This window comes from Sphingobacterium sp. SGR-19 (assembly GCF_011043555.1).
GTDB lineage: Bacteria > Bacteroidota > Bacteroidia > Sphingobacteriales > Sphingobacteriaceae > Sphingobacterium.
The window spans coordinates 173,014-230,684 of record NZ_JAAKGS010000003.1; the positions used below are offsets into that span (position 1 = coordinate 173,014).

Below are 57,671 nucleotides of genomic sequence, written 5' to 3' on the forward strand. Positions count from 1 at the left end.
CAAAATTGTACCAATATGCCATCACGTCATCCATAAACGGTATTTTGTTAAAAATATGCGCCATACCTACGGCCAGCGAAACCGCTCCTCCTGTTCTACCCTGCAAGTCAACCCCTATTTTCTCGCTGAAATGTGCTAAATCTACAGGTTGCAAATGTGGATGGGCGGCAATAAAGGATTCATACATTTCTTTGGGCGTATTGATCGCAAAATAGTCTCCCGGAACCAACGTACAAGCAGCAATCAACGCCATTAATGCTACAAATCCCTCTACTAGCATCGCACCATAACCTACGAAAAGAATTTCCTTTTCATTGTTCAACATCTTCGGTGTCGTACCTGTCGCAATGACGGCATGAAAACCAGAAATCGCTCCACAAGCGATCACAATAAAGATAAACGGTAACACGGGACCGCCGATGACCGGACCTCCACCATGGATAAAGGATGTAAGGGCCGGCATCTCTATCGTCGGTTGCACAAAAATAATCCCGATGGCCAACATCAGAATCGTACCGATTTTCAAATAGGTTGATAAATAATCACGCGGAACCAAGAGCAACCATACGGGCAACACCGACGCTAAAAATCCATATACGGTGATGGCAATGGATATCGTCTCTACCCGCCAATGAAACAGGCTGCTGATGGCCGCAATCTGCATCAATTCGTGGCCGCCAATAATACTCGCAATTAACAATATTCCACCGATAATACTTGCCAATGTGACACTATTCTTCCGATAGCGCATAATCAATCCCATGAGAACTGCAATGGGCATAGTTGCAATAACGGTAAATAGAGACCAAGAAGCTTCGTGCATCGCGCTTATGCACGCCAAAGACAAGCCCGCTAATGTTAAAATGAGAATAAACAACACGGCAAACCCGGTGATTAAGCCCGTACCTTTACCAATTTCCTTACCCGCTATTGTCGCCAGGCTTTCCCCTTTATGTCTTACAGAGGCAAAAAGCACGACCATATCGTGTATCCCTCCGGCAAGCACACAGCCGATCAAAATCCACAATGTTCCGGGAAGATAGCCAAATTGAGCGGCCAAAACTGGTCCCACGAGCGGACCCGCTGCTGCGATCGCGGCAAAGTGATGTCCGAATAGGACATTCTTGTTGGTGGCCACATAATCTTTACCATCAGCAAACTCCACTGCCGGCGTGACATTCTTTTCATTCAACCGCAGCACTTTATTCGCCATAAAAATACCATAAAAGCGGTAAGCGATTGCAAATAATAATAGTGCTACAAACACTAAGGTAAGGGCATTAACACCATTTAAATATTCCATGTATATCCAAATATATTTATTTTTTGTTATCCAAGATTTGCAATTCCAATTCCAATTGTTCTCTCAATACGCTATACTCTACACCCTGCACAGTAGTGCCCTTATCAATAGCCAATACGGCAGCCAATGCCGCGCTCTGCCCTAAGATCATGAACACGGGTTCCATTCGGATACTACCGAAAGCAATGTGAGAGCTCGAAACACAAACCGGAACCAGCAGGTTCGTGCATTCTCCCTGTTTTGGAACTAGGGAACCGTACGATATCCGGTAAGGACCTTTCTTCGGTTTCACTCCAATGTCTCCCTCATTCTGCACATATCCATCTGGTTTGATGTAACGCTGGACGTTATGTGAGTCAAGTGTATAGGAGCCCATGCCTACCGGGTCAATAATCTCTTGATCGCTACACACATCATGCTCCGTCATCACATGTTGCCCAATCATACGCCTTGCTTCGCGGATATACAGCTGGCGTGGCCAGTTCCCGTTATCCGTGAACTCATCTTTCGCTAACCCCCATTGCGACATCTCCTCCCTTACATCTTTCGGTACCCGTTCATCGTTAGCCAGAAAGTACATCAGCCCTTTCTGGTAATCCTCATGTTCCTTAATGATTTCCTTCCGCCGCTCATACGAAGCTATGGGGTAATCGTAGTTCATCCCGATGAAGTCGGTACTGAACGGACCATGATTGTTTGTATCTGTTTTTCTATTTGGGATTGGATCGAACTTATAAAATGTTTCACGCCAACCCGCGGCAAACACACGAGCTAATAGCTCGTAATTATCTGGTTTGTAGCCATCTGGTTTCGAAAATTCAACTCGATTTTCAGGATGATTGCTCAAGCACATTCGGAAGCAGTATGCCTGTAACCGGTGGTCACCCTGCCCATATTCTCCCGGGTGCTCTTCCGATACCCCATATAGTAACCCGCTAGTACTGTCTTCCGGAACCACATATGGACTGATGTCTGAAGCGAACCAGTGTTTGTGGTGCAACACCCCCGTCTGCACACCGTTCCATTGCTCTCCGTATACACTGTTTGCCTCACGTCCTACATGGTAGCTTACCCCAGCCGCAGCCATCAGATCTCCCTCGTAGGTAGCGTCTATAAACATCTTACCGATATAGGTCTTCCCACTTAGCGTGGTGATCGACACAATCCTTCCATCCTTCATCGCGACACCCAAATCCCGGTCAAGCCATTCGTCACGACGTACGTCAATATCATATTCTTCTACGTAATCTTCAAAAACCTTTTCGGCTGCATGTGGCTCGAAGATCCACATCGTACGGGCATCGCCGTCGATTGCAGCCGTGCCCTGTCCCTTGTTGCCGTATTCATTCCAATTCTGCCAACGCCAAGAAGCACTGTCCTGATAATGCAAGTATAGACGGTGATAGAAATCACGCGCCAGCCCCCCGATCACTGATTTGTCGCCTGTGTCGGTGAACCCTAATCCACCAGATGATAGTCCTCCTAGATGTTTGTCTGGAGAAACGACGATCACCGATTTGCCCGATTTAATTGCTTGCACAGCCGATATAACTGCTGCCGATGTGCCACCATAGATTACGATATCTACTTCCTCGGTATTCGAATCGAAATTACTACAACCGACATGGAGGTACAAGGTAATAAGCAATAGAAAAGAAATGTACTTCATTATCAAATTTATTTAGTTGTTTGGTCGTCTACAGGCACAAATAACACAGCATTGGCAGCTACACTTCCGTCTGCACCTTTAGTACTCAGCTCAACAAACGTCTCATTTCCCTCTGCTTTTACGTGAAGTTCGCCCAATGACACCCAAGTGCTTGACGTTTGCCCTTTAATTTCGATTTCAGACAAATTTAATATTTTTTCTGATACCTGCTCGCCACTTGCTAACATATATGGAAACTGGGAGGCACTTTCACTGGTTTTTGGAAAATAGGTATATACGTGATAACTGCCCGGTTTCAAATCGCTCGCTACAAATCTAGCCGTACTCACGCCGACGTCGCTGTTAGCTTCCACATAGGTAGGTCCGTAGCCCTTTCTATTACTTTCCTTCCAAGTTCCAGTAAAGTGTACCGCATTTTTGTCTGTACTGCTGATTATCATGTCCGGCTGACGTCCGTCGGCCTTCGGGTTTGCCGCTAGCTCGGCCTTGATACTATTCACATCAACCTGCTGTACAGGAATACGTCCATCAATAGCCAAGCATGCAGCCACGGCAGCCGATTGCCCCAGTACCATAAAGACTGGCTCCATACGGATGGAGCCGAAAGCAATGTGACTTGCAGAAAGACATACCGGCACCAGTAGATTAGTCACCTCTTCCCGTTTCGGAACGATCGAACGGTAGGCGATCGGAAACGGCGGGAATCCGCCAACCTCCACATTCCCTTCATTTTTAACCATCCCGTTTACAACCAGGCGATCGCAGTTGTGTGAATCCATCGTGTAAGCTGCCCATCCCACTTCATCATCTACTATCTCCCTGCCCTGGCAGTGATGTTGAGTCATCACCAGTTCGCCGACCATACGCCGTGCCTCGCGTATATACAACTGAGGGCTCCAATGGCCATTGTCCACGTATTCGTCCTTCGGATAGCCCCACTCTTTCATCTGTTTACGAATGAATTCCGGAACCGACAGATCGTTTCCTACGAAATAAAGCAGCCCCTTGGTATAATCTTCGTGTGCTTTTATGATCTCTTGCCGACGTTTGTAATCTGCCTCCGGATAGTCCCAGTTCGCTCCGATCATATCCGTAGAAAATCCGTTTCGGTTGTTAATGTCGGTCTTTCCGTTCGGCATCAAACTCCAGATGAACACATCGGTAAGTGCCTTCCAGGGCTGGATTTCTTTTTGTCTACGGAGTAACTCGTAACGCGAAGGATCATAATTATCTGGTTGGGTAATGGGGACTCGGTTTTCCGGCACGTTAGTTAGCGCGATGCGGAAATTGTAAGCCTGCACCTTTTTGTCTCCTGTACCATCGGGCTGCAATTCACCATCGCGTATTCCCCATAGCAACCCACTAGCCGCATTACCCCGCTCCACGTACGGATCCACACCATCCGGAAACTGGTGTCCTTTCATCAGCTGTACTCCATTTATTGTTTCTCCATATACGTTGTTGGCTTCTCTCCCTATATGATAGGATACTCCCGCCGCAGCAAACAGATCTCCTTCATACGTGCAGTCCATATATACTTTGGCTTTAACTACCATAACAGGTTTTTCAAGCCCATCTACGGATTGAAAACGAACTAATTTAATGTCTGTTCCATTTTTCTCTACGTCCAACAATAACTGTCCGTGATGCATCTCCGCTTCGCAGTTCTCCATGTACTGCTTGAATAATCCTTCGGCGACTTTCGGTTCAAATATCCATTGTTCAAATCCGCCATAGTGTTTGCCAATTTTACGGTAGAAGTCCAGCGCTAAGCCACGTACCACGTATTTATTACCGATATCGGTCTGCCCTAGCCCACCGGAGCTCAAACCACCAAGCATTTGACCCGGATCAACTAAGATAACCGATTTGCCGGCCTTAGATGCCGTATAGGCAGCCACCACACCGGCAGACGTACCACCGTAAATACAAAGATCATATTCTTTTGTCTGGGATTGGCTAGTGACAACCATTCCCACACATAGTAATGTAAACAAATAACTTTTAAAATGTTTCATATCAATAATTTGGATTTTGTTCAAGATTCGGATTCGTTACGGTCTCGATATTCGGAATAGGCCATAGGTAATCACGCTCTGCATTGAATTTACGATTTTCGATTACCCTCATCTCGCTTCGATTCGAAACAGCTGAATAATCGACAAACCCGTCCACATCGATTTTAGGTGCAGTTGCTAACAAGCCTCTGGGAATACGACCGTAAAGCGTACTGTTCATTATTTTTTCAGCCAATTCCCAACGTCGTAGATCAACCATTCTAAACCCTTCGTTTGCCAATTCATATGCTCGTTCTTTGCGAACGAGCTCACGAAGTTCAGCTTGCGTTTTGCCTAAAGCAATTGGTGGCATTTCTACCGATGGGCGCTGCCGTACTTCGTTTAATGCGTCATAGACTGAGTGGTCGATTTCACCGGCCTCAATCTTAGCTTCTGCATAAATCAAAAGTATTTCGGCATACCGCGATTGGATGATGTTCAATTCTGAACTACCGACGAAATCCTTGTCTTCAAAATCGACGTATTTTTTCCAACAATAACCAGAAAAGGTTGCATACGCATTAGTCGCTTCCTGATTCCCGATACGGATTGGAACCGATGTATTGTATGAATAGTTCCAACACTGTGTACTGTCCTTATGGGTCTCAAACTGGAACCCAAAGAACTCCGTACCGGGAAGAGCAACAGTGTAGCCCAAACGTGGATCGCGATTTTGAAATGGTTTTGCCGGATCAAAAAGTGGACTTTCATCAATTTCCTGTCCATCGGTACAGGTATATAAATCTATCAATGCCTGAGAAGGGATTTTATTGGAATGGCCCTGTCCATTCCGGGAAAGAAAAGCCCGCGGAGCTACGTGGGTTCTTGTACCCTGATCTCTTAAATATTGAAAGGCGAATATAATCTCCGGAGAAGATTCACCCGCATAAGAAAACAGTTCACCAAAATTCGGATGAAGCGAATAGATACCCATATCTATCACCGCTTTGGCAGATTTCGCAGCCTCATCCCATCTCCCATTGTTCAACGCTGCCCGAGCACGTATTGCGAGCGCTGCGCCCTTTGTAGCGCGTCCTATGTCGGCTGCTCCGTAGCTCTCTGGCAGCACCGCAGCTGCTTCATCTAATTCTTGAAGCACGAAATTTACGACTTCTTCCTTCGGAGCTTTCGGTATCAACGCACTATCCAACGTCAGTCGACCTTTAGCCAGTGGCACGCCGCCAAAGAAGTCAGCCAAGTACTGATAGGTGAACGCACGGACAAACCGGGCTTCTGCTTGATAGCGTTCATACAATGCCATATCCATCTGTCCTTCCAACTTATGCATGTTATCCAAAATAAAATTACATTTGCCAATTACCTTATACGCTTCCCGCCAGATATTGATTACGTACCCGTTGTTACTATCATGATCGCCACGTCCAAGGGATTGCAAAGGCGACGTATTCCGATCCCAACCGAAATCAGAAATGGCATCCTGGGTAAGGTTTACTGGTATATCATCTGATGCATGATATACCATGGCACTGTACAATCCGTTAACAACCAATGTCAACTCGTCGGCATTATTGAAATAATCTTCATCCGACGGACCAAAAAGCGGCTTTCGGTCTAAGTAACTTTCGCACGACTGAAACGCGATAAAAAACATGAGCGCCGTCGAAACAAATATATAACGTATCCTTTTCATGATTTACTAAAATTTAACTGAGTCAAAAAGTGATATCCAATCCGAAGGTGTATACCTTTACCTGTGGGTAAAAATTACCAGTTCCCACAGGCGCTTCTACATCGTATCCATCCCAAAAATCGTCTACACTGAACAAATTCGTGCCGTTAGCAAAAATACGCAGCCTTTGAATACGGGTTCTTGATAACCATTCCTGTGGAAATGTGTACCCAATTTGCGCATTTTTAAGCCTTAGGTAAGCTGCATTCCGCATCCAAAACTGGGAAGCCTGCGCATTATTATTCTGCCCAAAGGCCAATCGTGGATAAGCTGCGTCCCGGTTTTCTGGTGTCCAACGATCCTTATTATCCTCCCGAATAGTTCCACCGATGGCCCCAGTTGTGGTGAAAGGTTGGATACCAGCTCCATAGAGATAGCCATCCGCTTTTCCAACACCTTGTAGCAATACGCTTGCATCAAAACCTTTATAGGAAGCTGAACCATTCAGTGAAAATGTATAACGCGGAACTGTACTTCCGATAACCACTTTATCACTTTCATTTATGATACCATCTCCGTTTTGGTTTTTATATTTGATATCGCCCGGAGCAAGTGTTCCGAATTGTGTGGGATGATCAGCTATTTCTTCGTCAGACTGGAAATAACCCTCGACTTCATAACCAAAAATCGATCCGATGGGATAGCCTTCCCGGTTCACGGTCAATCCCGTGTTATTCACCCCACGCATATCCAATACTTTGTTTTTTACATCAGAAAGATTGGCCGTTATACTATAACGGAACTCACGCTGAAAATCGCTGCGGTATGTAGCTGCAAATTCCCATCCTTTATTCTCCACCACACCAACATTTTGGTACGGTGCAGATAACCCTATGATCATTGGGATATCCAATAAAAGCAGAATATCGTTCGTTTTCCGATAATAGTAATCGGCTGTTAGATTCAACCGGTTAAATAAAGTCAAATCTAACCCTATATTCTTTTCTTCCGTACTTTCCCAGGTGATGTTAGGATTGGATAGATTGTTCAATGCGGCCGTACCGATAATAGCTCCTCCGAGTGTATAGGAACCGAGATCCAGTGCAGCGACAGCCGGATACGTGCCTATGTTTTGATTGCCCAATCGCCCCCACGATACACGCACTTTACCTTCGTTTAACCAATGTTTAGTATTCTCCATAAAAGGCTCTTCTGAAAACCGCCATCCTGCTGACGCTGACGGAAAGAATCCGTAGCGATTTCCTTTTAAAAACCGTGAAGAGCCATCATAACGTGCATTAACTTCCAGCAAGTATTTCTCTTTATAATCATAGTTTAAGCGTGAAAAAAAAGATTGCAATGCCCATTCGGATGCACTACCGGTTGCCTGTTGATTTATAGCCTGACCAGCGTCTAAAACCGGAAATTCTGGTAACACGTATGTATCACGGAATCCCTGTATCCATTCTTCCGTGAAATCCTCACGCGATGCACCGACCAGCCAACGAAAGGTATGATCGGAAAACGACTTGTCAACCGTCAGCGTAGCGCGCATATTGTTGTACAACTGCTGGGCATTCCGTTGCGTAAGTGCAGATCGCTGAGGAACGGCATACGCCGGCGAACCATCAGCATAATAGGATTGTACGACTTCCCGAAAATTTTTATTCACATCAGTGGAGTATTTCGGCGCATAGTTCACTTCTGCGGTTAGCCAGTCGACAGGCTTATAGGTAAGCGAGGCATTGATGCTTCCAAATGGAGACTTGTTTATTGCCGTGCCACCATCTTGCGCCGCAGAGACTGGGTTATTCCCATTCCACCCTAAGCCCCATGTGCCATCGGAGTTTCGAAAAGACTGATTGGCCGGAATACTGTTCATCCATTGGAAAATATTTGCAATTCCTGCTGATGGAGAAGTTAAAACCGGATTTACATATTGTAAATCTACTTTGGCCAATAGTTTATCTGAAAAGGTAATGTCCACATTGTTCCGGATGGTATACCGCTTAAAATTACTGTTCGCCGTCAATCCGTTTTGATCGAAATACCCAAATGAAGCTAACATTTTCACCTTGTTCGTTCCACCGTTGATAGTCAGGAAATGACTCTGTTGAAATCCAGACCCTGTTAACGATTCTTTTTGCCAATCCGTGTTGGTATATTCGTCGCTACTACCATTGCCCTGCGCACGATAAGCCTCCACCAATTCCTCTGAATAGAGTGGCGAGCTGCCCACATTGGTATAAGCTTCATTTGTCAATAACATATGATCCAAAGCATTCACAATCTCCGGCATATTGGTAGGCGACTGCCATCCAAAATAATTATTGTATGAGATCGATACTTTATCTCCAACACCTCTTTTTGTCGTAACCAAAATTACACCGTTTGCCGCACGAGATCCGTAAATGGAGGCAGATGCTGCATCTTTTAATATCGAAACCGATTCAATTAGGTTTGGGTCAATGTTGTTTATCGAACCTTCTATCCCATCAATCAATACCATCGGATTAGCGTCTCCAGTTGTACCTATACCACGGATCCGAATATTTCCCCCGTCAGATCCCGGTTGTCCGGAGCGTTGCGTAACAGTTACTCCTGGAGCCAGCCCCTGGAGGGCCGCAGATGTTTGACCAGCGGGACGCGCTGCGATATCTTCCCCAGATACCGATGATACCGCACCTGTCAAATTCACCTTCTTCTGCGTGCCATATCCTACTACCACTACTTCATCCAAATCCTGCTCCGCATTAGCCATACGTACCGTATAGCTCGTCTGTCCGGTTAAGTCCACCTGCGACGCACGATAACCAAGTAAGCTAAAAATAAGTTGATGGTCTTCAGTCGCGACAGCGATATTAAAATTACCGCGATCGTCTGTCACCGTTTGATGAGAATTAGTATTCGTCTTTACCGTGACATTTCCCAAGGGTTGCCCGTGTTCGTCAAGAACCTGTCCCGTAATAGATCGCTGCTGTACAGGCTGCCGCTTGCTTTGCGCTACTTTACGGATGATAATCGTATTATCTTTGACAGAATACGTCACGTTCTGTCCCGAAAGTAGGAAATCAATAACAGATGCTGTTGATTTGTTAACAAACTTTCCCGACACCTTTTTGTTCTCGTCCAAATCTTTGGGCGAATAAACAAATTTAACGCCAGCTAAACTATTGAGTTCCTTAAAAGCATCTTTAATAGCCGTATTTTTAAACTCAACGTTAATTAGTTGACGCAAAGCCTGTCCCAGTCCCAGTACAGGCGATATTATTAATAAATTTGAAACAATAATTAGGCATAATAATCTTCCATTACACCTTTTTAGTGTATTAATTCTCGTTAGTAATTTATACATTTGAATGTTGATTTAAACATGATCAATACATGGGGTCGCTAAAAAGCGTCCTCTTATTAGAGGTGTTCGCCGCACCTCTAATTTTTTCTTCCCTGTAGGTTTAGTCATTTGCTGTTACATAGATAACTCCTTTCTTTTCCACAAATGATATATTATTCGTCATTTCCATAATTTCCAATACATCCATTAGCTGTTCATACCGGCTTATCATCCCGGTAATAGGTAATTCCTGTACTGTTTGATCTACTTGAATAGGTTGTTCGTACCATTGTGCAAGTTCCTTCATAACATCTGCAACCTGCTCTCCTTCAAAATAAAAGAGTCCTTTGCGCCAGGCACGAACCTTGTTGTTCTCATCCGCGGATGCCACGAGTATACGATTATTGCTCGGGCTCAAAAATGCTTTTTGATTAGGCGTGAGCACTACAGAAGTATTATATTTATTATGCTTTAATCTTATTTTTCCTTCCAGCAAGACTACGCTTTCTTCACCAGCCTCCTGCGTATTCACACTAAACTGTGTTCCCAACACCTCCACCGTTTGCAAAGGCGTTTTGACAAAAAAGGGCATCGGTTTCCCGTCCTGCTCACGCTTGGCAACATCTAAACTTACTTCGCCTGATACATGCACCATACGTTCGGTTTTATTGAAGCTCGACTTAAATTCGATCGAAGAATGAGCATTCAACCAAACCTGACTCCCATCATCCAATAAAAACGTGAAAACTTTTTTGGTGGGATTTGTAATTTTCCGTGGAGCATCATCTGCTATCTCTTCCGCCAAAGCGGACAACAAAAACACCTTTTGATCGTCGATAAAACGATAAGCCGAACTATCCTGGATATCTTCATCCAGATCATATGATTTTTCTGCACCAATAGACAAAATCGGATTTTCTTTCATTACCTGGACAGTTTGCAAACTCTCGGAAGTACCATCCGATCCGCTCATCCGAAAAATGATAAAAGCTGCCGTGCAGACAAGCAACAAACAGGCGGCAAGTGGGATGTATGGGTTGTGACCGAGCTTTATAACCTTGTTTTTTGACGATATCTGGTTATCAATGGTCTGTTTAATTTCTTGCTCCAGAAGGTCAAAATCGACATCTGCACCTTCCTTTTCCTTACCAATCTGTTGGTAAAAACGCTCTACGAAACGTTCTTCTTCAGCCGATGCCTCGCCTTTGACATATCTTTTAAAGATAGTCGAAAGTTTATTTTTTATCCTATTGGAATTTCTAGACATACAAGAAATGGTTTACAATCGTTTCTTTCTTATATGTCGTAGAAAGCAGTGTTAACTCCCAAAAAAAAATAAAAAAAATAAAAATAAAATTTTATGCATCAAGCTACGCAGAAATGTAGTAGCATTAAGAATTTGATTTTGAACAGTTTTGGTAGATATGTTCAGCAGTTTACCTATCTCTTCCGTACTAAGCCCTTCCTCGTATCTCAACAAGAAAATCTCCTTTCGCTTGTTCGGAAGCCGGCTTATCCAATAGTTCAGCAGCGTATTCAATTCGTCATCCAACAATTTGCTGTCTGAAAATTCACTGTTCGCCAGCACCTCTGCAAAATCCTCGATCTCTTCTACGATAAAATCCTTTTTCCGGAATCTGTCAATCACCTTGAATTTAACTGCTCGCATTAAATAAGCTTCTACACGCTGGATATCCCGTAATTGTCTTTTGTTCCAAAAATCGACAAAAACTTCCTGAACAATATCTTTGGCTAAATCTTCATCTCGTAATTTTTGGAAAGCATGAACATATAATTTCTTCCAGGTGCGGCGATACAGATCGTCGAAAGCAAGGCTGTCCGACTCTCTTATAAGCTGCAAAAGTTCGTCTAAACTATAGGCTGTATATATATGTCTTGACCGATTCAATGGAACAATGGATTATAATTGTAACCGCAATATTAAATATTTTTATTTACAAATCAAATTTGAGTTTGATTATCAAAACGGCTACATCATCTGCTTTAAAACCATTTACTGCCTATCGTGTTTTATAGTTAATCCTTAAACAGTTAACGCTCTTTATCGAAAGAATATGGCAAAAATTATAGCAGAACAATTAGTAGAGACCATAGCGCAGGCAGGCATTAAGCGGATTTATGCCGTTGCGGGAGATAGTCTAAATGAGGTCAACGATGCCGTGCGACGGTCTGGCGATATACAATGGATACACGTGAGGCACGAAGAAACAGGTGCATTTGCCGCCGCCGCCGAAGCCGAACTCAACGGGATCGCCTGTTGTGCGGGGAGCAGCGGCCCCGGACATGTACATCTTATCAACGGGCTATATGAGGCACAGCGCAATAATGTTCCGGTACTGGCGATTGCTTCCACTTGTGCAACGGACGAATTTGGTACGGGCTTTTTTCAAGAGACCAACACTATAAAACTTTTTTCAGATTGCAGTGGCTATAACGAAATTGCGACCACCCCGAAGCAACTTCCCCGCATGTTGCAAGCCGCATTACAGCATGCGCACACCAAAGGAGAGGTAGCTGTTCTTGGACTTCCGGGAGATCTGACGAAGGAAAAAGCCGAAGAAGGTAGCACGGCTCCTTATCTGCTGAAACAACGACCTATTTTCCGACCTTCGGATAATGAGCTTCGAGAACTTGCCCAACGGTTAAATAAAGCGTCCAAAATCACTATTTTTTGTGGATTTGGTGCAACAGAAGCACATCAAGAAATAATTGCATTGGCAGGCTTGCTAAAATCACCGGTGGCTTATTCCTTTCGAGGTAAGATGGGCATACAGTATGACAATCCGTTTGAGGTAGGCATGACCGGCTTACTTGGGTTACCTTCCGCTTTTTATGCCATGCATCATTCCGAGCTGTTGTTGCTGTTAGGAACAGACTTCCCCTATAAGGAATTTATGCCTGACGATCTCGAAATCATACAAATAGATAAGCGCGCGGAGCGTCTCGGACGGAAGGCAAAGGTATCATTAGGTTTAGCAGGAAACATAAAAGACACGTTGGATGCGTTACTCCCCCTCATTGAAGAAAAAAAAGACGATGCATTCCTGCAAAAACAATTGGATAAATATGAAGATGTTAAGAAATCACTTCGTACCTATGTGGAAGATACAGGGAAGCAACATGCCATATCTCCCGAATTTTTAACGGATACCATCAATAGATTGGCAAATGACGACGCTATTTTTACTGTGGATACCGGCATGTGCTGTGTGTGGGGAGCCCGATACTTACACGCAACCGGAAAACGGATATTATTAGGCTCGTTTAGTCACGGATCAATGGCGAATGCGCTACCGCATGCGATAGGAGCTGCTTTAGCCAGGCCCGCCCAACAGGTTATCGCACTTTGTGGCGACGGTGGGCTATCCATGATGATGGGCGATCTGGCTACCGTCGTGCAATATAAACTGCCGATAAAAATTGTCGTTTTCGACAATCGTTCATTAGGCATGGTAAGATTGGAAATGCAAGTAGAAGGACTGCCCGATGGCGAAACCGATATGTTCAACCCTGATTTTGCCAAAATAGGTGATGCGATGGGCATGAATAGCTTTACGATAGATTCCCCAGATGACGTGGAGAGAACATTGCAAAATGCGTTCGCTGCCAACGGGCCGGCTTTGATCCATGTATATACCAATCCCGATTCACTCGCAATGCCTCCAAAAATAGAATTTGGACAGTTGAAAGGGATGGCATCAGCGATGGGCAAGATGATGCTCCATGGTGATTTTAAAGATGTTGCCAACATCATTAAAAGTAATTATAAGCACATCAAGGATGTATTTTAGCTAGCGCGCCTATCACCTATTTCGGTACAGGCGCATTTTCTTCAATCAATTTCTCCTGCTTCAACTCTTCCCAAAAAGCGGCAGGTATCTTTTCTTTAAAAGATGCCGCATTTTCTTCTGCTTGCTGAATCGTATGTGCCCCCGGAATAACGGCAGAGACCACCTCTGGAGCGGCGGCAAACTGTAATGCTGCTGTACGTAAATCTACCCGATGACTATCTGATACGCGTTGCAAAGCAGCAAGCTTTTCTTTTACCCCAGCCGGAAAATCACCGCCATATAGGTAACGATCTTTACCGGCTAGAAATCCCGCACACAGCGGAGCGCCTACTACAATTGAAATATCGCGCTCTGCGGCTTTCGGAAATACTTGGTTTAAATCATCTCGATGATGAATAAGAGAATATTGGCAAGCTGAAAGAAAGATATCGGGATCGGCAACTTCGATTGTTTTCAAAATAGGCTCAATCGTATTGACTCCCAATCCCCAGCCTTTAATTAGTCCTTCTTCCCGCATCTTTGTCAGTTCTGGCATTGCGCCTTGGGCGGCTATGTCAAAATATTTTAACCAATCATCTTTCATATCGCCATTGTCGGGAGACAGATCATGGATAAAGACAATATCCAAAGAGCCGATACCTAAGCGTTGCAGGCTATCTTCCACACTTCTGCGGACACCTTCCGCGGTATAGTCATATTCATAGGAAAAATTCAATTGACCTTTCCAGTTCTCTTCCAATTTAAAGTCATCATGCGGATGAAGGATTCGTCCGATTTTGGTTGAAATGACGTAGTCTTCCCGTTGTTGATCCTTTAAGAACAAACCCATTCTGCGTTCACTTATACCTAAACCATACCACGGCGACGTGTCGAAATAACGAACGCCTGCGTTCCAAGCCGCTTCTACGGATTGCAAACATGCAATATCGGGGTTGACATTAAAGCCGTTTCCCAATGCTACGCCACCAAATCCCACTTTATTCTTCGGTCTAAATCGCCTATGTGTTGCTGAATTCTGAAATTGTTCCATTGTCTTATTATTACTGTTATCCGATAAATCTGTTACAAATGCAGGTAGTGCCACGGAAGCTGCCATTCCTGCCGTTGCCAAACCTGTATGCTTTAAAAATGTCCGTCTTTGCATCCTATCGTCTTTTCGTTACCAAACTTCTTCACACCGCATCGTGATTAAAGAACAAACACGGGAAAAGGTTGTTTTGATAATTTCTACACGCTAGATCACAAAGACTAAATATTCAGTAAAGCATGTTGTGAAGCCGTAAAAATATGACGAAAAACAATATTCAGTTCGTTATCACGCTGTGCACCGGCAATACCCGTGTAAGGGAACAATTCCACTGTTTCTGTTCGAATAGTGCGCACCAGCTCCCGGCTTAGTGTAGCGATTTCCGCCAAATATTCGTCTTTGGGGGCTATCTTATTCCAAGTTGCATCTATGAGCTCATAAAGACGCGCACGTTTCTCCTCAAAAGCGCCTCTTACCCCATCAATTTTTTTAAATAATGTTTTTCCTTTCTCCGCAGCCCATTCCGGGCTGGACGATTTAACAATAAGCTGTTTTTCGAACAGGTCAAGAAAGCGCCGGAACATACCGATATAATTAACGGCTAATGTGCATTCCGCAAAAGTCATAAACGGATAATAAAAAACTGGCTCGTCGCTTGTGCGCCTTTCGGGGCGTAGATCAAATGCACGTTCTTTCGGAACGTTCAATTTGTCGATAGAGAAACTATGGCTTGCCGTACATTCTAATCCAAAAGTATCCCAGTCGTAATGTATAAGTACATCCTCCCGGTCTACAAAGAAAGAATGATAGATCGGATTTCCATCGACATCGGAGACCGGCTCTCCCTCCTCGTATACCCAAGCGTTTAAGGTAAAATGCGTTAAATGTGGAGCGCCCGTAGCATATTTCCATGCTCCACTGATGATAAAGCTGTCTCCCTTTTTATCTGCTCTTCCAGACGGCTTACCACTTCCGCCCCAGCAAACCTTATTTTTTTTAAAAACTATTTCTGCGAGTGCAGGATCAATAAATCCGGCAAACATATTGGCACCGGCACAGAGGGTTACCGTCCAGCCAAAACCACCATCAATGTATGCCAATTCCTCCAACAGTTGGCAGCCCACTTCCAACTCCGCATTTAGGCCTCCATACATGTCAGGCACCCATAAATTAAACCAATTTTGCTGATATATTAATGCCAACAATTCGGGCGTCAATGTCTTTCGCTCGATGCTGGCCAGCACGTTATCTCTAATAGTGTATCGGATGTCGGTATGGAGCATGATGATATTAAAATTGAGTGGACATTATTTTCTTCCATTTGATATAGCCGGATATAGCGACGATAAACAGGAATACGGTTAAACAGGCAAAAAGATATAATTCTTTGTGAAACAACAAAGGTATAGCGACGAAGTTACTAATATTCAACAATATCCAGTTTTCGATTTTACGTTTGGCAAGCAGCCACATCCCCGCCCAAGCAGTACTGGAGACAAAGGCATCCATTATCGGCACATCAGAATCGGTAAAGTATGTCAAAAAAACAAACAATAGAAAATAGCCACCTACAACAATGCCGGCGACAACTGACCAATCCTGTCTACTACACCGGGTGATATACGCCTGTTGCTGACTTTGGTTTCGAAATTTCCAATACCATAAACCATAGATACTCATGATCAGATAATACGCGTGCAGTAAGATTTCAGCGTAGAGCTTCGCATTATATAGTACGGAAATGGTCAGGCAAATGCCTATGATACCAAAGAAATAATTGGATATTTTATTTTTACGGGATAGCAGCACCTGCACGATGCCAAAGAGCACAGCTAATCGCTCCAACCAGGAGGTTTGAAGAAATCCGTTTTGTATTTGCTCGATAAATTCAGATATATGCATATTCTATCATTCCTACGCCAGCATTACCTGGATCAGGTTCCTCCCGCTATACGACGGGATTGGGTATATTCTCAGCCTTGTTAAGTCAAGCGATTCACGAATCACTCGAAAGCACCCCCATAAAGTATGTTTTTAGCTTACGCTAATTGCAAAGCTTCCTTTGAACGATGTCTAACCTCTTCGCACAAGGCAGGGTCATCATTTAAGCTCTTACCCCACGATGGGATCAATTCACGAAGCTTTTTGCGATATTCATCCGATTTGGCTCTTTCCGGGAAACAACGTTTCAACAGATTGATCATGATAGGCACAGACGTAGATGCTCCCGGAGACGCGCCCAATAAAGCTGCTATGGAACCGTCGGCGCTTGATACCACTTCCGTACCAAATTCTAAGATACCGCCATGTTTCGGATCTTTTTTAATCACCTGCACACGTTGCCCCGCCACCTCAACTTTCCAATCGTCTAATTTTGCGGTTGGCATAAATTGTTTCAAGGAATCTAATTTATCTGAAGGACTTTTCATAACCTCTGTAATTAGATATTTTGTTAAATCCAAATTATGCAGACCAGCAGAAATCATCGGTTTAATATTCGACAGCTTAATCGATGCCGGAAGATCAAAATAAGAACCTTTCTTTAAGAACTTCGTCGAAAAACCTGCATACGGACCAAACAGGAGCGCTTGTTCACCATCTATATAACGGGTATCCAAATGAGGAACCGACATTGGAGGCGCACCTACCGATGCCTTTCCGTATACTTTAGCATGATGGTTTTCAATAATTTCTTTGTTTGTACAACGCAACCATTGTCCGCCTACCGGAAATCCACCATATCCTTTTGCTTCGGGGATACCGGATTTCTCTAAGAGAAGTAAAGAACGCCCTCCTGCACCGATAAACACAAACCTTGCCTTTATCTTACGCTTTTCGCCTGTATTTAAATCTTTGGTTTCCACCTCCCAACGTCCATCATCTTCACGATCAATATCGCGTACTTCCTGATTGAGCGACAGCTTAATATTATCTTTCGTCTGTAAGTGGCGAATCAAATCGCGCGTCAACGAACCGAAATTCACGTCGGTTCCTATCTCCATACGTGTAGCTGCCATCACTTCATCTTCCGGACGGCCATCCATCATGAGTGGTATCCACTCTTGCAAGACTGCCTTATCTTCGGTATATACCATGCCTTTGAACAGGTTTTCTTTTTCCATCGCAGCATAGCGGGTGCGCAGAAACTGAACGTCCTTTTCGCCAAACACGGCGCTCATGTGGGGTACTTGACGGATAAACTCCGTTGGATTTTTTAAAATCCCCTTTTCCACCAAATAAGCCCAAAATTGCTTAGAGATTTCAAACTGTTCTGCAATATTAATTGCTTTATCTATTTTAACACTACCATCGGGTTGTTCTGGCGTATAATTTAATTCGCATAAAGCAGAATGCCCTGTACCGGCATTATTCCAGGCATCTGAACTTTCGGCGGCGACAACGTCCAGCCGCTCGATGATTTCGATATTGATGTCAGGACTTAGCTCATTGATTAAAGTTCCCAACGTAGCGCTCATAATACCTGCACCAATCAATACGACATCGACTTCAGATTTTTTAGCTTTTTTACCCATAGTTTCAAAATTGCGTACAAAATTAACATTCAAATTGGTTATAACCGAATGAAAGTGTCAAAATTCTTTCATTATTGTTGTTATTTTTTTAATGGGGACGTTGTACTGAAAATGAAAAGTACGCTTTTATAAAAAATTGTGATATTTTAGGATATTTAACATCTTTGTTGGATATTGGATGTTTAAAAAGAAAAACAAACGGATGAAATTATTAGAAGGCAAAACAGCTCTAGTTACAGGAGCATCAAAAGGTATCGGCAGGAAAATTGCCGAAGTTTTTGCTCAGCATGGAGCGAACGTTGCGTTTACCTATTTATCTTCTGTAGAAAAGGGAGAAGCATTAGAAAAGGAATTACAGGCTTTTGGTGCACGTGTAAAAGGTTTCCGTTCCGATGCATCAAAATTTGACGAGGCAGAAAAACTAATAGAAGATATCGTTGCTGAATTTGGGACAATCGATGTCGTCGTCAACAACGCGGGGATTACAAAAGACGGCCTGTTGATGCGCATGACGGAAGAAAATTGGGATGATGTCATGAACGTCAACCTAAAATCCATTTTCAATGTGACCAAAGCAGCTTCGAAAATTATGATGAAAAACCGTAAAGGTTCGTTTATCAATATGAGTTCGGTTGTGGGCGTACAGGGTAATGCCGGACAAGCGAATTATGCTGCTTCTAAAGCAGGGATTATTGGTTTCTCTAAATCTGTAGCAAAAGAATTGGGTTCCCGCAATATCCGTACGAATGTAATCGCTCCTGGATTTATCCGCACGGAGATGACAGACGTACTTGATCCGAAAGTCGTCGCCGGATGGGAAGCAAATATTCCATTGAAACGTGCCGGAGAAGCAGAAGACGTGGCCAATGCCTGTCTATTCCTAGCATCTGATCTATCCTCTTATATCAACGGACAGGTTATTCCGGTAGATGGTGGTATGTTATAGGTGTGCAGAATGTAAAAAAATGTTAAAGCCCTTGACAGGAATGTCGAGGGCTTTTTAATTTTATGCCAATAATTAATAAAACCAACTCTTTTTAAAATTTTTGCTTTATGCTAAAAAGTCGAATAATCTATTTATTGGGCATGATTTTGGCATCAAACGTTGCCTTTGCTCAAAATTTGCAGTTGTACACGACCTATCCGAAGATTTCGGTGTCACCAGGAGAGGTCATTGATTACAATGTGGAACTGATCAACAACAGTTCGGTTACACGAAACGGAAGAATCAGCTTGCAGAATCTCCCAAAAAATTGGGATTATGAAATGAAGTCGGGGAATTATAGTGCGGAAGAAATCTCCGTTTTACCCAAAGAACGTAAATCCCTTAACCTCAAAGTGATCGTACCCTCTAAAATAGAGAAGGGGCAGTACCGATTCCAGCTGGTCGCGCAAGGCGAATCATCTTTACCCCTAACCGTTGATGTCACCACTGATGGGAAATCATCGTCAGAATTCAACAGTCCGCAAACCAATATGGAGGGCTCGGCAAAATCAACCTTTACGTTCAACGCCTCCTTGTTAAATCGTTCTTCAGAAGCACAGGTATATCGCTTGGGCGCCAATCTTCAACCTGGGTGGGGCGCAACGTTTAAGGTAGATGGAAAGCAAGTTTCATCTGTTAATATAGAAGGAAATCAACGGAAGGATATCTTAGTTGAAATCCTTCCTCCGGAAAGTGTCAAAAAGGGGAAATACACGATCCCGCTATTTGCCCAAAGTCCGCTAAATCAATCCGATCTTTCTTTGGAAGTCGTGATTACGGGTTCCTATGGATTACAGCTCACCACACCCGAGGGATTATTGAGTACAACCGCCACGGCCAACCGAGATAAATCGATTCAATTTTTGGTTAAAAACACCGGTAGCTCGGACTTGAGCCAAATCAATCTCAATGCTTCTGCCCCTTCACAGTGGGAAGCCCACTTCGAGCCCAGCCGGATCAGCACGCTCAAAGCTGGCGAGAGCCAAACCGTTACAGCCATCATTAAACCCGCTAAAAAGGCTATTGCAGGGGACTATCAAATTACATTAGATGCAAAAAATAACGAAACGAGCGATAGTGTTAAATTTCGCGTGACCGTCGAAACTTCTCTATTATGGGGTTGGGTGGGAATTTTGATTATAGCCATCGCTGTTGCACTTGTTTATTTTTTGATCCGCAAATATGGAAGGAGATAAAATGGACAACCCTATTATTCGCGTACGGCAATTGACGAAAATGTATGGGGATTTCACCGCTGTAGATCAGCTGGATCTTGACATTGCAACTGGCGAGATTTTCGGTCTGTTGGGACCAAACGGCGCTGGAAAATCGACAACCATTTTGATGCTTCTTGGTTTAAGCGAACCGACGTCGGGCGAAATAGAAGTTTGTGGCACCGATCCCGTCCGGTCACCCATCGCCGTCAAGCGTTTGGTAGGATATCTACCCGACAACATCGGCTTTTATGAGAGTTGGTCTGCGCTCGAAAATCTGATATTGACAGCACAATTGAACGGGGTTTCTTACACGGAAGCGAAAGGTCGTTCCCTTTCTTTACTGGAAAAAGTAGGCCTGCAGGATGTGGCCGAAAAAAAAGTAGGTAAATTTTCGAGAGGGATGCGGCAACGACTTGGCTTAGCAGACAGTTTGATCAAAGAACCCAAAGTTTTGATCTTGGATGAACCCACATTGGGATTGGACCCGATGGGTGTCAAAGATTTCACGTCACTTATATTACGTCTGAGCCGGGAGGAAAAACTAACTGTCATCCTATCCAGTCACCAGCTCTATCAAGTACAGCAAATCTGTGATCGGGTGGGTTTGTTTATTAAAGGCAAGTTGGTCGCCGATGGCCCTATTCAAGGTTTGGCATCACGTCTATTCCAAGACAAGCCTCGTCATATTCAACTCAAAGTGCACCAAACAGATACGCAGCGAACCCACCGTATCTTGGAAGAGATGCAAAATATGAAGTCAATCGAACAAAAAGACGATCTTTTTCTCATCGATGCAGATGAAATTATCGTACACCATGTGGCAAAAAAGCTGGTGGAGCACGATATTCATATAATACAGCTGCAACAACGCACGTATGGTATCGAAGATATTTATGCTCATTATTTTGAAGGAGGATCTACCGATGACGCTAAATAAAAATAATAACCTATATGCTTTCTCCATTTTAGTGAAGAAAGAAATTGCCGATCATATCCGTAGCTGGAAATTCATTATCCTGTTGGCTATCATTCTGTTGACATGTATAGCCTCTTTATACACAGCTTTACAGGCATTGAAAAATACCGCACCAGTACCGAACGATCCTGACGCGGCATTTTTCTTCCTTAAGATTTTTACCACATCCGATGGCACGATGCCTTCATTTCACCTATTCGTTGGCTTTTTAGGTCCGTTGCTCGGCATTTGTTTGGGGTTTGATGCTGTCAACTCCGAATTTAACGGACGTATGTTGGGCCGTATCCTGTCCCAGCCTATCCACCGGGATTATTTCCTCAATGCTAAATTCATTGGCGCACTAACTGTGATAGGCGTTTTATTTACGTCCCTTATTCTCCTAACCATCGGAGCCGCGACTTTATTGGTAGGTTTTCCGCCAACCTTTATGGAATGCAACAGGCTTTTCCTGTTCACGCTGTTAACCATCGTGTATGTTGCTTTTTGGCTCAATTTATCCATCCTGTTTTCGGTTCGTTTTAGGCATACGGCGACGTCTGCTTTGGTAGCCATTGCCATTTGGTTATTCTTCACGGTATTCTACCCTATTATTATCAATATCGTAGCAAAAGCCGTACAACCGAACCCGTACGCTTCGGACGCAGAAATCATGCAATACCAACATTTTATGCTGACACTCATGCGCTTTGCTCCGAGCCAGCTCTATAGTGATGGAACGAATATGTTACTCATGCCGTCCATCAGAAGTCTAGGGCCTTTACACATGGAGCAATTGCAGGGAGCAATACCGTCACCTTTGCCTATTTGGGAAAGTATCAAAGTAGCCTGGTCACAGATGGTGGCATTGATCGCCTGTACTATTGTGTGTTTTGCGGCTTCTTATTATTTTTTTATGCGTAAGGAAATCCGTTGCTAAAGAAAGGGGGATAGATTTCCCCCTTTTAATTTACATTCCTATATTTGTTTTTAACAATATAAGCATGCAAGAACGTATTTTTTCGATCGACAGCGAGGAGAAATTTAATGAGGTTTGTTTAGAGGTATACCATTATCAAAAGGTCAAGTGTCCCGTTTATGGAAAATACGTAGACTTATTAGGCAAAGCGAAAACCGATATCAATCATTATACACAGATTCCTTTTTTACCGATCGATTTTTTTAAAACCCAACAGATACTTGCTGAAGGGCATCAAGCGGAAATTACTTTTACCAGTTCGGGCACGACCGGTATGGTTACGAGCCAGCACCAGGTAGCGGACCTTTCATGGTACGAAAAGAGCTTTCGCTCTTGCTTTCAACGGTTTTACGGCGAGGTTGAAAATATCGCAGTGTTGGCACTCCTTCCCTCCTATCTGGAACGTTCGGGTTCTTCGTTAATCTATATGGTTGATGATCTGATCGAAGGAAGCCAGCATCCGTCATCGGGCTATTTCTTATATAACCACGAAGATTTATGCAGCACGCTCCTTGAACTGAAAAAAAGCGGCACGAAAACGCTGTTAATTGGCGTGACATATGCGCTGCTGGATTTCTGCGAACAGTACCAAGTTGATTTTTCCAATCTTATGGTTATGGAAACGGGCGGTATGAAAGGTAAACGGAAAGAAATGATCCGGGAAGAGCTTCACCGGATCCTAACTAAAGGTTTTGGTGTAGAAAAGATACACTCGGAGTATGGTATGACGGAACTGCTCTCACAGGGGTATTCGTTTGGAGACGGAATTTTCCGGACGCCTCCCTGGATGCAAGTTTTAATGCGTGACACCAATGATCCATTAACTCTTATTGAACACGGAAAAACAGGCGCTATCAATGTTATTGATCTAGCCAATTATTATTCCTGTTCGTTTATTGCTACTCAAGATCTGGGAAAACTACACGAAGAAGGTAGTTTCGAAATTTTGGGTCGCTTCGACAATAGTGATATCCGGGGATGCAATTTATTGGTGCAGTGATTAAAATCACTGTAAACTCGGATCACTAAATGTATTTCCTGCATTGATGTCTCCCGTATCATAACCTTTTTTAAACCAATAAGCACGTTGTTCAGAAGTGCCGTGGGTAAACGATTCGGGATTACTGTGTCCATGTGCCTGCTCCTGTAAATGGTCATCACCTACCGCAGCTGCAGCACGCATACCATCGACAATATCGTCATAGGTCAGTTCGATATCGGAGTAATTTTTGACATGATGGGCCCAGACACCGGCATAAAAATCCGCCTGTAATTCGGTCATGACCGATACTTTATTGTATTCACGCTCGCTCATTTTTGCACGCATAGCATTGGTTTGCTGCAGTACACCCAGTACATTTTGTATATGATGTCCCACCTCATGGGCAATAACATAAGCTAAAGCGAATTCACCCTTTGCCCCAAACTTTTTTGACAACTCTTCGTTAAAGCTAAGATCCAGATAGATCTTTTGGTCACCTGGGCAGTAAAATGGTCCAAAGGCCGATTGTCCTACACCACATCCTGCGGTTTCTATCGCACCATTATATACAGTTAATTTGGTGACCGGATACTCCGATCCATTGGTTGCAAAAATGTTTTTCCAGACGTCCTCTGTGCTTCCCAAAACGATATCAGCAAAATCTATCAATCGATCTTCCTCAGGTGTTGACCGGTATTCGCCCTGTTCCGTCGGAGCGGTTTGCTGCATCTGGTTCAGTAACTGCTCCGGATCTCCGCCCAATAAAAAGCCGATAATCAGGACGATAACGCCACCAATCCCACCTAATGTTAGCTTCTGCCCTCCGCTCATTCCTCGTTTGTCTTCGATATTGCCGCTTCTACGGCCGCCTTGCCACTTCATAATTTTATCTGTTTATATTCCAATACTACAAAATATTTGCCAAGAATGTATATCCATATTTTTTCGTATTTTCGCAGTTCAACCCGGTTATTATGTCTTTAGAACAACAATTGATAGAAAGAAGCAACAATATATGTGAATTGTGTAATAATACAACAACGTTATCCTTATATACAGTTCCTCCTTTCGATCAGCAAACAATAGACAATGTTATTTATGTATGCAACACCTGTCTGGATCAAATCGAGAAAAGAGAACAATTGGATGCCGAACATTGGAAAGTACTTTCCGAAACGATGTGGTCAGCGTACCCTGCTGTGCAGATAGTAGCATGGCGTATGTTAAGCAGACTACGGCATGAAGGCTGGGCGTCCGATAACCTTGATATTTTGTATCTCGATGATGAAAATTTAGAATGGGCGAAAAAAACAGGTGACCATGAACAGGAAGGAACTGTACAATTTCATATAGATAGCAACGGTACCCGCCTCTATGAGGGAGATACCGTGGTGCTTGTTAAAACATTGGATGTAAAAGGATCTTCTCTTTCTGCGAAGTTAGGTACTGTCGTCAAAAACATCCGTCTAGTACCAGACAACCCTGAACAAATCGAGGGTAAAATAGAAGGACAGACAATTGTTATTTTGACTAAGTACCTGCGGAAAGGATAATAAGTGCCGATTTTTTTAAAGTTTGAGATTAATTAATAAATCAGCGTATCCATCTTGTTCTTTTCCACTGAATCTGTTGTTCCTGTTCCTATTCCGGCCGAATCCTGCATTTCGTGCAGCATTTCATCAGGTTCGTTGAGGTTGTAGCGGGATCTATCCATCTCGCTTACTGGCCCGGGAGAAACGGTATCTGTATCCACATCAGAAGAATTGCTATTTCCGCCCGAGCAAGAAAAAAACAGTGCAGTGGCCATTAAAGCTATGATATATTTTATTTTATTCATCATGACTTGTTTTTTTGTTTAAAAAAATATCCCGTGTTATCAGATCGTTGCTCTTCCTCCAGTTGCGGGGATAGTAGCCCCGGATACATAAGAAGCCGCATCTGATGCCAAGAAAATATATACTGGAGCTATCTCGGCGGGTTGTCCGGGCCGCCCCATGGGTGTATCCTCTCCAAAATTCTCATGGTCGGGAATTGTACTTGGAATTAATGGTGTCCATACCGGTCCCGGAGCCACGGCGTTTACCCGAATCCCTGATCCATCTTGCAAAAACATTTGTGCTAAACTGGACGTAAAATTTTGGATTGCCCCTTTGGTAGCGGCATAAGGCAACAGACTGGGGTTCGGATTATAGGCATTGACGGATGTGGTGTTAATGATAGACGAGCCTGGAGGCATGTGTTTCTTTGCATATTTTACAAAATAGAACATCGCACTCATATTTACCTGAAAGGTCTTATTCCATTCCTCTTCAGAAATATCCTCTACACTATCATAACTCATTTGATAAGCGGCGTTATTGACCAAGATGTCAATTTTCCCAAACTTTGCTACTGTTTCATTCACAATCCGTTTGCATAGTAATTCGTTTCGGATATTTCCTTTAAAGAGTAACGCAGTACGTCCTGAACGCTCCACCCAATCGCGCGTATCAAATGCATCTTCATCTTCGATATCATCTTTATACGAAATCACAACATCCGCTCCCTCCCGCGCCATTGCTATAGCAACAGCTTTGCCAATCCCTGAATCTCCTCCTGTGATAACAGCTACCTTGCCTATTAATGTGTCACATCCGATATAGCTTTCTTCACCGTGATCTGGTCGGGGCTGCATAGCCGACGTTACTCCCGGTGGATCTTGGCTTTGCTTGGGGAAAGGAGGTTTAGGATACAAATCCTTAGGATTACCTTTTTTATATGTATTCATATATCAATATATTAGATAATTATTATTTTAATAATATTACTCATTTAACGGAGGTGTTGGCATCATCTGTTCAACAGTATCCAAACTATCACGTTCGAGTGAGTCAATTGGTACGATACCTTCATCTAAGGGCATATCCTGCCCAATCGGAGTATCCTGTATGTTCTCTCTTTGATTACTACCGCAAGCGTATAAAAAACCCGCGGCTGCAACCAATTGTGTATATAAAATAAGCTTCTTCATCTGTATAAATGTTTATGTTTTATAGTATTGTATTCTCTATTCGAATAAAAACAGACTAATAGAGAAATACAAAGTAAATAATGGCGAGGATAACGACAGCAATTATGATCGTCCATTGAATTGTTCGAGCTGCTGGCTTATCATCAGGTTCCTCTTTTGCAACTTCCGGTACCTCTTTACGTGGTACACCGTGCATGGATTCGTCCTTTTCCATATCATTTTGTTCTCTGTTATCTTCCATAACTTTATTTTTTAGTTTAAACCTTCTTACAAGTCTTACACTCGTTGACATAAAAACAAACAGTTTAACATTTAGGTTTGAAAAGTGCCAGATAACAAGTATTTATACGTAAAAAAATCAATACGCAACCTAACAAACCAGTATTTTAATCAAATTAAACCGTATAAAAACCTAAAACATATTCAGGTTTACTGCGGTTCACTCTAAAAAGATTTTTAGAGAGAACTAAATTTTAATATCATGGCAAAAGATCACGGAAAGAATATCAAAGATGATAAGAAGTATGAAGCATTACGTGACAAAGGAATGAGCAAAGAAAAAGCCGCACGTATATCCAATACTCCCAATGCTAGTAAAAAGGGTGGAAAAGCAGACCCATTGGACGACCGCACAAAGGAAGAACTACTGCAGGAAGCAAAAAAGATTGGCATTACAGGCCGTCACAAAATGAGTAAGTCGGAACTTCTTAATGCAATCCGGAACCATTGATAGAGCTGCAATGGACATAAAACAGGAGGCTCTATTGGAATTGGAGGAATCCGGTCTTCGCTATTCTTCTCCCCAAGAGAAAGGATATAGTCGAAAAGCTAAGGGGGATTCTTTTATATACTTGGATAAACAAGGCCGTCAGATTACCAACGAACAAATATTATCCCGTATCCGTTCATTGGTATTACCGCCTGCTTGGCGAGAGGTTTGGATCTGTGCTTCTCCTAATGGGCATTTACAGGCTACCGGACTCGATATCAACAACCGGAAGCAATACAAATATCATCCAAAATGGTTATCCTTACGAAGTGAAAAAAAATTTGCTGATCTTTTCACATTTGGGAATAAACTCCCCGTTTTAAAAAAAAGGGTATTGCAAGATTTGAGAAAAAGGAAATTATCCCGTGAAAAAGTTTGTGCACTGGCAATTGCCATTATGGGTAAAACTTCTTTTCGAACAGGGAATAGATACTATGAAAAAAATTATGGTTCCTATGGACTGACGACGTTACGGAATAAACATATCAAACAGATTTCCAGCAATAAAATATTCTTTAAATTCGTTGGCAAAAAAGGTGTTGTGCAACAATGTTACTTACGTGAAAAAGCTTTGGTAAAAACCTTAACAAAAGTTAAAGATATCCCCGGGCAGGTGCTTTTTCAATATTATGATGAGGAAGGAAATGTAAAACCACTCGACTCAGGAACCATTAACGCTTATCTGAAAGAAACAATGCGAACAGAAGTGAGCTGCAAAACATTCCGAACTTGGAACGGCTGCTTATTGGCGTTGTCTTACATGACAACATTACCTCTTCCTAGTACGATCACGGAGAGAAAAAAGAACTTGGTAAATATTATTGATTACGTTGCACATGAACTGGGCAATACGAGAACGGTTACGCGTAATTATTATATCCACCCTGAAATTCTCTCTGCCTATGAAAGTACGGCATTAGATAAATGGATAAAGACAATCCAAAACAAACAGAAGTTCAGCGACAAAATGATACAAAATCAGCTGATGAAATTGTTAAAACAAACGAGTGGTTGACATATATGTTGTTCCAACCACTCGTAAACTAAGATTCATCATTTCCTTTTGGATTCGATCCTGCAATTATTTAAATAATTAACGTTTAATCATTTTGAACACTACGATACCCACTGCAGCACCGATTAAAGCATTGCGTAACAAACTTTTTTTCTCATATTGCCAACGCGCCTTCCACCCTTTTTCGGCAAAGATGTTGGGGAATCTACCTTTTTTTATATCCTCTACAACACCTTCCAATTCATTAATCCGGTCAGCAACTAAAAGAGGTAGCCAATGCCGATAACGAGATTCACTATGTCGAAAGGCATACCTTCGAAGGGTGCCGCTTATGAATTGAGGAGGGAGAGTCTCTCCGACTACCGCTGGCAAATCAGGCCGCTCGTTAGAATATAATACTTCTACGTCTACTTGTTGTTTTTCGGGTCGCTCCCAGTCAACGTCACTTTTTTCGACTCCCTCATCTTTCATCGGATATGTAGGTTCATTAAGAGGATTTGCATCGATTCCCCAACCTATAATATGTTTATATTTTTCTTTTAGCTCTTCCATAATCCTATGGTTTTAGTGAACAGGATGCGGAACCAAAACAGGTTTGATACACTCATCTAGCTTAGCAGAGAATACATGGTAAGCCTCCGCAACATCTTCTAAAGCGAATCGATGGGTTATAATATCTCGCGGTCGGAGTATGCCGTTTTGTACATAATCTATCAATTTCGGTAACAGACGTTTAACAGAGGTTTGGCCAGCTCTTATTGTAATGCCCTTGTTGACAACATTGCCAATAGGCACGAGATTGTCTGTCGGTCCATACACCCCTACAATAGACACAATCCCTCCCTTTTTAACTGAATTAATGGCCCAATGAAGTGCTGTGGCGGATCCAGCCTGCAACATCAGCTTTTTTCCGGTAATAGTCTGCATCGCATTTCCGCAAGCGTCAGAGCCGACGGCATCAATACAGACATCTGCTCCTAAGAAGTCCGTAATCCGTTTTACGAACAACACTGGATCATCCATAGATTTGAAGTTATAAGCTTCACAAGACGCGTATCTCCTAGCAAACTCTAAGCGATATTCCAAATGGTCAATGACAATAACCCTTCCGGCGCCGAAAAGCCATGCACAACGCGCCGCCATAATACCGACAGGACCGGCGCCAAACACAACTACAGTATCTCCTATTTTAATACCGCCCATTTCTGCCGCCTGATAGCCTGTTGGTAAAACGTCCGTTAACATTAATGCGTCCTCTTCGTCAAGTCCATCGGGAATCACCGTTGGGCCTACATCTGCGTAAGGTACACGAACGTATTCTGCCTGTCCGCCATCAAATCCTCCGGCGATATGTGAATAACCAAATACACCACCTATCGCTGTAGACATGGCATTTGATTCATGACAACAGGAATAAAGACCTTGTTTACAAAAAACACATTGACCGCAGGCGATATTAAATGGAACCAACACCCGGTCGCCTACCTTGAGGTTACGGAGGGACGAACCCACTTCCCGTACCACACCTATAAATTCATGGCCAAAAGTGGTACCTATCCGTGTGTCGGGAACCATTCCATGGTAAAGGTGGAGGTCAGATCCGCAGATACACGCTCTCGTTACCTGAAGGATGGCATCTTGAGGATGCTGTATTTCGGGCATTGGTTTGTTCTCCGCCCTCACCCGAAACGGCCCTCGATAATTCATTGCTAGCATCGCATTATTTTTTAAATTTTCATTTCGTTATTGACGCTGTTTAATTAGTGCTTTTGTCGTATGGAATAAAAAAAGCCAGTGTTTACTGGCTTTCTTATGATCTAAGCGGTCTCTCCCACATTAGCTTCTTCCATCGCTATTTTCGTCAATAATTCATCTGTTTCCTTTTCCTCCGCTAAGGTCTGCCCAAGCAAATCTTTAATCTCGGTATGCCCCATCAATTTAGCATAAGTAACAACACATCCATAACTCGCGATTTCGTAGTGTTCTACCTTTTGCGCTGCGGCAATCAATGCAGCGTCTACTACCTCTGGGCTGTCTTCAAACTCTTCAATGATCTCCTCAGCTTCTTTTAGTAGACCTTCCATAGCTTTACATTTTTTGCCACGACCGTTGAGACCTAGATTGGAAAACGCTGATTTTAGACGCTCTATATGATTTTCCGTCTGTTCGTAGTGTTCTTCAAATGCTTTCTTAAGCGTGGGGCTGTTAGCCGCGTTAGCTAGTTTTTTTAACCCTTTCAACAGCTGACGTTCAGCGCCCAAAATGTCCTTCATTTCATCTACCATTAATTCGTGTAAATGTGCATTTGGCATATTGCCTTTTTCATTCATCTGTGCCATAACCTATTTTATGTTTGTTTGTAAATAGAACATCTTATTTGCCTTATTAGTTCGAAGTTTTTTCCAATTTAAGTAGTAATACCTAATCACTACAGTAGAAAGAAATAAGCAAACCGTATAAAGCGTAATCCATTCATTTTAAATAGTAAAATATACAAAAAAATAGGCTGCCTTAAAAAGGCAGCCTATTTTTCATCCAACATACTTGTCAGTTTAATTACAAACAGGATTTATAGTTTAATCCAGACTATTCAACCAATCTTCTACTTCTTCTTTAGTCTTTCCTGTTTTCTTTTGTAATCTCCCCAACAATTCGTCTTCCTTACCTTCAGCATATAACAAGTCGTCGTCTGTTAAATCCGCATATTGCTGTTTAACTTTTCCTTTTACTTCGTTCCAACGACCTTTCCATGTTAATTTATTCATTGTTTCCTCCTTTTAATGTATTGTCTACTTAAAGAACCAACAGATTCCGTTTTTGTTCTACATTTTTTAAAAAAATAACTTTTTCCTATCCAATTTTTGCTATGTCATTTGTTTGTTTTTTCTCTACCATAGTTATCATGGGGAGCCAATTAATCAAGTCCGTAAATATACTATTACAGGTCTGAATAAGTATGGCACCGGAGTTTCCGGAAAATTGCTTTTTATAGATTCGTTTTTCCTTTTTATACCGAAAGGCATAATAAACCGTGCCTATTTCCCTTTTTTGTTTTGGGTTGTTGGTTTTAAAGGCCAATCCTGTTACACTGATCAACACATCGGCTTTGGGAATAGATTCCCCCGTTAACCCATCTAACATACGTAAGGTTACTACTGCGGATTCTGCACAATATTTTTCGATTTTACTTTTTGGAACAGAAAGCAGTTGGGTTTTGCATTGATCATCATAACAGACCAACGAACCTAAAAAATAATCACCACTGTGAAATTCCAGCGACCATAGCGAACTTAGATATCCTGCGGTCATACTCTCGGCACACAACAATTTTAAGCCATGGGCTTTGAGAAATTCTCCACAAGCCGCTAGAGCTCCTTCATCTATTTGCATAACAGGCTTTATCATTGTATTTTCCATAAACCTATTTCAGTAACCCATTTTGGATAGCAAATTTGATTAACGCAGGTGTATTTTTTGATTTTGTTTTATCAATTAAGCTTTGTCTATGTCCCTCCACAGTCCGTTTGCTTAAAAACAATTTCTTAGATATTTCTAGATTAGTAAGTCCTTCTCCAAGCAGCTCCAACACCTCCATTTCCCGCGAGGACAGTGACAACTCCGACGGATCTATTTTACAAGATCGGGTCTCTTCTTTATTAATGAGTTTATCCACTAGTTTCATCGTAAGCTCTTCACACAGATAACGTCCGCCTTTGGCCACGTGATTTATACAAAAAAGCATTTCATCTGCTGTCACATTTTTAACGAGATACGCCCTGGCTCCATATTGAAAACATTGTGCAACATATTGTTCTTCATCCAACATGGTTAATACAATAACACGTATCGCTATGTTTTTTTGGTTAAATTCTTTAATCAACTGTAATCCATCGACGTTATCCATGGTTAAATCCGTAATTAAAATATCCGCTTCCACCCCAGCTCCCACCAAATCCAATATTTCCTTGCCACTGCCTACATCTGCTACGACTTCAAAATTATCCTGAGCGTCCAAAAGCAGCTTGATGCCGTTTCTGACTACTAGATGATCTTCCGCTAATAATATTTTTGTCTTTTCCATTTTAACTTCGATCCTTTACTTCCTTTTTGTTTCTCATGTTCAACAATTAAATCCATTGAATAGTTTATTTATTTATCCAGTTACGCTAAAAAATCGCTTAGTATAAATCCTTCAAATCTTCTCAGCTACTATTTTCAACCTATCGCTACACTATCCGTCGTGTGTTCAGCGCCTTAGCCCACTTACCATGTCTACAACGCGGACACGTAGAATTCTTCAATATGTGATCGCGCTGCTGTATACAACCACAATTCATACAAGCCAGTACGCTATCAGAAGCAGATAAATCAGCTTCCTTGTAAACATCGGGGAACAACGGTAAACCAAACTTCACTTCTTCATCAGTATAAAATAGTACACTGATGGTACCATCTGTTTCCAATACGGCCGTTCTTACCTGGCCCAGATGCTCGACAGACTGATTACGCAACTCCGCAAAAAATTCTACGGTAGAAAAATCATTGTCTTTCTCATTTTTTACACTGAACACCCCGTTTTCGACCACAGTCATCTCTTTGCCCTCTAGGATTCGGTGGATGGAAAGTGATTTAGACGCTATCCACGTTAATGTTTTGTATATCGTCATAACGACGGCAAAGACGACTAAAGCGTGAAAAACAGGTATATCCTCTTGGAACATCGGGTCGCCGGCAGCAGAGCCTAACCCCAGTATAATTGCCACTTCAAACAATGTAAGCTGACGTACTCCTCTCTTTCCTGATAGGCGGAGTACCAATAAAATCATCAAAAACATGATGGCGGTACGCAAAATTATTTCTGTAATAAAATGCCACTCAATGCTTTCTATTAGTAAGTTTTTGATATCAACATCAAACATATTTTTCAATCATTATATGAATAGTACAAGGCAAAGACAAAATAGTTTGCATTAAAAAAGGAGCTGCTTAAAATGCAACTCCTTTTTGCTATACTGACAACACATTCACTAAAGACTCTTCACCCGTATATTTCTGAAGAAAACTTCTGAACCATGTCCTAGAAAACCAATATGCCCCGATTTTTTGCTTAACCCAGGATGTTTCTTGCCATCCAAGGTTCCATTTTTTGAAGCTTCCGCAAGATCACCATCTAGAATAACCACACCGTTAAGTGTTACTTTGATCTTATCGCCTTGCACACGGATCTCTTGTTCATTCCATTCGCCGATCGGCTTCATACCTTCGCGTTTCGCAGGAATAATACCATAGGCGGAACCATGATATTGATATTCTTTCAGATTTTTGTAAATCTCTGCATCATTATCTAAAATCTGTATTTCCGTACCTGCATAGGCTGCATCTCCTTCTAATGGCGTACGGATACCTACCCCATTATTGGCACCAGGCGTCAATTTAAATTCAAAACGGTACACAAAATCGTCGTATTCATTTTTCGTATAAAGGTTCTTACCAAACTTGGCATCCGGATTTGCTCTGATATAACCTTCCGGTGTTACTTCGTAAGCCGGCGTTTCTGTCCACTTATCGAGATCATTACCATCGAATAACATCTCAAAGCCCTCTTTCTTTTCTTCCTCACTCAACGTATATGTTTCTTTACGCGCGAGCTCTTTTACATATATATCCCGGTACCACACTTGTGATCCATGTGCTTGGAGTTCGATCTGTTCAACTGGAAAAATAGATTGGTTGCGATCCCAATAGTTTTCAAGTGTTACATTGTCTACAACTAATTCACCGTTTAACCATACCCATACTTTCTCACCCACCATGCGGATTTTAAATGTGTTCCATTCGCCCAGCGCATTATCGACAACTTTCAATGGTGTGGATGGATATTTTTTATTGTTGTATAGACCACCGGATCCGACTTGCGCACCTACATTCGTACGTGCGATATCCCATATCTGCACCTGTGGAGTACCGCGAAGATAAACGCCTGCATCCGGCTCTTTCCCGTTAGGATCCAGTTTCCAATCCACCAGCATCTCAAAATCACCATATTGCTTTACCGTCGCGATATTATCACCCTCTCCCGAGAAAACGAGTTCACCCTTAACCGCTCTCCAACTATCACGCATTTTCTTATCGGCTACAGCTTGCTTTTGCTCCAATTCTTTTGGAGACATTGCTGCACGCTTGATAGGATTCTCAACAAGACCTTTCCAACCTGTAAGATCCGTACCATTAAAGATAGACCGATAGCCTTCTCCTGCCGGCATTTCCGTTAGGTGACGGACGATGGCTTCCCGTAAGTAAGAACTCTCACTGCCAGACAGATTCTCCATTGCTTTATTCAAGATATTACGGACATCTGTTCCAATAAAATTATAACTGTCCGTAGCAATATTGATTGCCGTATTTGTCGCAGCACCCGTCAAGTCCTTATCATCCATATACCTTGCAGCAAACATCAGCGCCTGATAAGTACCTGTTGCCTGCAAGCTACTTAATACGGTGCGCTTTTGTGCGGTGCTTTCTGCCAGCTCAAACGCATCTTTTAACAGCAACGTTTTCTGCACATTGGTATGTTCACTCGCGTTAATATGCTTAACCAAACCGTTGAAAATTGCACCAAAATGTTCGTTGACGCGTTCAGACCTAGATAATTCGATCAGCATAGGCAAAGCCTCTGGGTCAGACCAATTCGCAAGCGCGAGAACAGCTGAATTTTTGAGTTCATTATTTTTCAAGAAGCCTTTGACTGTTTTCAAGGATTCCTTGCCGCCCACACCTGCAAATACAGGGAAAAGTTTTGCAGAAGCCGGTGTAGGGTTTCTTGAAGTTTCCACCGCTAACTGATTTATTTTCGCGTCCTTGTCACTACGCGCGTTTAAGGCAATGACCAATGCCTCTTGTACATAACGGGCATCACTTTCTGACATACTAGCCAATACATTAACCAATGCATCTACATGGTCGGGATTTACCACATTTGGCAGCGCTTTCAATGCCGCTACTTTCACATGGTTATCACTAGCCGTTAATAATGGTAGAACGACTTTCGACGAGTTCGCATTCGTGCGCGTGGCCAGAACTTTCAGCAACGCCAACTTCGTTTTTGTATCTGCGCCTGCAATGGCGTTGTTAATTTTTTCAACGACTTCTGTATCTTTTGAAGATAGTAGCAATGCTTCGATAGCTTGCGTCGTCGTCTCATCAGCATTTGGTAACTCCGAAATCAGGTAATCTGTACTACCATCACTGGATAGTTTAGAAAGCGTATTTAAGCCGGCAATTTTTGCCCTTGTATACTTTAAATTGCCCAGTGATTTTTTGATATCTGGCACGAGTGCCTCCGTACCTTCCGCTGCCAGGTAGTTGAGGATACTCTCCTGCACCTCTGGCGAAGATTTCCGCAATGTCCCGATCAGCTTTTTGGTATCTGCATCTGTTCCATTTTCCGCCAAAAGATCCGATGCCGCCGCACGATACAACGGATCGTTGCTCAACGCCGCTTTCATCAATTGCTTACGCGTTTTTGCCGGGTTTGCTTTTGTCAATAGCGTCAACGCGCCGACCTGTAATGTTGGCGCTTCCGCTTTTGCAGCCTCTTTAGCAATAATATTGGCGATAGCAATAGCTTGCTTTTGCTGTCCTTCATCCAATAAGTTATTGGCATAATCCAATGTCAGCCCGCCAATATTGGTTTTATCAAATTGATAATTAACTCCTTTTAGCTTTGCCAAAAACACCGGAGCCGATTTCGTACCGGCAATTTTACTCAATGCAGTATAAGCGTTGCGTTGGTAATTCTCAGACGTATATTTTGCTAATGTAGCAATGATAGCCTCTTCGTCACTTTTTGAGCGCAGATCGCCCAAGGCGCCTACGATAGCTGTTGTCGTTTTTTCAGAAGCCGACGACGCTAAGGCATTCGACAACGCCTGCGCTGCTTCCGGCGTACGGATACCGTTTAATGCCATCGCCGCTTTATCGACAAGATATTCATCTTTCAAGTACGGAACGAGCACATCGATTGCTTCATTTTTCGAAGCCTGTCTCATCAATTGTAACACAAAGCCTTTATTGTCCTTGTCTTGCAATCTTTCCAACGCCAATATCAATCCTTTAGAAAAGATTTCGCGTTGCGCCTCCATACCCGGCTGCATCACGTAAAAGGAATAGGAATTAGCCGCATATTCTGTTGCGGCATTATTTCCGCCTTGCGGTTTTAGCCCTGTAAGCAGATTCGCCACATCCTCTGCCGTGAAGTTTTGGAGTTCCTTCATGGCAGCTGTAAATTTGTTTATTTCTTCAGCCGGTTGCTGCGCCAACACGTCCGCAATTTTCGTTGCTGAAGTCCTGTTTGCCGGTTGCTGTGCATACGCCGCAACCTGTATAAGCAAAAGTGCTGATAATGTATTAAATACTTTCTTCATTTTTCAATAGGTTAATTTAGATAATCCAAGGACCACGCATAGGTTGATCAATTAATCTGTTTGCTGCTTCATCATCCACAAACGCTTGTTTCGCGGAATCGAATTTCAGCGTCCGGTTTAAGCGTAGGGCTGCCAATCCTAAATTAACCAATGTGGCTGAATAATAACCGTTTTGTTCATTCAACGCGAATTTTTGTCTTGTCCGGCAGGCTTCTACAAAATCAGTCATCTGCGGAGCAGGATCTGGGTATTGCGCCAATTTTCGCTCCATATCGGGGATATCGGATACGAATCCTTTATACAATTTTCCCTTCGGTCCTTCAATATAGGCCAATCCTTCCTCCGTACCTGCGCCATCCAATACAATCTGGCATCCGTCAGCATAAGTATAGGTAATTTTTCGCCAGGTTCCCACAGCATCCGAATGCTGTTGTGGTGCATCCACTTCAATCGTTATAGGACTTTCTTCGTCTTTGCCCAGAAAATATTGAACAGGATCGAGATAGTGCTGCCCCATATCACCTAATCCACCCCCGTCGTAATCCCAATATCCACGGAATGTCGTATGCACACGGTGCGTACTATAAGGTTTATGCGGAGCCGGTCCTAACCACATTTCGTAATCCAATTCTTTGGGAACCTGTTCTACGGGCAGATTCTCGCGTCCAACCCAATAAAACTTCCAGTCAAACCCCGTGTGCTTGCTGATCGTGACTTTTAACGGCCATCCCAGCATACCAGTATCGACTAATTTTTTGATTTTTTTGACGGGCACATTCATCCCATAGAAGTTAGCATCAAAGCGGAACCAGGTATTTAATCTAAAAATATTCCCATGTTGTGCTACCGCTTCTTTTACTTTTTTGCCTTCCCCAATCGTACGCGTCATCGGCTTTTCACACCAGATATCCTTACCTGAGCGGGCAGCTTCTACCGCCATGATACCATGCCAATGTGGCGGTGTCGCAATATGTACAATATCTACTTCGGGGTTTTGGATCAATTCGCGGAAGTCGTGATGTTCTGTCACTCCTCCACCAAGGGCTTTTTGTGCTATTGCTAAGTGTCTGGTATCTACATCACAAATGGCTACTGTTTTTGTACCAGCATATTTGAAATGCCCTCTTCCCATGGATCCGACACCGATTACTCCTTTGGTTAAATGGTCACTGGGTGCAAGAAAACCTTTACCGCCGAGCACGTGTCTGGGCACAATGGTAAAAGCTGCCGCACCAATCAACGTCTTCTTCAGAAAATTACGTCTTGATGTTTTATTTTCACTCATGCTTGTTTATTGATTAAATTAGGTTTTAAATATTCTTTATGATTTGAGATTCTACTATTATATTTTGGATTCTCCAATTTCATTACGTCGATATTAACGATAACTCCTTGTCACCTTTTATTCTCCCAACCTATTCTTAAAAGCCAAATTATACTATTTTTCCCACTAAAACAAAAACATAAATTATATTTTTCAAAAAAATTACTTGATTAATATAAAATTTAGAAATAAAAATTATCTTTATTAAAAATTTCAAAGAATAGCAGTTTTAATTATATCAGATGTCATTAGCCGATCCTATACTTGGTACCATTCATCAAAGCATTGTTGACATGGGGAATGTCGACCGAAAAAAATATGCTCAAAAAATCAATTTAATAAAACAGTTATATGAAAATGGCCCGTCCTCTATACTAGAATTATTTACAAAACTTGGTATAAGCCATCCCACGTGCCAAAATCTGATGACGGAACTTACCGATCTCGATCTGATAGAAAAAAAAGGGAAGGGTGTATCTGTCGGCGGAAGAAAACCGGATCTCTATGGATTGAAGGATAGCGCTTACTATGTCGTGAGCATAGACATGGAGCGATTTCACGTACGAGCCGCTATTTTTGACAACAACAACAATAATGTTAGCGGCATTAGACAACTACCGCTTTCCATTTCCAAAGATATATCCGTCCTCCATACGATTCGAGATTTTATTGATGCGCTGATCCAGGATTCGGACATTGATACCAACAAAATACTTGGAATCGGAATGAGTATGCCTGGCCTGATCAGTAGTGAGGAATACATCAACTATACCTATCTCTCGGAAGGAAATTTTAACTTGAGAGAGAACCTCGAACAAGTGTTTCCTTATCCGGTATTTATTGAAAACGACGTTAAATCGGCTACCATTGCCGAATCTCGTCACGGATTGGCCAAAGACCGGAAAGACGCACTGGTCGTCTTGTTGGATTGGGGAATTGGTTTGGGCATTATTATGGATGGAAAAGTTAGAAAGGGAGCCAAAGGATTTTCCGGTGAGATCGGCCACATGCCTTTTGTGGAAGACGGCGCTTTATGCTACTGCGGCAAGCGAGGATGCCTGGAGACCGTAGCTTCCGGAATCGCCCTTGCCAGAATGGTAAAAGAAGGCATCAAGTCGGGACAACACTCTTTACTAAACCGCTTATCCGGGCAGGAAATCAATGAGATAGAGCCGCATATCGTTATCGAAGCCGCTAATCAGGGTGACCAATTTGCGATAAGCATGTTGTCCAAACTAGGAAACAGCTTGGGCAAAGGTATTGCCACCCTTATACAGCTGTTCAATCCGGAAGTAATCATACTCGGCGGGAAAATTGCAGAGGCCAAGCAATACATTACTATTCCCATTATCCAGTCGATCAACACATATAGTATGGCAAAGATTCGAGAAGACACGAAAGTCACACTCTCGGAATTACGGCGCGATGCAAGTCTAATGGGAAACATCAGCATTGTCATCGACGGCATACTGGAAGCACAGATACGGAAAGCAAATAGCTAAGCTTATCCTCCACATGTTTTATGTTCAATCCCTAGATTGTCACATAATTGTTGGTATTTGGCAGGTATACTATCGCTGATAATCATATCTACTTTGGACAATGAAGAAATCTTGCCCAAACTCTTTCTATCAAACTTAGAAGCGTCTGCCAAAACAATAACCTTATGCGCAGATTCCATCATTCTGCGATTCAAAAGGGCTTCTTGCGCATTTGTTGTGGTAATCCCGAACTCTGCATCAATACCATCCACACCAAGGAACAACTTAGAGCAAAAAAAGTCACCTAATAAATCTTCCGCGTAACGTCCAGTAATAGACGAAGATGTCTTTCTTACCGGTCCTCCCAATTGTATGATATCCACACTTTCGTGTTTGATAAGCTCCATCGTTACATTAATCGCAGATGTGATCACCGTTAGTCGTTCTTGCGGTACAATCTCCTTTGCAAAATACTGCATAGTGGTACCCGAGGCAATAATAATGGAATCGTTAGGTTCCACGAACCTAGCTGCCGCTACTCCAATGCATTTCTTAGCTTCTGAATGTAAAAGCGCCTTTTCATTTATAGAACGATCTTTTTGATACGGGTTCACATTGGTTGCTCCACCGTGGGTGCGAAAGACCATGCCTTCATCTTCTAAAAATTGTAAATCCTTACGGATAGTAACGGAAGAGACTTTCAGTTCTTCACATAGATCAACTACAGAAACATGGCCATTTTTTTCAATCTGTTTGATTATAAACTGATGGCGTTCGACGTTATTCATAGCTCCAAGATACGCATTCCATTCGAATAGCAAATCAAAATTCAAAAAAATTTCAAAAAGTTTCGTTTGTTTACGTTTTTTACTAATTTTACAACACACAAAGAAATCAACGAAACGAATCAAAATGATTTTCACACGAACCGAAGCTATAAAAACAATAAAAAACGATAGCGCATGGGATATTGCCATCATTGGTGGCGGAGCAACGGGATTGGGTATTGCGTTAGATGCCGCCGCTCGAGGCTACAAAACGCTTTTAATAGAAAAGTATGACTTTGCTAAAGGCACGTCAAGTAAAAGCACGAAGTTGGTTCATGGCGGTGTACGTTATTTAGCGAATGGAGATATCAAGCTCGTGTATTCAGCCTTGAAAGAACGTGGTTTGATTTTTCAGAACGCACCCCACGTTTCTTTCGTACAGAGCTTCGTCATTCCCTCCTACAGCATATTCAACAAATTAAAGTTCCTTATCGGTCTTAAATTATACGATTGGATGGCGGGTAGCTTACGAATTGGTAAATCCTCCCTGTTAAGCAAAAAGGAAGTAGTAGAAAAGCTTCCTAAAGTAAAGACCAGAGGCTTACGTGGTGGGATACAATATTTTGATGGGCAATTTGATGACGCCCGCCTAGCCATAAATCTTGCTCAAACAGCTACCGAATACGGCGCCGTAACACTCAATTATGCAGAGGCAACAGCTATCCGAAAAGATGCCAGCGGAAAAGTAAACGGGCTTTCTTTCCTAGATAGAGAAAGCGGAACAGTATATGAGGTACAGGCTAAGGCAGTTATCAACGCTACGGGAATTTTCGTAGATGATATTCTTAAATTGGATACGCCCACACATAAAAATCTTGTACGCCCAAGCCAGGGTGCGCATATTGTCATTGACCAAAAGTTTTTAGGTAACCAAGATGCGCTTATGATACCGGAGACAAGTGATGGACGTGTTCTCTTCGGCGTTCCGTGGCATGGAAAAGTTTTATTGGGGACAACCGATACCCCGCTAAACGAGCACCAAATTGAACCCCGACCACTGGAAGAAGAAATAGAATTTATCCTTACGACAGCCGACGAATATTTGGAAAATGCTCCTACCCGGGCAGACATACGAAGTGTCTTTGCTGGACTAAGGCCACTGGCTGCACCTACAAACGGCGATAGCAACAGTACGAAAGAAATTTCCAGAGATCATAAGCTCATCAAAAGCGAATCGGGGCTCATCACCATCACGGGGGGTAAATGGACAACCTATCGGAAAATGGGAGAAGAAACCGTCGATTTAGCGATTAAAACGGGAAAACTTCCTGATAATCCCTGCAAGACCAACCATCTTCCATTACACGGATATACGAAAGACAAACATCCGGGACACTGGCAAGTGTACGGTTCCGATATGATCGCTATCCAAAAATTGATGGATAATAATCCCTCCCTTGCGGAAAAAATACATAAGGATCATGATTTTACAGTTGCCGAGGTTATCTGGGCGTGTAAAAATGAGATGATTGTAAAAGTGGAAGATTTTCTTGCCAGACGGATTCGACTGTTGTTATTGGATGCACAGGCTTCCTTAGAAGCTGCTCCGCTGGTCGCTAAAATCATGGCAGAACAATTGGACAAAGACAACGAATGGATAAATAGAGAGCTCACAGATTATGAACTCTTAGTAAAAAATTATACATTGTATCCCGAAATAAGCAACCATAGTAATCCCACGTTGGGATAAGCCTTAAACATGTTATTCGAATGAAGAAAGAATTTATTTTAGCGCTAGACCAAGGTACTACAAGTTCCAGGGCAATCCTTTTCAATAAGAAGGGTGAAATTGAAAACATCGCCCAAAAGGAGTTTACACAGATATTTCCCCAGTCGGGGTGGGTTGAACATGATGCGCGGGAAATATGGTCATCACAGCTTAGTGTATTAACGGAAGTTATTGCGAAAGCCAAAATAAAATTAGAGTCTATCAAAGCCATAGGTATTACGAATCAGCGCGAGACCACGGTTGTTTGGAACCGAAAAACCGGCGAACCGATACACAACGCTATTGTTTGGCAAGACAGACGTACTGCAGCCTATTGCCAATCGATTGTAAAAAAAGGCTTGGCCCAAACCATACAAGAGAAAACCGGTCTTTTGATTGATGCTTATTTCTCAGCGTCGAAAATCAATTGGATCCTTACTCATGTTAAAGGAGCACGTAAATTAGCCGAAAAGGGCGAATTGGCTTTTGGCACAATAGATTCCTGGCTTGTTTATAACTTAACCGATGGTGGAAAACATATTACAGATGTCACCAACGCATCGCGTACGCTGCTCTTCAATATCCATACGTTAGCGTGGGACGAGGAACTGTTAGATATTTTTGATATTCCCGCATCCATGTTGCCTACCGTATGTGATAGTTCTGAAATATATGGAGAAACCAGCACAACGTTAGGTGCCCGGCCGATTCCTATTGCCGGTATTGCCGGCGATCAACAAGCTGCTTTGTTTGGCCAATTGTGCACGCAAAAGGGCATGGCAAAAAACACCTACGGAACGGGCTGCTTCTTGCTGATGAATATCGGCAAAAAACCGGTGATCTCCACGCATAAATTGGTAACAACAGTCGCGTGGAAAATTGGCAAAGAGGTCAACTATGCATTAGAGGGCAGTATTTTCATCGGAGGAGCTGTTGTTCAATGGTTACGCGACGAATTGGGAATTATCAAAAAAGCAAGTGACGTTGAGCAATTAGCCATGAGTGTAGAGAGTACGGACGGCGTTTACCTCGTTCCGGCATTTTCGGGGTTGGGCGCACCACACTGGAATCCAGACGCTAGAGGAACACTTCTTGGATTATCTCGTGGTTCGAATGATGCTCATATTGCACGAGCTGCATTGGAAAGCATTGCTTATCAAACCTATGATATACTAAAAGCGATGGAATTGGATGCTAAGTCAAAAATCCGTGAGCTTCGGGTAGATGGCGGTGCCACACAAAACAGTTTCCTCATGCAGTTTCAAGCTGACATTTTAAAGACCAATGTCATTCGTCCGGCCATCACAGAAACTACAGCTATGGGTGCCGCATTTCTGGCAGGTTTAGCGGTCGGTTTCTGGAAAGATATTGACCAGCTGCAAACTTTATGGCAAGAAGAAAGGACATTTGTTGCCGATACGAAAAAGAAATACCAACAGCTGCTCCGCCAGTGGAAAAGAGCTACAGATACCGTAAAATTCTGGGCAGACAATAAATAAGATAGCTAATTTTAATCGCATTATTATGACACCTTTTTTGGCAGAATTAATTGGTACAGCTTCCATGATTTTATTGGGGGGAGGCGTTGTGGCAAATGTCGTGTTGAAAGACACAAAAGGCAATAACGGCGGATGGATAGTTATCACAACCGCCTGGGCGATGGCCGTATTTGTAGGAGTGACTATAGCGGGCCCGTATAGTGGCGCACACCTGAATTGGGCCGTTACCGTCGCGAACCTTGCCCTTGGCAAACTGGATTTAATAACTTCTTTATCTTATATGGCAGCGCAGCTCCTCGGGGCGATGGTAGGCGCTTTTATCGTATGGGTAGTATATAAAGACCATTTCTCCCGAACAGACGATGCAGGGACGAAGCAGGCGGTATTCTGTACCGCCCCGGCAATCCGAAATCTGCCTATTAACCTTATCAGTGAAATTGTCGGTACGTTCGTTCTTATATTCACGATTTTGCATTTCACGGATGCATCGCTCGGAGGGACAGATGAGAGCACTCCTATCGGTTTAGGTTCTATAGGCGCTATCCCAGTTGCTTTTCTGGTATGGGTTATTGGTCTCTCATTAGGTGGAACAACGGGCTATGCCATAAATCCAGCCCGCGATTTGGGCCCACGTATCATGCATGCTGCATTACCTATCCGAAATAAAGCATCTTTTGATGCAGCTTACGCTTGGGTACCTATAGTAGGTCCTATTATAGGGGCGCTCATAGCCACTACCATGTATGTTGCCATTTATTAGTACACAACATACCAGCATCCATCTAATGATTTATCAGAATGACTATAAAAAAACGATATTTCAAGACAACCCTAACTATAGGTACACTTATTTTACTTAACGCTTGCGGTTCTTTGTCTTCATTAAATAAACAAAAACTCGATATCGATACTTTTCCTACGTTCTCTTATGAGGGACATCGGGGCGCACGTGGTCTTTATCCGGAAAATTCTATTGGTGCCATGAAAACAGCGATAGACTTACCAAAGGTTACGACACTGGAAATGGATTGCCACATCACGAAAGATAATAAAGTGGTCGTGTATCACGACCATTATTTAAATCCCAAATTTGTCCAATACACAGATGGAAGACCTCTATCAGGGAAAGATAATAAGGGAATCATATACGATTATAATTATGCTGAATTGGCAAAATTTGATATTGGCAGTAAGTTTTACGAAGATTTCCCAGAACAAAAGAAAATCCCTACTTCCATTGCATTATTATCCGACCTTATCGATGAGGCAGAAATCTACGCGAAAGATAAGAGAAACACGCCGATCTTTTACAACATCGAGACGAAAAGCAAAGAAGGAAAAGATGGCGAATATCATCCTAATCCGCAAGAATTTTCCGACTTGCTATTACAAGTTATTGCTGATAAGGGAATAGCCGCCAGAACAGTCATACAATCCTTTGATAAACGCACTATTCAATACATCAATAGAGTCTACCCGCAGATAAAAACATCCTATCTGGTTGGAAGCGGGAATAAGAAATCAATAAAAGAACTTGTAGACGAACTTGGTTATACGCCATTCATCATTAGTCCGCATTATTCATTGGCTACGCCTAGCTTGGTCAGAGATGCGCATAAAGCTGGCATCAAGGTCGTTCCTTGGACGGTAAATGACAAAAAAGAAATAGAAAAATTGGAGGCTCTCCGAGTGGATGGTATTATTAGCGACTACCCTAATTTGTTTTAGTTTTATCGACCGTATTTACGACTCTATCACGTTATCAAATCCATATGTTTAGTATTTTCAAACCAGCGGCACACAAACCTCAATTACCAGCCGATAAAATAGACGCCGAATATAAGAGGTTACGGCTGCAAGTTTTCATCGGTATATTTATAGGGTATGCTGCTTATTATTTCGTTCGTAAGAATTTTTCGTTTGCTGTCAAGGACTTGCAGGATTCGTTGGGTTATAGCAAAGCTGAGCTAGGTTTTGCGATGTCGGCCATATCGATCGCTTATGGTCTGAGCAAATTTCTTATGGGTAATGTTTCCGATCGGAGCAATGCTCGATATTTCCTGGCAACAGGGCTAATTCTTTCGGCTTTGACCATGATCTTTATGGGCTTTTCGCCTTTTGCGACATCGTCTATAGGAATCATATTTGCCCTTCTGTTTGTCAACGGTTGGGTACAAGGTATGGGTTGGCCTGCCTGCGGTCGCGTGGTGGTGCACTGGTATTCGATCAAGGAGCGGGGTACCGCCATGTCTATCTGGAATCTTGCACATAATGTTGGCGGTTTTTTAGTGGGTCCATTGGCTATCTTGGGTGTCGAATTATTTATGGATTGGCAAGCGCGTCTTTATTTTCCGGGTTTAGCGGCAATACTCGTTGCTTTAATATCCATATTGTTAGTACGCGATACTCCTCAATCTCGTGGCCTTCCTCCTATTGAGGAACATAATAACGATTACCCCAAAACGTATGACAAGTCGCAGGAGAAAGAATTTAGTGCGAAAGATATCTTTTTTAAATATGTCTTTAACAACAAAATGTTATGGTTTATCGCTATCGCCAATGCTTTTGTCTATTTAGTACGCAACGGAATTATCAACTGGGCACCTACTTATTTGCAGGAGGCCAAACATTTTACGGCATCCGAAGCTACGTGGTCTGCCTCCATCTACGAACTAGCAGCCATACCAGGCACTATCCTGTGTGGATTGATGAGCGATAAGATATTCAAGGGACGTCGTGCTCCTGTCACGATTATCTATATGACAGTTACGTTCCTGGCGGTACTCCTTTATTGGTTAACTCCGGGGGAAACGGCTTGGCTTGTAAATGGTTCCTTATGGGCTATCGGCTTTCTGATTTATGGACCGGTTATGCTCATTGGGGTACAGGCACTGGACTTAGTCCCTAAAAAAGCGGCGGGTACCGCCGCCGGATTAACAGGATTGTTCGGCTATTTTATCGGCGACCTGTTGGCTAATGCTGCTCTTGGCGCTGTTGTAGACCACAGCGGATGGAACGCAAGCTTTGAAATTGTATTATTATCCTGTGGACTGGCAATTCTGTTTACCGCCTTTACCTGGAACAGGGAGAAGGTTCTTTTACTGCGATAAAAACGTTTTATTGGGCTGTTTGTTTATTTATGTATTAGAGTCCAAACAGAAAATGTCATGGCAAAAAGTATTTTTCGTCTTTTGAACAAATTTAACAAAGCGGTTTTACCTAAATTATCTGGAAAAGACCCCAGTAAATTGAGTAAATGGGAACAAGCATTACTTGCTTACCGTTATTACATTCTCACACGCTCGCTAGATTGAGATTTCACTATATAGAAACGAACCTTTTGCTTATCTTTAACACGATGTCATGGATATACCTAGATAATAACGCCACCACTAAAATAGATCCGCTGGTGTTGGATGCGATGCTTCCTTTCTTACAGGAGTCTTACGGGAACCCCTCCGCCGTACAGCACCGAATCGGGCGTGAAGCCAACCAGGCCGTAGCGTTGGCACGTGAACAAATCGCGCAGAAGTTTCATGTAAAGGAGAGTGAAATTTTCTTTAATTCTGGTGCAACAGAAGGTATCAACACGGTGCTTCGAGGAATTGCCTATGCTTATGCTCGAAAAGGAAAACATATCATTACTTGTCAAACGGAACACAAAGCCGTCTTGACAACTTGTGCCCAATTAGAACGGAACGGTATGGAAATAACATATCTGCCCGTTGATCATAATGGCGTAATAGATTTACAGATGCTGCGGGACAACGTACGCTCGGACACTATTTTGGTATGCATCATGGCGGCTAACAATGAATCGGGTGCCGTACACCCTATCCCGGAAATTGCACAAATATGTCAAGAGAAAGACGTATTGTTTTTCTGCGATGCGACACAGCTGGTTGGCAAACAGGACATAGATTTACAACAGATTCCCATTGATATCCTGACCTTTAGTGCACATAAGTTCCATGGTCCCAAAGGTATAGGTGCACTATATGTACGTCGCAAACGTAAACCGATACAGATCCCCCCGTTAATATCAGGTGGACAGCAAGAAAATAGCTTTCGTGGCGGAACATTAAATGTTCCAAATATTGTAGGTTGTGGGAAGGCACTGGAAATGTCAAATGCCCATCCGCAGATCGTACAATACAGGGACGAGCTGGAAAAACAAATCAAGCTTCGAATTCCAGAAGTCATTATTCATAGCGAACAGGCTCCGCGGTTACACAACACCAGCTTTATAGCTTTGCGACATATTAAAGCAGCCGAAATCATGGCTGCCCTCCCCCATATTGCACTCTCTTCGGGTTCTGCTTGTACCTCTGGTTTATTGGATCCATCACATGTCCTAAAAGCGATGGGTGTTAGCGATGATGACGCCTATGCCAGTGTCCGTTTTAGCTTGAGTAAATTCACTACGAAAGCGGATGTAGAACAAACAGTGGATGATTTAGTCAAGGCAGTTCAACGGCTGCGCACTACCTCCCCTATTTGGCAACTTTTTAAAGATGGGTCGATAGAATGATGATTATAGCAAATGTATTTACATTTTTTTTGACATTCCTTCGACCGCCAATAATTGGAAGTAAAAAAAAGAATAACGATTTTTGTATATTCAATAAGAAAAAACGATGAACGAATTGGTAACAATCACAGATAAAGCAAAGCAACGCATCGAGCAGATTATGGAACAGGAGAGTTACGACCTGAGTTACTTTGTTCGCGTTGCAGTGGAAAGCGGCGGATGTTCTGGTCTTTCCTACAAACTATCGTTTGATAATGAAGAGAAAAAGGGAGATCAGTTTTGCGAGGACAAAGGTATTAGAATCTGTTTAGACATAAAATCTTACCTCTATTTAGCAGGAACAGAGCTGGATTACTCGGACGGACTTGAAGGTAAAGGGTTTGAGTTTCACAATCCGAACGCATCGCGCACGTGCGCATGTGGCGAAAGTTTCTCCGTATAAGCCTATTCTTCAGGATATTATTAAAAGGGAGTTGTTCAAACAACTCCCTTTTTAGTAATATTTTCAAAACATCATTTGTTTTGTTAATAAAACCTTTATTTTTGCTTATAAAATTTAAAAAAATATCAATCTTTAATAACTGGATTATGATATTTTGAGCGCTAACATTTTTATGGGACGTAACTTATTAAAAACAGAACAAGCTATCACCTTTGTTAAGGACATTTTTTCGCAGAAACTAGTTCAGGTATTAAATCTCATCCCTGTTTCCTCGCCATTGGTTGTATTGGACGGAACAGGTATCAATGATGATCTCAACGGCATCGAACGCCCCGTAGGATTTCCTATTAAATCATTAAACGAACAGCGTGCTGTTGTCGTACATTCCTTAGCGAAATGGAAAAGAGTACGATTAACAGAATTGGAAATACAGCCTGGAGAAGGTATACTGACCGATATGCGTGCTTTACGGCCAGATGAAGACTATAGCCCCATTCACTCTATCTATGTAGACCAATGGGACTGGGAAAAACACATCGATAGTGAGAATCGTACGTTGCCTTATCTAAAAGACACTGTATTAAAAATTTATCAAGCACTTTATGAAACAGAACAAGAAGTAGCGCAACGGTATCCGGAGAAACAAGCTGTGCTTCCTAAAGATATTCATTTCATTGCTTCCGAAGAACTCTTAGCAAAATATCCTCACTTAACACCTAAGGAGCGAGAAAACGCTATTGCCAAAGAGTACGGTGCCGTCTTTATCTATGGTATCGGAGGCGAGCTTAGTAACGGATTTCCACATGACGGGCGTGCGGCTGACTATGATGATTGGAGTACCGATAACGAAAATGGGAATAAGGGCTTGAATGGTGACATATTAGTATGGAATCCTATTCTATATACTGCGTTCGAACTTTCCTCAATGGGTATTCGGGTTGATAAGAAAGCTTTATTGCACCAACTAGAGCGCAGAGGCAGTCTGGAACGTGCAACACTCCCTTTTCATACGATGTTATTAAACGATCTGCTTCCTCCATCTATCGGTGGCGGTATTGGCCAATCGCGTGTTTGCATGTTCATGCTTAAAAAAGCACATATCGGCGAAGTGCAAGTAAGTATATGGGATAATGAACAACGAACTATATTAGCTTCGCAAAATATCAATTTGCTGTAATTATCTTCGGAGTTCGTAATACAAATCAAGGTCTCATGTCTATAGCTAATTATTGTTATATTTGCGCTATTATTTGAAATAGAATAGAAAAACGATATGATTATACAACCACGTGTAAGAGGTTTTATCTGCTTAACCTCGCACCCGGAAGGAACTGCCCAACATGTTAAGCAACAGATAGACCATGTAAAATCCAAGGGCAAAATAAACAACGGTCCTAAAAAAGTTTTAGTAATCGGTGCTTCCACCGGTTTTGGCTTGGCTTCCCGTATTACTGCGGCCTTTGGTTCAGACGCTGCCACAATTGGTGTCTTTTTTGAAAAACCCGCTGCTCCAGGTAAGCCAGGCACCGCTGGCTGGTATAATACAGCTGCCTTTGAAAACCAAGCACATGCTGCTGGACTTTATGCAAAAAGCATCAATGGCGATGCCTTTTCTGATGAAATCAAAAAGCAGACAATCGACTTGATCAAAGAAGACCTCGGACAGGTGGATTTGGTCGTATATTCATTAGCTTCCCCGCGTCGTACCCATCCTATAACAGGTGTAGCGCATACATCAGTTTTAAAACCTATTGAACAAGCTTTTACGGATAAAACGGTGGATTTTCACTCTGGTGTTGTTTCCGATATTTCCATCCAACCGATCGAAAGCGAAGAAGATATCCATAACACAATCGCTGTTATGGGGGGCGAAGATTGGAAGTTCTGGATAAAGCAACTGAAAGAAGCGGGTGTATTGGCTGACGGTGTAAAAACGGTTGCTTATTCGTATATTGGACCGGAACTTACTTATCCAATTTATAGAAACGGTACAATTGGCCGGGCGAAAGACGATCTAGAAGGGACCGTGCCGGTTCTCAACGATTTGCTAAAGGATATAGGAGGTATTAGTTATGTTTCCGTAAATAAGGCACTGGTAACACAATCTAGTTCTGCAATTCCAGTTGTTCCACTTTACATCTCCTTGCTCTATAAAGTCATGAAAGAGAAAGGTATACACGAAGGTACTATCGAACAAATGCAACGGCTATTTGCTGATCGTCTTTATGCTAATGGCGAAACTCCTTTAGACGAAAAAGGACGTATCCGAGTAGATGATTGGGAAATGCGGAAAGATGTACAGACGGAAGTGGCGAAACTATGGAATGAAATTACCACAGAAAATTTGGATCAGCTATCCGATATAGCGGGCTACCGTAATGACTTCTTTAACCTGTTCGGTTTTAATTTTGACACTATAGACTATAATAAAGACACGAACGAAGTTGTCAAAATACCTAGCATAAAAGAATAAATAGGTTTTATTAGATAAATAAAAAGGCAGTAGGTAAAATATTCTACTGCCTTTTTTTTATACGGCTATTTTCTCTTGATATCTTTTTCAATAGAAGAAATAAATCGAGAATTAACCTATCATATAACAGACAAATGATTGCAATAACACCTTAATAAACAAGTAAAAAAGAAAATAAAAAAGAATTTGGCGCTCTTGATATTTCCAATTTAATTAGTCAACTTTACAAGATATAGATAATAACAGATAAAAAGAAAAGCATATCATGGCGAGAAAGAAAAATAAAGCTGCTGAAGCGTCAGAAATTTTACCGGAAAAAAAGCCACGTAAAATTGTAGCCGGCCCGATACGAGATAAAGAACGAACAAAACGTAGATTAATAGCAACAGTAGGTAAAGTGTTGCAAAAATACACCTATGCAGGGCTTACTATTACCAATATAGCGAAAGAGTCTGGATTGAATCCCAAGCTTATATATCTTTATTTCGGAAACTTGGACGGGTTAATAGAGGAATATATTCTAGAAAAAGATTTTTGGGCAGGAAAACTTAGGACGCAAATTACGGAGTTTGCAGAAAATCCAAAACCGGTCAGCGCACAAGATACCAACGATTTATTCCAGTTACAGTTCGACTCGTTCCTAAAAGACAAGTCCATGCAACGTATTATCCATTGGGAAATGGGGGTTAAAAACAAATTATTACGAAAAATAGCTGAGGATCGGGAAGAAGTAGGTAAAAGTGCCCTCGACCTTATTTCAGCACAATTTGAGGATACGGATGTGGATATCCAAGCCACTTTAGCCATTGTCCTCGGCGGAATTTATTACCTGACCCTGCATGCTAAAAACAACGGAAGCACGGTCAGTGGCATTGACATTAACGAGGACGAAGGTCGGGAACGTATCGAAAGGACAATCGAAAGATTGATCTTTAGAGACTTTGAAGATGCCAAAAAGAAAAAGACCTCAAAAGGAAAAAAATAGAACGTAATCAAGCATTGTTGAAATAGATAGGGGGTACTATGATACCCCTATTTTTTTTGTAATTTTGCTGTATGTCTATATTAAACCAAAAATTTAATACGTTGCATGATACGGCACCGTTTTCACAAATAAAAAACGACGATTATCTACCGGCATTTGACGCCGCCATCGAAAAGGCAGAAGTAGAAATCGCAGCCATCATCTCCAACCCGGATACACCTACTTTCGAGAATACCATAGCGGCAATGGCCTATTCTGGCATGGAACTAGACCGCATTTCTAATATATTTTTTAATTTACATTCCGCCGAAACGAACGATGAGCTCGACAAAATAGCCCAAGAGATCGCTCCAAAGCTATCCAAGCTTGCTAACGATATCACGTTGAATCCACAATTATTCGAACGGATAAAAGTGACATACGATCAAAAAAACACACTTTCGTTAAACGCCGAGCAGCTAACTTTATTACAAAAATCTTATCGCGATTTTGTTAGAAACGGCGCCTTATTGAATGAACAAAAGAAGGAAACATTACGTCAAATAGATGCGGAGCTCGCGGTATTAAAGCTACAATTTGGAGAAAATGTATTGGCTGAGACGAATGCATATCAACTACACATTACGGATGAGGGGGATCTAGCTGGCCTACCCGAAGGCACTATCGAAGCGGCGCGAGGGCTCGCCGAAGCACAGGATAAAGCAGGCTGGATATTCACATTAGACTATCCAAGTTACATTCCCTTCGTAACTTATGCGGACAACCGGTCGCTTCGTCGCGAAATTACTATTGCTGCCGGACGTAAAGCTTTTCAGGATAATGAATACAACAATGGAGAAAACATCCTTAAAATTGTGCGTTTGCGTTTCCAACGTGCCCAATTGCTAGGTTATGATACGCATGCCCATTTCGTGCTGGAAGAGCGTATGGCACAGCATCCCTCAAGCGTGGAAGCATTCTTAAATGATTTGTTGTATAAAGCAAGGCCCGCCGCGGAACAAGAGTTTCGGGATCTAAGTATCTTTGCGAACAAACTACACGGAATAGAACAACTTGAAAAATGGGATACGACGTATTATAGTGAGAAGTTGAAGCAAGAAAGATTTGATTTAGACGACGAGTTGCTAAAACCCTATTTTCAGCTTGAAAATGTACTGGATGGCGTTTTTATCGTAGCCCAGAAGCTTTACGGTCTACACTTTCATGAAGTGCAAGACATCGATAAATACCACGAAGAGGTACGTACGTTTGAGGTTACAGATGATAGCAAGCGCTTAATTGCTATATTCTACACTGATTTCTTTCCAAGAAAAGGTAAACGTAACGGCGCTTGGATGACATCTTTTAAATCACAATATCGCAAAGACGGCCAAGATGAACGTCCCCATATATCGATTGTATGCAATTTTACACGTCCGACAGCCACAAAACCTTCTCTCTTGACTTTTAATGAGGTTACTACACTCTTCCATGAATTCGGTCACGCCCTGCACGGTATGTTGGCCGATACAATCTACCCTAACCTGTCAGGAACTTCTGTCTTTTGGGATTTTGTGGAATTACCCAGTCAGATCATGGAAAATTGGTGTTATGAAAAAGAGGCACTTGAGATTTTTGCCAAACATTATCAAACCGGAGAAACTTTACCGATGGAACTTATTGATAAAATCAAGGCATCGGCTTCGTTTATGGAAGGGATGGCGACTTTGCGTCAATTGGGCTTTGGGCTATTGGATATGGGTTGGCACGCACAAGACCCAACGAGTATCGACAATATCAAATCGTTTGAAAATAGATGTTTTATTTCGACGCAATTGCTACCTGACGTTGAAGAAAACGCCATGAGTCCATCATTTTCACATATATTCAATGGCGGATACTCTTCAGGCTATTACAGTTATAAATGGGCTGAAGTATTAGATGCTGATGCGTTTGCTTATTTCCAAGAAAAAGGCATTTTTAACAAAATGGTTGCCGACAAATTTAAGAAAAATATTCTTTCTAGAGGAGGTGTCGAACACCCCATGGCGCTTTATAAGCGGTTTCGTGGCAAGGAACCCAATGTAGACGCATTACTGAAGCGAGCGGGGCTAATAGAATAATCGCTACAAATCTAGTTTAAAAATCACTTTCTTTTTTTAATACGGGAAATAGTCTTTAATTTTAATTAGCAATCATTATTTCTTAAAAATATATTTATGAGCAAATTAGAAGAAAAAATCGCCGCTTATGTGGCGGAAGCTAAAAAACTAAACCTTTCTCTTGATGAAAAATTAATCGCTGCTGTAGCTAAAGGGTTAGGCCCGTCCATTTATAATGCGGATGCTGAAACCATCGCCGCCTCCGATAAAGCAGAGCTTGATCGTATAAAGACCAACTTTTTAGCGAAAAAGTTAGGGTTAGCAGATGGTCCGGCATTGGACATTGCTTTGGAAGAAGTTATCGAGCAGGTTGGAAAATCGAACAGGAATAAATATCGGGTTATCGTCTATGCGTTGCTCGTTAAGAAGTTCAAAAAGGAAAGTGTATATTCTTAAGCAAGGTAGGTAGATCAACATTAAAAAAAGCTCGATCCTATTTAAAGAATCGAGCTTTTTAATGCTATGTTTGTCCTAGGTAACCGCGACGTTTCGTTTAGGATACCACAAAGACACCAAATAGACTGTCAATACGGCGAGCGGGAAAGAAATCAATGCTGGATTTTCCAGTTGATGCGGCGCATTTGTTGAACCCAATCCATATTTATCCCACATTGTGGGCGAAGTAAGAATAATCAACAAAGACGATACAATGCCCACAATGATCGATGCCGCTATTCCCTTTTCCGAAGTTTTCTTCCAAAAAAGTAAAAAAAGGATAGCTGGTAAATTCGCTGATGCAGCGATAGCAAACGCCCACCCTACTAAAAAAGAAACATTGATTCCTTTGAATGCCATGCCCAGCAGGATAGCAAAAATTCCGACTGCAAAAGCAGCAAACTTTCCGACTTGAACTTTTCTATGGTCACTCATATTTCGCTTTAGATATACATCAATGAAATCATGCGCTATTGCACCTGAAGAGGCCACAATCAATCCGGCTACCGTCCCCAATACCGTAGCAAACGCCACTGCAGAGATAATCGAAAACAGTACAGCACCAAATGCACGCGCCAATAATGGAGCAGCCATATTACTTGACTCTACATCCAAAACGCCATTCACGGCCGCCCCAAGTCCCATAAATAAGGTAAGAATATAAAAACCTCCAATGGCAGCGATCGCTAGGATGGTCGATTTCCTGGCGTCACGTGGTGTTTTAACAGTATAATAACGGATAAGGATATGCGGTAGTGCAGCCGTTCCTAAAAACAATGCAAGCATCAAGGACATGAAATCCAGTTTGCTCCACAAATTTGCATCACGGCCGATCTTGTATTTGAGACCAGGAAGCATAAAAGACTGACCCGTCGTAGGTTCCTGATAATAAAGCGAAACCTGATTCGACCCATCCGCAAATTTTACTTGCTTGAATCGGACAATCTCACTCTCTTGCAGTGTCGATAGAAATTCGAATGGGCCGACTGGACCTGTTTTTTGTACTTCCTGCCCATTTACTACAATCTTGCTCATATGTCCTACCTGATAAAATCGACGATTTTCCTTAGGCTCTCCGTTGTACAATGCTTGTCCATTGGCCTGTTGCGTAACAGTCAACGTTTCTTTCAACGACGATCCGTTTTGGTCTTTCGTCCAGTCAAACCATCGTTCAACCCCGTTTTGCGTAAGCTTAACAAATGTTTTATCTCCAATGGTCTGCTGTCCAACAACGTTCCAGCCGGACACAGCTATCACCTTATCATTTTCAACTTGTTGTGGCGTCAGTTCTATAAATGTGTAGTGACTACTGCTACCTTTAAAATCGGGTGTTAGCGTTAATCCATTTTTCAAAATAAAAAACGTAAGCACCACCGAAAGTACGATTAGCAAACCACCTTTTAAGAATTGTACGTAGGTCGTGGAAGCCATACCAGCACTAGCAACAATGATGATCACGATTGCCCCTACCAACAGCACACCTGTCCAATGTGGCATACCTAGAAGAGGCATCACCAAATCACCAGCCCCCACCATCTGTGGAATGAGATAGAAAACCGATACGATCAACGTACTGATAGACGCTGATAGCGTTATTGCACGTGAATTAAATTTGGCATTCAACGCGTCCGTAAAGGTATATTTCCCTAGGCGTTTAAAAGGTTCGGCAATGAGAAACAGCGCAACTATCCATCCCGCTAAAAAACCGATAGCGTACAAAAATCCGTCAAAACCTGATATAGCTATCATTCCACATATTCCCAGAAAAGACGCCGCCGACAAATAATCGCCTGCAAAGGCAATTCCGTTGACTCCCCAGTGAATTTGTCCACCTGCAGCATAATAAGAAGAGGACGAACGCGTTTTTCTTCCAAAATAAAAAGAAAGTCCCACTACCAGCCCCACAAAAATAAAAAAGAATATAAGTGCCGTGTACGAAATTTCGTAAATCATACAGCACCTCCCTCTTCTATCTCATTAGATTGTTCAGCATCCGCCTCGTCTTCGTATTTCGTACAATAGTAGTTATACACTACTCCGAGAATAACAGCAAATACAATAAGGCCAATCCCATATGCTAACGCCAAATTAAGCCCCCAAAGTACTTGAAAAGCTAATAATTCGTACTGGAATACACCAATCAGCACAAAACCAGCATAGCAAATAAGGTAAATGAAAAATAAGCGTATACCTAAGGCAGATTTTCGCTTGGTCAGACTTTCTTTTTCTGTAGACGTGTTGTTAACGTGCATAATATTTTTTTGGAACGGTTTATGAATTGAAACATCGGCTGCATAATTATACTATGCAGCCGACACACATAAACAAATGTAACTAAAAACAGGAAAAGTTTATATATTTTTTGAAATTAAAATATGGTTATGTTGTACATCTAGTTACCCATTTTTTCCGAAGGGTAGTACGCTTTGACAAAATCATCTAGATATTCTGCGCCGATAGAAAGAGGTATATCATAATCTAATAGATAAAACTGTCTCATCGCCCGGGAAAATTTTATTACCTTATGGATATTAACGGCATAACTGCGGTGTGCTTGGATAAATATATTGCGAGGTAAAATAGACATTAATTCCCGGAGCGTGGTACGGGTCTTTACCTTCCTTTTATCCGACAGATGGAAACAGACATAATTTTTATCACTTTTTACCAAACCAACATCTGCAAAAACGATCTTTGCATCAAACCCCTCCTTTACATCCTTCACAAACAGAAAGCCTCTCCCAAAAGCTTCAGAATAGGTGGCTTTCGATATTACACGGTTTATAGCCTCTGCCAAGCGGGCATAATCAACAGGCTTGGGAATACAGTCGTCGACCTGTATGTCGAAGGCATCCATAGCGCGTTCCGTATACGCGGTAACCAAAATTACTGCAGGACGCGGCTGCATAGACTTGACTAGGGAAATACCATCGAACCCTTCCATAACAATGTCCGAGATCAAAAGATCTACAGGATTGTTTCGCATGTATTGGAGTGCACGAACACTATCTGTTTCGGTACCAATAACGATCAAACGGCCATCCGTCTGCAAATAGGTATACAACACACGCAACATGACGGGATCATCATCCAAAAGGAACACACGTAATCTACCGTTAGGCTGATCC

Annotated in this window: 52 protein-coding genes and 1 riboswitch (3 of these 53 cut by a window edge); of the genes, 22 read left to right on the plus strand and 30 right to left on the minus strand. The window is 42.3% G+C overall.

The genetic code is table 11. The annotated features are described in order from the left end of the window. The 7 genes from G5B43_RS08255 to G5B43_RS08285 form a co-directional block, all read right to left on the minus strand. On the minus strand, positions 1-1,303 hold the 5' portion of the coding sequence (locus tag G5B43_RS08255) for a carbon starvation protein A (protein ID WP_165294266.1). Its footprint begins 539 nt before the window's first position; only the first 1,303 of its 1,842 coding nucleotides appear in the window; the start codon lies at positions 1,301-1,303; its stop codon lies beyond the left edge, outside the window. Between the two features lie 16 nt (positions 1,304-1,319). After that, complete coding sequence (locus G5B43_RS08260; RefSeq protein ID WP_165294267.1) at positions 1,320-2,972, minus strand: FAD-dependent oxidoreductase; 1,653 nt, start codon at positions 2,970-2,972, stop codon at positions 1,320-1,322. An 8-nt stretch (positions 2,973-2,980) separates the two neighbouring features. Continuing rightward, entirely contained in the window at positions 2,981-4,990 is a 2,010-nt protein-coding gene (locus G5B43_RS08265; RefSeq protein ID WP_165294268.1) for an FAD-dependent oxidoreductase, read from the minus strand. A 1-nt stretch (position 4,991) separates the two neighbouring features. After that, a complete protein-coding gene (locus G5B43_RS08270; RefSeq protein WP_165294269.1) occupies positions 4,992-6,680 on the minus strand; it encodes a RagB/SusD family nutrient uptake outer membrane protein in 1,689 nt (562 codons plus the stop codon). 22 nt (positions 6,681-6,702) lie between these two features. Then, positions 6,703-9,897 carry a TonB-dependent receptor gene (locus G5B43_RS08275; RefSeq protein WP_165294270.1) on the minus strand — a complete coding sequence of 1,065 codons (3,195 nt, stop codon included), beginning with the start codon at positions 9,895-9,897 and terminating at the stop codon, positions 6,703-6,705. 217 nt (positions 9,898-10,114) lie between these two features. Next, a complete protein-coding gene (locus tag G5B43_RS08280) occupies positions 10,115-11,260 on the minus strand; it encodes a FecR family protein (RefSeq protein ID WP_165294271.1) in 1,146 nt (381 codons plus the stop codon). A 51-nt stretch (positions 11,261-11,311) separates the two neighbouring features. Further along, positions 11,312-11,902, minus strand: a complete 591-nt coding sequence (locus G5B43_RS08285) for an RNA polymerase sigma factor (RefSeq protein ID WP_165294272.1) — start codon at positions 11,900-11,902, stop codon at positions 11,312-11,314. A 166-nt stretch (positions 11,903-12,068) separates the two neighbouring features. Between G5B43_RS08285 and G5B43_RS08290 the strand changes: the two genes are divergently transcribed. Then, complete coding sequence (locus G5B43_RS08290; protein ID WP_165294273.1) at positions 12,069-13,805, plus strand: thiamine pyrophosphate-dependent enzyme; 1,737 nt, start codon at positions 12,069-12,071, stop codon at positions 13,803-13,805. Between the two features lie 16 nt (positions 13,806-13,821). Here G5B43_RS08290 and G5B43_RS08295 read toward each other — a convergent pair whose 3' ends face one another. The 4 genes from G5B43_RS08295 to G5B43_RS08310 form a co-directional block, all read right to left on the minus strand. After that, the gene (locus G5B43_RS08295; protein ID WP_206367287.1) at positions 13,822-14,949 is read right to left on the minus strand and encodes an aldo/keto reductase; all 1,128 of its coding nucleotides are present in this window, start codon (positions 14,947-14,949) and stop codon (positions 13,822-13,824) included. A gap of 104 nt (positions 14,950-15,053) precedes the next feature. Further along, complete coding sequence (locus tag G5B43_RS08300) at positions 15,054-16,115, minus strand: acyl-CoA dehydrogenase (RefSeq protein WP_165294274.1); 1,062 nt, start codon at positions 16,113-16,115, stop codon at positions 15,054-15,056. Positions 16,116-16,122: 7 nt separating this feature from the next. After that, on the minus strand, positions 16,123-16,734 hold the full coding sequence (gene pnuC / locus G5B43_RS08305) for a nicotinamide riboside transporter PnuC (protein WP_165294275.1): 612 nt from the start codon (positions 16,732-16,734) through the stop codon (positions 16,123-16,125). Next, a riboswitch (TPP riboswitch) is annotated at positions 16,725-16,863 on the minus strand. (Overlaps the previous gene by 10 nt.) Positions 16,864-16,871: 8 nt before the next feature. Continuing rightward, positions 16,872-18,365: a malate:quinone oxidoreductase gene (locus G5B43_RS08310; RefSeq protein ID WP_165294276.1), complete on the minus strand. Its 1,494-nt coding sequence runs from the start codon at positions 18,363-18,365 to the stop codon at positions 16,872-16,874. A 202-nt stretch (positions 18,366-18,567) separates the two neighbouring features. On the opposite strand from G5B43_RS08310, the gene fabG reads away from it, so the two are divergent. The 5 genes from fabG (at position 18,568) to G5B43_RS08335 (ending at position 23,498) form a co-directional block, all read left to right on the plus strand. Continuing rightward, complete coding sequence (fabG, locus tag G5B43_RS08315; RefSeq protein WP_165294277.1) at positions 18,568-19,311, plus strand: 3-oxoacyl-[acyl-carrier-protein] reductase; 744 nt, start codon at positions 18,568-18,570, stop codon at positions 19,309-19,311. A 107-nt stretch (positions 19,312-19,418) separates the two neighbouring features. Further along, positions 19,419-20,546 carry an NEW3 domain-containing protein gene (locus tag G5B43_RS08320; protein ID WP_165294278.1) on the plus strand — a complete coding sequence of 376 codons (1,128 nt, stop codon included), beginning with the start codon at positions 19,419-19,421 and terminating at the stop codon, positions 20,544-20,546. Next, complete coding sequence (locus G5B43_RS08325; protein WP_240904805.1) at positions 20,533-21,504, plus strand: ABC transporter ATP-binding protein; 972 nt, start codon at positions 20,533-20,535, stop codon at positions 21,502-21,504. Before G5B43_RS08320 ends, G5B43_RS08325 begins: the two co-directional genes overlap by 14 nt. Next, complete coding sequence (locus G5B43_RS08330; protein WP_165294279.1) at positions 21,443-22,459, plus strand: ABC transporter permease; 1,017 nt, start codon at positions 21,443-21,445, stop codon at positions 22,457-22,459. Before G5B43_RS08325 ends, G5B43_RS08330 begins: the two co-directional genes overlap by 62 nt. A 64-nt stretch (positions 22,460-22,523) precedes the next feature. After that, a complete protein-coding gene (locus G5B43_RS08335; protein ID WP_165294280.1) occupies positions 22,524-23,498 on the plus strand; it encodes an acyl transferase in 975 nt (324 codons plus the stop codon). A gap of 6 nt (positions 23,499-23,504) precedes the next feature. On the opposite strand, the gene G5B43_RS08340 is transcribed toward G5B43_RS08335, so the two are convergent. After that, entirely contained in the window at positions 23,505-24,362 is an 858-nt protein-coding gene (locus tag G5B43_RS08340; protein WP_165294281.1) for a neutral zinc metallopeptidase, read from the minus strand. A gap of 92 nt (positions 24,363-24,454) precedes the next feature. On the opposite strand from G5B43_RS08340, the gene G5B43_RS08345 reads away from it, so the two are divergent. Next, the gene (locus G5B43_RS08345; RefSeq protein WP_165294282.1) at positions 24,455-25,033 is read left to right on the plus strand and encodes a PhnA domain-containing protein; all 579 of its coding nucleotides are present in this window, start codon (positions 24,455-24,457) and stop codon (positions 25,031-25,033) included. Positions 25,034-25,065: 32 nt separating this feature from the next. Here G5B43_RS08345 and G5B43_RS08350 read toward each other — a convergent pair whose 3' ends face one another. From G5B43_RS08350 to G5B43_RS08365, 4 genes are read right to left on the minus strand one after another with little or no spacing between them, the layout of a single operon-like run. Further along, positions 25,066-25,320 carry a hypothetical protein gene (locus G5B43_RS08350; protein WP_165294283.1) on the minus strand — a complete coding sequence of 85 codons (255 nt, stop codon included), beginning with the start codon at positions 25,318-25,320 and terminating at the stop codon, positions 25,066-25,068. Positions 25,321-25,356: 36 nt separating this feature from the next. Beyond that, positions 25,357-26,247, minus strand: coding sequence for an SDR family oxidoreductase (locus G5B43_RS08355; RefSeq protein ID WP_165294284.1), 891 nt, complete (start codon positions 26,245-26,247; stop codon positions 25,357-25,359). A 36-nt stretch (positions 26,248-26,283) separates the two neighbouring features. Next, a complete protein-coding gene (locus tag G5B43_RS08360) occupies positions 26,284-26,490 on the minus strand; it encodes a hypothetical protein (protein ID WP_165294285.1) in 207 nt (68 codons plus the stop codon). A gap of 55 nt (positions 26,491-26,545) precedes the next feature. Continuing rightward, positions 26,546-26,731, minus strand: a complete 186-nt coding sequence (locus tag G5B43_RS08365) for a hypothetical protein (protein WP_165294102.1) — start codon at positions 26,729-26,731, stop codon at positions 26,546-26,548. Between the two features lie 240 nt (positions 26,732-26,971). Between G5B43_RS08365 and G5B43_RS08370 the strand changes: the two genes are divergently transcribed. Together G5B43_RS08370 and G5B43_RS08375 are read left to right on the plus strand one after the other, a co-directional pair. Then, a complete protein-coding gene (locus tag G5B43_RS08370) occupies positions 26,972-27,220 on the plus strand; it encodes a Rho termination factor N-terminal domain-containing protein (protein WP_165294286.1) in 249 nt (82 codons plus the stop codon). 10 nt (positions 27,221-27,230) lie between these two features. Further along, positions 27,231-28,274: a DNA topoisomerase IB gene (locus tag G5B43_RS08375; protein WP_165294287.1), complete on the plus strand. Its 1,044-nt coding sequence runs from the start codon at positions 27,231-27,233 to the stop codon at positions 28,272-28,274. 78 nt (positions 28,275-28,352) lie between these two features. Here G5B43_RS08375 and G5B43_RS08380 read toward each other — a convergent pair whose 3' ends face one another. From G5B43_RS08380 to G5B43_RS08420, 9 genes are all read right to left on the minus strand, one after another. Continuing rightward, on the minus strand, positions 28,353-28,826 hold the full coding sequence (locus G5B43_RS08380) for a hypothetical protein (protein ID WP_165294288.1): 474 nt from the start codon (positions 28,824-28,826) through the stop codon (positions 28,353-28,355). 12 nt (positions 28,827-28,838) lie between these two features. Next, positions 28,839-29,990 carry a zinc-dependent alcohol dehydrogenase gene (locus G5B43_RS08385; protein ID WP_165294289.1) on the minus strand — a complete coding sequence of 384 codons (1,152 nt, stop codon included), beginning with the start codon at positions 29,988-29,990 and terminating at the stop codon, positions 28,839-28,841. 101 nt (positions 29,991-30,091) lie between these two features. Continuing rightward, a complete protein-coding gene (locus G5B43_RS08390; RefSeq protein ID WP_206367288.1) occupies positions 30,092-30,613 on the minus strand; it encodes a ferritin-like domain-containing protein in 522 nt (173 codons plus the stop codon). A gap of 237 nt (positions 30,614-30,850) precedes the next feature. Further along, complete coding sequence (locus G5B43_RS08395; protein WP_165294290.1) at positions 30,851-31,039, minus strand: CsbD family protein; 189 nt, start codon at positions 31,037-31,039, stop codon at positions 30,851-30,853. A gap of 85 nt (positions 31,040-31,124) precedes the next feature. Further along, on the minus strand, positions 31,125-31,679 hold the full coding sequence (locus G5B43_RS08400; RefSeq protein WP_165294291.1) for a CinA family protein: 555 nt from the start codon (positions 31,677-31,679) through the stop codon (positions 31,125-31,127). 16 nt (positions 31,680-31,695) lie between these two features. Continuing rightward, on the minus strand, positions 31,696-32,355 hold the full coding sequence (locus G5B43_RS08405; protein WP_165294292.1) for a response regulator: 660 nt from the start codon (positions 32,353-32,355) through the stop codon (positions 31,696-31,698). A 145-nt stretch (positions 32,356-32,500) separates the two neighbouring features. Then, on the minus strand, positions 32,501-33,193 hold the full coding sequence (locus G5B43_RS08410) for a DUF421 domain-containing protein (RefSeq protein WP_165294293.1): 693 nt from the start codon (positions 33,191-33,193) through the stop codon (positions 32,501-32,503). A gap of 108 nt (positions 33,194-33,301) precedes the next feature. Beyond that, positions 33,302-36,697: a DUF1080 domain-containing protein gene (locus tag G5B43_RS08415; RefSeq protein ID WP_165294294.1), complete on the minus strand. Its 3,396-nt coding sequence runs from the start codon at positions 36,695-36,697 to the stop codon at positions 33,302-33,304. A gap of 16 nt (positions 36,698-36,713) precedes the next feature. Beyond that, complete coding sequence (locus G5B43_RS08420) at positions 36,714-37,982, minus strand: Gfo/Idh/MocA family oxidoreductase (RefSeq protein WP_165294295.1); 1,269 nt, start codon at positions 37,980-37,982, stop codon at positions 36,714-36,716. Positions 37,983-38,263: 281 nt separating this feature from the next. Here G5B43_RS08420 and G5B43_RS08425 point away from each other — a divergent pair, with 281 nt between their 5' ends. Then, a complete protein-coding gene (locus tag G5B43_RS08425; protein WP_206367289.1) occupies positions 38,264-39,523 on the plus strand; it encodes an ROK family protein in 1,260 nt (419 codons plus the stop codon). A gap of 2 nt (positions 39,524-39,525) precedes the next feature. On the opposite strand, the gene G5B43_RS08430 is transcribed toward G5B43_RS08425, so the two are convergent. Continuing rightward, positions 39,526-40,290 carry a DeoR/GlpR family DNA-binding transcription regulator gene (locus tag G5B43_RS08430; protein WP_165294296.1) on the minus strand — a complete coding sequence of 255 codons (765 nt, stop codon included), beginning with the start codon at positions 40,288-40,290 and terminating at the stop codon, positions 39,526-39,528. Between the two features lie 124 nt (positions 40,291-40,414). Here G5B43_RS08430 and G5B43_RS08435 point away from each other — a divergent pair, with 124 nt between their 5' ends. The 12 genes from G5B43_RS08435 (at position 40,415) to G5B43_RS08490 (ending at position 54,504) form a co-directional block, all read left to right on the plus strand. After that, positions 40,415-42,019, plus strand: a complete 1,605-nt coding sequence (locus tag G5B43_RS08435) for a glycerol-3-phosphate dehydrogenase/oxidase (RefSeq protein WP_165294297.1) — start codon at positions 40,415-40,417, stop codon at positions 42,017-42,019. 20 nt (positions 42,020-42,039) lie between these two features. After that, positions 42,040-43,536 carry a glycerol kinase GlpK gene (glpK, locus tag G5B43_RS08440; RefSeq protein ID WP_165294298.1) on the plus strand — a complete coding sequence of 499 codons (1,497 nt, stop codon included), beginning with the start codon at positions 42,040-42,042 and terminating at the stop codon, positions 43,534-43,536. A 25-nt stretch (positions 43,537-43,561) separates the two neighbouring features. After that, a complete protein-coding gene (locus G5B43_RS08445) occupies positions 43,562-44,296 on the plus strand; it encodes an MIP/aquaporin family protein (RefSeq protein WP_165294299.1) in 735 nt (244 codons plus the stop codon). Positions 44,297-44,334: 38 nt separating this feature from the next. After that, a complete protein-coding gene (locus G5B43_RS08450; protein WP_165294300.1) occupies positions 44,335-45,264 on the plus strand; it encodes a glycerophosphodiester phosphodiesterase family protein in 930 nt (309 codons plus the stop codon). A 44-nt stretch (positions 45,265-45,308) separates the two neighbouring features. Further along, complete coding sequence (gene glpT / locus G5B43_RS08455) at positions 45,309-46,646, plus strand: glycerol-3-phosphate transporter (protein WP_165294301.1); 1,338 nt, start codon at positions 45,309-45,311, stop codon at positions 46,644-46,646. Between the two features lie 248 nt (positions 46,647-46,894). Continuing rightward, the gene (locus G5B43_RS08460; RefSeq protein ID WP_165294302.1) at positions 46,895-48,067 is read left to right on the plus strand and encodes a cysteine desulfurase family protein; all 1,173 of its coding nucleotides are present in this window, start codon (positions 46,895-46,897) and stop codon (positions 48,065-48,067) included. Positions 48,068-48,182: 115 nt separating this feature from the next. Further along, on the plus strand, positions 48,183-48,509 hold the full coding sequence (locus tag G5B43_RS08465) for a HesB/IscA family protein (protein WP_165294481.1): 327 nt from the start codon (positions 48,183-48,185) through the stop codon (positions 48,507-48,509). A gap of 172 nt (positions 48,510-48,681) precedes the next feature. Then, positions 48,682-49,686, plus strand: a complete 1,005-nt coding sequence (gene asnA, locus G5B43_RS08470; protein WP_165294303.1) for an aspartate--ammonia ligase — start codon at positions 48,682-48,684, stop codon at positions 49,684-49,686. Between the two features lie 96 nt (positions 49,687-49,782). Next, positions 49,783-50,982, plus strand: coding sequence for an enoyl-ACP reductase FabV (fabV, locus tag G5B43_RS08475; RefSeq protein WP_165294304.1), 1,200 nt, complete (start codon positions 49,783-49,785; stop codon positions 50,980-50,982). Between the two features lie 265 nt (positions 50,983-51,247). Next, complete coding sequence (locus tag G5B43_RS08480; protein WP_165294305.1) at positions 51,248-51,967, plus strand: TetR/AcrR family transcriptional regulator; 720 nt, start codon at positions 51,248-51,250, stop codon at positions 51,965-51,967. Between the two features lie 71 nt (positions 51,968-52,038). Further along, positions 52,039-54,069 carry a M3 family metallopeptidase gene (locus tag G5B43_RS08485; protein WP_165294306.1) on the plus strand — a complete coding sequence of 677 codons (2,031 nt, stop codon included), beginning with the start codon at positions 52,039-52,041 and terminating at the stop codon, positions 54,067-54,069. A 96-nt stretch (positions 54,070-54,165) separates the two neighbouring features. After that, positions 54,166-54,504: a DUF2853 family protein gene (locus tag G5B43_RS08490; RefSeq protein WP_165294307.1), complete on the plus strand. Its 339-nt coding sequence runs from the start codon at positions 54,166-54,168 to the stop codon at positions 54,502-54,504. A 75-nt stretch (positions 54,505-54,579) separates the two neighbouring features. Here the strand turns inward: G5B43_RS08490 and G5B43_RS08495 are convergent, their stop codons facing one another. Then, complete coding sequence (locus G5B43_RS08495; RefSeq protein ID WP_165294308.1) at positions 54,580-56,496, minus strand: cation acetate symporter; 1,917 nt, start codon at positions 56,494-56,496, stop codon at positions 54,580-54,582. Continuing rightward, on the minus strand, positions 56,493-56,795 hold the full coding sequence (locus G5B43_RS08500) for a DUF485 domain-containing protein (RefSeq protein ID WP_165294309.1): 303 nt from the start codon (positions 56,793-56,795) through the stop codon (positions 56,493-56,495). Before G5B43_RS08500 ends, G5B43_RS08495 begins: the two co-directional genes overlap by 4 nt. A gap of 140 nt (positions 56,796-56,935) precedes the next feature. Beyond that, positions 56,936-57,671, minus strand: partial view of a LytR/AlgR family response regulator transcription factor gene (locus G5B43_RS08505; RefSeq protein ID WP_165294310.1) — the 3' portion only. It continues 2 nt past the right edge of the window; the window shows 736 of its 738 coding nt (coding positions 3-738); its start codon straddles the right edge of the window (only 1 of its three bases is visible, at position 57,671); the stop codon is at positions 56,936-56,938. Beyond that, positions 57,660-57,671, minus strand: the end of a protein-coding gene (locus G5B43_RS08510) for a histidine kinase (protein WP_165294311.1). 1,044 nt of this gene lie beyond the right edge of the window; only the last 12 of its 1,056 coding nucleotides appear in the window; the start codon falls outside the window, past its right edge; it ends in the stop codon at positions 57,660-57,662. The genes G5B43_RS08505 and G5B43_RS08510 overlap by 14 nt, the downstream gene beginning before the upstream one ends.

Excerpts from the sequence above, each read along its gene's own strand:
- G5B43_RS08280 (WP_165294271.1), bottom strand. The coding sequence starts at position 11,260 with ATGTCTAGAAATTCCAATAGGATAAAAAATAAACTTTCGACTATCTTT.
- fabV (WP_165294304.1), top strand. The coding sequence starts at position 49,783 with ATGATTATACAACCACGTGTAAGAGGTTTTATCTGCTTAACCTCGCAC.
- G5B43_RS08365 (WP_165294102.1), bottom strand. The coding sequence starts at position 26,731 with ATGGAAGATAACAGAGAACAAAATGATATGGAAAAGGACGAATCCATG.
- G5B43_RS08295 (WP_206367287.1), bottom strand. The coding sequence starts at position 14,949 with ATGCAAAGACGGACATTTTTAAAGCATACAGGTTTGGCAACGGCAGGA.
- asnA (WP_165294303.1), top strand. The coding sequence starts at position 48,682 with ATGGGACGTAACTTATTAAAAACAGAACAAGCTATCACCTTTGTTAAG.
- G5B43_RS08375 (WP_165294287.1), top strand. The coding sequence starts at position 27,231 with ATGGACATAAAACAGGAGGCTCTATTGGAATTGGAGGAATCCGGTCTT.
- G5B43_RS08265 (WP_165294268.1), bottom strand. The coding sequence starts at position 4,990 with ATGAAACATTTTAAAAGTTATTTGTTTACATTACTATGTGTGGGAATG.
- G5B43_RS08335 (WP_165294280.1), top strand. The coding sequence starts at position 22,524 with ATGCAAGAACGTATTTTTTCGATCGACAGCGAGGAGAAATTTAATGAG.
- glpT (WP_165294301.1), top strand. The coding sequence starts at position 45,309 with ATGTTTAGTATTTTCAAACCAGCGGCACACAAACCTCAATTACCAGCC.
- G5B43_RS08260 (WP_165294267.1), bottom strand. The coding sequence starts at position 2,972 with ATGAAGTACATTTCTTTTCTATTGCTTATTACCTTGTACCTCCATGTC.
- G5B43_RS08480 (WP_165294305.1), top strand. The coding sequence starts at position 51,248 with ATGGCGAGAAAGAAAAATAAAGCTGCTGAAGCGTCAGAAATTTTACCG.
- G5B43_RS08445 (WP_165294299.1), top strand. The coding sequence starts at position 43,562 with ATGACACCTTTTTTGGCAGAATTAATTGGTACAGCTTCCATGATTTTA.
- G5B43_RS08400 (WP_165294291.1), bottom strand. The coding sequence starts at position 31,679 with ATGATAAAGCCTGTTATGCAAATAGATGAAGGAGCTCTAGCGGCTTGT.
- G5B43_RS08390 (WP_206367288.1), bottom strand. The coding sequence starts at position 30,613 with ATGGCACAGATGAATGAAAAAGGCAATATGCCAAATGCACATTTACAC.
- glpK (WP_165294298.1), top strand. The coding sequence starts at position 42,040 with ATGAAGAAAGAATTTATTTTAGCGCTAGACCAAGGTACTACAAGTTCC.
- G5B43_RS08350 (WP_165294283.1), bottom strand. The coding sequence starts at position 25,320 with ATGATGAATAAAATAAAATATATCATAGCTTTAATGGCCACTGCACTG.
- G5B43_RS08460 (WP_165294302.1), top strand. The coding sequence starts at position 46,895 with ATGTCATGGATATACCTAGATAATAACGCCACCACTAAAATAGATCCG.
- G5B43_RS08290 (WP_165294273.1), top strand. The coding sequence starts at position 12,069 with ATGGCAAAAATTATAGCAGAACAATTAGTAGAGACCATAGCGCAGGCA.
- G5B43_RS08490 (WP_165294307.1), top strand. The coding sequence starts at position 54,166 with ATGAGCAAATTAGAAGAAAAAATCGCCGCTTATGTGGCGGAAGCTAAA.
- G5B43_RS08310 (WP_165294276.1), bottom strand. The coding sequence starts at position 18,365 with ATGGGTAAAAAAGCTAAAAAATCTGAAGTCGATGTCGTATTGATTGGT.
- G5B43_RS08450 (WP_165294300.1), top strand. The coding sequence starts at position 44,335 with ATGACTATAAAAAAACGATATTTCAAGACAACCCTAACTATAGGTACA.
- G5B43_RS08395 (WP_165294290.1), bottom strand. The coding sequence starts at position 31,039 with ATGAATAAATTAACATGGAAAGGTCGTTGGAACGAAGTAAAAGGAAAA.
- G5B43_RS08500 (WP_165294309.1), bottom strand. The coding sequence starts at position 56,795 with ATGCACGTTAACAACACGTCTACAGAAAAAGAAAGTCTGACCAAGCGA.
- G5B43_RS08330 (WP_165294279.1), top strand. The coding sequence starts at position 21,443 with ATGGTATCGAAGATATTTATGCTCATTATTTTGAAGGAGGATCTACCG.
- G5B43_RS08360 (WP_165294285.1), bottom strand. The coding sequence starts at position 26,490 with ATGAAGAAGCTTATTTTATATACACAATTGGTTGCAGCCGCGGGTTTT.
- G5B43_RS08495 (WP_165294308.1), bottom strand. The coding sequence starts at position 56,496 with ATGATTTACGAAATTTCGTACACGGCACTTATATTCTTTTTTATTTTT.
- G5B43_RS08270 (WP_165294269.1), bottom strand. The coding sequence starts at position 6,680 with ATGAAAAGGATACGTTATATATTTGTTTCGACGGCGCTCATGTTTTTT.
- G5B43_RS08405 (WP_165294292.1), bottom strand. The coding sequence starts at position 32,355 with ATGGAAAAGACAAAAATATTATTAGCGGAAGATCATCTAGTAGTCAGA.
- pnuC (WP_165294275.1), bottom strand. The coding sequence starts at position 16,734 with ATGCATATATCTGAATTTATCGAGCAAATACAAAACGGATTTCTTCAA.
- G5B43_RS08380 (WP_165294288.1), bottom strand. The coding sequence starts at position 28,826 with ATGGAAGAGCTAAAAGAAAAATATAAACATATTATAGGTTGGGGAATC.
- G5B43_RS08435 (WP_165294297.1), top strand. The coding sequence starts at position 40,415 with ATGATTTTCACACGAACCGAAGCTATAAAAACAATAAAAAACGATAGC.
- G5B43_RS08345 (WP_165294282.1), top strand. The coding sequence starts at position 24,455 with ATGTCTTTAGAACAACAATTGATAGAAAGAAGCAACAATATATGTGAA.
- G5B43_RS08340 (WP_165294281.1), bottom strand. The coding sequence starts at position 24,362 with ATGAAGTGGCAAGGCGGCCGTAGAAGCGGCAATATCGAAGACAAACGA.
- G5B43_RS08415 (WP_165294294.1), bottom strand. The coding sequence starts at position 36,697 with ATGAAGAAAGTATTTAATACATTATCAGCACTTTTGCTTATACAGGTT.
- G5B43_RS08300 (WP_165294274.1), bottom strand. The coding sequence starts at position 16,115 with ATGCTCCATACCGACATCCGATACACTATTAGAGATAACGTGCTGGCC.
- G5B43_RS08425 (WP_206367289.1), top strand. The coding sequence starts at position 38,264 with ATGTCATTAGCCGATCCTATACTTGGTACCATTCATCAAAGCATTGTT.
- G5B43_RS08430 (WP_165294296.1), bottom strand. The coding sequence starts at position 40,290 with ATGAATAACGTCGAACGCCATCAGTTTATAATCAAACAGATTGAAAAA.
- G5B43_RS08485 (WP_165294306.1), top strand. The coding sequence starts at position 52,039 with ATGTCTATATTAAACCAAAAATTTAATACGTTGCATGATACGGCACCG.
- G5B43_RS08385 (WP_165294289.1), bottom strand. The coding sequence starts at position 29,990 with ATGCTAGCAATGAATTATCGAGGGCCGTTTCGGGTGAGGGCGGAGAAC.
- G5B43_RS08320 (WP_165294278.1), top strand. The coding sequence starts at position 19,419 with ATGCTAAAAAGTCGAATAATCTATTTATTGGGCATGATTTTGGCATCA.
- G5B43_RS08325 (WP_240904805.1), top strand. The coding sequence starts at position 20,533 with ATGGAAGGAGATAAAATGGACAACCCTATTATTCGCGTACGGCAATTG.
- G5B43_RS08410 (WP_165294293.1), bottom strand. The coding sequence starts at position 33,193 with ATGTTTGATGTTGATATCAAAAACTTACTAATAGAAAGCATTGAGTGG.
- G5B43_RS08355 (WP_165294284.1), bottom strand. The coding sequence starts at position 26,247 with ATGAATACATATAAAAAAGGTAATCCTAAGGATTTGTATCCTAAACCT.
- G5B43_RS08370 (WP_165294286.1), top strand. The coding sequence starts at position 26,972 with ATGGCAAAAGATCACGGAAAGAATATCAAAGATGATAAGAAGTATGAA.
- G5B43_RS08420 (WP_165294295.1), bottom strand. The coding sequence starts at position 37,982 with ATGAGTGAAAATAAAACATCAAGACGTAATTTTCTGAAGAAGACGTTG.
- fabG (WP_165294277.1), top strand. The coding sequence starts at position 18,568 with ATGAAATTATTAGAAGGCAAAACAGCTCTAGTTACAGGAGCATCAAAA.